Origin of the sequence: Castellaniella sp. (genome assembly GCF_034675845.1) — a bacterium.
Classification (GTDB): Bacteria; Pseudomonadota; Gammaproteobacteria; order Burkholderiales; family Burkholderiaceae_B; genus Castellaniella.
Genome location: NZ_JAUCCU010000001.1, coordinates 2235416 through 2292806 on the forward strand (window position 1 = coordinate 2235416; position 57391 = coordinate 2292806).

Annotated in this window: 53 protein-coding genes and 1 pseudogene (2 of these 54 cut by a window edge); 32 read left to right on the forward strand and 22 right to left on the reverse strand. The window is 57.9% G+C overall.

Annotated elements, in window-relative coordinates:
• Window positions 1-595, forward strand: the 3' end of a protein-coding gene (gene trpB, locus VDP81_RS10740) for a tryptophan synthase subunit beta (protein WP_322996283.1). It extends 614 nt beyond the left edge of the window; 595 of the gene's 1209 nt are visible here — the last part of the coding sequence; its start codon lies beyond the left edge, outside the window; its stop codon occupies window positions 593-595.
• Window positions 596-625: 30 nt separating this feature from the next.
• Here trpB and VDP81_RS10745 read toward each other — a convergent pair whose 3' ends face one another.
• Genes VDP81_RS10745 through VDP81_RS10755 form a run of 3 tightly spaced genes read right to left on the reverse strand, consistent with a single transcriptional unit; the run spans window position 626 to window position 2162 of the window.
• Window positions 626-1108, reverse strand: a complete 483-nt coding sequence (locus tag VDP81_RS10745) for a YajQ family cyclic di-GMP-binding protein (RefSeq protein WP_322996284.1) — start codon at window positions 1106-1108, stop codon at window positions 626-628.
• 42 nt (window positions 1109-1150) lie between these two features.
• Window positions 1151-1471 carry an AzlD domain-containing protein gene (locus VDP81_RS10750; RefSeq protein ID WP_322996285.1) on the reverse strand — a complete coding sequence of 107 codons (321 nt, stop codon included), beginning with the start codon at window positions 1469-1471 and terminating at the stop codon, window positions 1151-1153.
• A complete protein-coding gene (locus VDP81_RS10755) occupies window positions 1464-2162 on the reverse strand; it encodes an AzlC family ABC transporter permease (protein ID WP_323012299.1) in 699 nt (232 codons plus the stop codon). The genes VDP81_RS10750 and VDP81_RS10755 overlap by 8 nt, the downstream gene beginning before the upstream one ends.
• Window positions 2163-2372: 210 nt before the next feature.
• Here VDP81_RS10755 and VDP81_RS10760 point away from each other — a divergent pair, with 210 nt between their 5' ends.
• Complete coding sequence (locus VDP81_RS10760; RefSeq protein WP_323012300.1) at window positions 2373-3593, forward strand: GGDEF domain-containing protein; 1221 nt, start codon at window positions 2373-2375, stop codon at window positions 3591-3593.
• Here the strand turns inward: VDP81_RS10760 and VDP81_RS10765 are convergent.
• On the reverse strand, window positions 3534-4316 hold the full coding sequence (locus tag VDP81_RS10765; RefSeq protein ID WP_322996288.1) for a uracil-DNA glycosylase: 783 nt from the start codon (window positions 4314-4316) through the stop codon (window positions 3534-3536). The genes VDP81_RS10760 and VDP81_RS10765 overlap by 60 nt on opposite strands.
• Window positions 4313-5773 (reverse strand): PLP-dependent aminotransferase family protein, encoded by a 1461-nt coding sequence (locus VDP81_RS10770; RefSeq protein ID WP_322996289.1) that lies wholly within the window; start codon window positions 5771-5773, stop codon window positions 4313-4315. The genes VDP81_RS10765 and VDP81_RS10770 overlap by 4 nt, the downstream gene beginning before the upstream one ends.
• Before the next feature lie 110 nt (window positions 5774-5883).
• On the opposite strand from VDP81_RS10770, the gene VDP81_RS10775 reads away from it, so the two are divergent.
• A complete protein-coding gene (locus tag VDP81_RS10775) occupies window positions 5884-6777 on the forward strand; it encodes a DMT family transporter (protein WP_323012301.1) in 894 nt (297 codons plus the stop codon).
• A gap of 60 nt (window positions 6778-6837) precedes the next feature.
• On the opposite strand, the gene VDP81_RS10780 is transcribed toward VDP81_RS10775, so the two are convergent.
• The 4 genes from VDP81_RS10780 to ovoA form a co-directional block, all read right to left on the reverse strand.
• A complete protein-coding gene (locus VDP81_RS10780) occupies window positions 6838-7581 on the reverse strand; it encodes an amino acid ABC transporter ATP-binding protein (RefSeq protein ID WP_322996291.1) in 744 nt (247 codons plus the stop codon).
• Window positions 7578-8258, reverse strand: a complete 681-nt coding sequence (locus tag VDP81_RS10785; RefSeq protein ID WP_322996292.1) for an amino acid ABC transporter permease — start codon at window positions 8256-8258, stop codon at window positions 7578-7580. Before VDP81_RS10785 ends, VDP81_RS10780 begins: the two co-directional genes overlap by 4 nt.
• An 80-nt stretch (window positions 8259-8338) precedes the next feature.
• Window positions 8339-9148, reverse strand: coding sequence for an amino acid ABC transporter substrate-binding protein (locus VDP81_RS10790; RefSeq protein ID WP_322996293.1), 810 nt, complete (start codon window positions 9146-9148; stop codon window positions 8339-8341).
• A gap of 178 nt (window positions 9149-9326) precedes the next feature.
• Entirely contained in the window at window positions 9327-11483 is a 2157-nt protein-coding gene (gene ovoA / locus VDP81_RS10795) for a 5-histidylcysteine sulfoxide synthase (RefSeq protein WP_323012302.1), read from the reverse strand.
• 361 nt (window positions 11484-11844) lie between these two features.
• Here ovoA and VDP81_RS10800 point away from each other — a divergent pair, with 361 nt between their 5' ends.
• From VDP81_RS10800 to VDP81_RS10835, 8 genes and pseudogenes are all read left to right on the forward strand, one after another.
• A complete protein-coding gene (locus VDP81_RS10800; RefSeq protein ID WP_323012303.1) occupies window positions 11845-12177 on the forward strand; it encodes a 2Fe-2S iron-sulfur cluster binding domain-containing protein in 333 nt (110 codons plus the stop codon).
• 111 nt (window positions 12178-12288) lie between these two features.
• Window positions 12289-12540, forward strand: coding sequence for a phenol hydroxylase subunit (locus tag VDP81_RS10805; RefSeq protein ID WP_323012304.1), 252 nt, complete (start codon window positions 12289-12291; stop codon window positions 12538-12540).
• A gap of 31 nt (window positions 12541-12571) precedes the next feature.
• Complete coding sequence (locus tag VDP81_RS10810) at window positions 12572-13558, forward strand: aromatic/alkene monooxygenase hydroxylase subunit beta (protein WP_323012305.1); 987 nt, start codon at window positions 12572-12574, stop codon at window positions 13556-13558.
• An 8-nt stretch (window positions 13559-13566) separates the two neighbouring features.
• A complete protein-coding gene (locus VDP81_RS10815; protein ID WP_322996554.1) occupies window positions 13567-13836 on the forward strand; it encodes an MmoB/DmpM family protein in 270 nt (89 codons plus the stop codon).
• Between the two features lie 9 nt (window positions 13837-13845).
• The gene (locus VDP81_RS10820; RefSeq protein WP_322996553.1) at window positions 13846-15390 is read left to right on the forward strand and encodes an aromatic/alkene/methane monooxygenase hydroxylase/oxygenase subunit alpha; all 1545 of its coding nucleotides are present in this window, start codon (window positions 13846-13848) and stop codon (window positions 15388-15390) included.
• 10 nt (window positions 15391-15400) lie between these two features.
• Entirely contained in the window at window positions 15401-15760 is a 360-nt protein-coding gene (locus VDP81_RS10825) for a phenol hydroxylase subunit P4 (RefSeq protein WP_322996552.1), read from the forward strand.
• 33 nt (window positions 15761-15793) lie between these two features.
• Window positions 15794-16849, forward strand: coding sequence for a 2Fe-2S iron-sulfur cluster binding domain-containing protein (locus tag VDP81_RS10830; protein ID WP_323012306.1), 1056 nt, complete (start codon window positions 15794-15796; stop codon window positions 16847-16849).
• A 13-nt stretch (window positions 16850-16862) separates the two neighbouring features.
• A pseudogene (locus VDP81_RS10835) lies at window positions 16863-17793 on the forward strand (catechol 2,3-dioxygenase).
• A 74-nt stretch (window positions 17794-17867) separates the two neighbouring features.
• Here VDP81_RS10835 and VDP81_RS10840 read toward each other — a convergent pair.
• Window positions 17868-18593, reverse strand: coding sequence for an FCD domain-containing protein (locus VDP81_RS10840; protein WP_322996549.1), 726 nt, complete (start codon window positions 18591-18593; stop codon window positions 17868-17870).
• Window positions 18594-18741: 148 nt separating this feature from the next.
• Here VDP81_RS10840 and VDP81_RS10845 point away from each other — a divergent pair, with 148 nt between their 5' ends.
• From VDP81_RS10845 to VDP81_RS10915, 15 genes are all read left to right on the forward strand, one after another.
• The gene (locus VDP81_RS10845; protein ID WP_322996548.1) at window positions 18742-19188 is read left to right on the forward strand and encodes a heme-binding protein; all 447 of its coding nucleotides are present in this window, start codon (window positions 18742-18744) and stop codon (window positions 19186-19188) included.
• A gap of 17 nt (window positions 19189-19205) precedes the next feature.
• Window positions 19206-20660, forward strand: coding sequence for a 2-hydroxymuconic semialdehyde dehydrogenase (locus VDP81_RS10850; protein WP_323012307.1), 1455 nt, complete (start codon window positions 19206-19208; stop codon window positions 20658-20660).
• A gap of 10 nt (window positions 20661-20670) precedes the next feature.
• Window positions 20671-21453, forward strand: coding sequence for a 2-oxopent-4-enoate hydratase (dmpE, locus tag VDP81_RS10855; RefSeq protein ID WP_322996546.1), 783 nt, complete (start codon window positions 20671-20673; stop codon window positions 21451-21453).
• Window positions 21454-21502: 49 nt separating this feature from the next.
• Window positions 21503-22411, forward strand: coding sequence for an acetaldehyde dehydrogenase (acetylating) (locus VDP81_RS10860; protein ID WP_322996558.1), 909 nt, complete (start codon window positions 21503-21505; stop codon window positions 22409-22411).
• 10 nt (window positions 22412-22421) lie between these two features.
• Window positions 22422-23456: a 4-hydroxy-2-oxovalerate aldolase gene (gene dmpG / locus VDP81_RS10865; protein WP_322996545.1), complete on the forward strand. Its 1035-nt coding sequence runs from the start codon at window positions 22422-22424 to the stop codon at window positions 23454-23456.
• On the forward strand, window positions 23453-24241 hold the full coding sequence (dmpH, locus tag VDP81_RS10870; protein WP_322996544.1) for a 2-oxo-3-hexenedioate decarboxylase: 789 nt from the start codon (window positions 23453-23455) through the stop codon (window positions 24239-24241). The genes dmpG and dmpH overlap by 4 nt, the downstream gene beginning before the upstream one ends.
• 10 nt (window positions 24242-24251) lie before the next feature.
• Window positions 24252-24443: a 2-hydroxymuconate tautomerase gene (locus tag VDP81_RS10875; protein WP_322996543.1), complete on the forward strand. Its 192-nt coding sequence runs from the start codon at window positions 24252-24254 to the stop codon at window positions 24441-24443.
• Between the two features lie 50 nt (window positions 24444-24493).
• On the forward strand, window positions 24494-25423 hold the full coding sequence (locus VDP81_RS10880) for a SphA family protein (RefSeq protein WP_322996542.1): 930 nt from the start codon (window positions 24494-24496) through the stop codon (window positions 25421-25423).
• Window positions 25424-25462: 39 nt separating this feature from the next.
• The gene (locus VDP81_RS10885; protein WP_323012308.1) at window positions 25463-26944 is read left to right on the forward strand and encodes a methyl-accepting chemotaxis protein; all 1482 of its coding nucleotides are present in this window, start codon (window positions 25463-25465) and stop codon (window positions 26942-26944) included.
• Window positions 26941-28236: an ABC transporter substrate-binding protein gene (locus VDP81_RS10890; RefSeq protein WP_323012309.1), complete on the forward strand. Its 1296-nt coding sequence runs from the start codon at window positions 26941-26943 to the stop codon at window positions 28234-28236. Before VDP81_RS10885 ends, VDP81_RS10890 begins: the two co-directional genes overlap by 4 nt.
• Window positions 28233-28958: an ABC transporter ATP-binding protein gene (locus tag VDP81_RS10895; RefSeq protein ID WP_323012310.1), complete on the forward strand. Its 726-nt coding sequence runs from the start codon at window positions 28233-28235 to the stop codon at window positions 28956-28958. The genes VDP81_RS10890 and VDP81_RS10895 overlap by 4 nt, the downstream gene beginning before the upstream one ends.
• A complete protein-coding gene (locus VDP81_RS10900) occupies window positions 28955-29662 on the forward strand; it encodes an ABC transporter ATP-binding protein (RefSeq protein ID WP_323012311.1) in 708 nt (235 codons plus the stop codon). Before VDP81_RS10895 ends, VDP81_RS10900 begins: the two co-directional genes overlap by 4 nt.
• On the forward strand, window positions 29659-30531 hold the full coding sequence (locus VDP81_RS10905; protein ID WP_323012312.1) for a branched-chain amino acid ABC transporter permease: 873 nt from the start codon (window positions 29659-29661) through the stop codon (window positions 30529-30531). The genes VDP81_RS10900 and VDP81_RS10905 overlap by 4 nt, the downstream gene beginning before the upstream one ends.
• A gap of 6 nt (window positions 30532-30537) precedes the next feature.
• Entirely contained in the window at window positions 30538-31542 is a 1005-nt protein-coding gene (locus VDP81_RS10910; protein ID WP_323012313.1) for a branched-chain amino acid ABC transporter permease, read from the forward strand.
• 65 nt (window positions 31543-31607) lie between these two features.
• Window positions 31608-33509, forward strand: coding sequence for a diguanylate cyclase (locus VDP81_RS10915; RefSeq protein WP_323012314.1), 1902 nt, complete (start codon window positions 31608-31610; stop codon window positions 33507-33509).
• Here VDP81_RS10915 and VDP81_RS10920 read toward each other — a convergent pair.
• The 4 genes from VDP81_RS10920 to VDP81_RS10935 all read right to left on the reverse strand — a co-directional run bounded on the left by VDP81_RS10920 (window position 33501) and on the right by VDP81_RS10935 (window position 38117).
• Window positions 33501-34265, reverse strand: coding sequence for a DeoR/GlpR family DNA-binding transcription regulator (locus tag VDP81_RS10920; RefSeq protein WP_322996296.1), 765 nt, complete (start codon window positions 34263-34265; stop codon window positions 33501-33503). The two genes, VDP81_RS10915 and VDP81_RS10920, sit on opposite strands and share 9 nt — an antisense overlap.
• A 1-nt stretch (window position 34266) precedes the next feature.
• Window positions 34267-35964, reverse strand: coding sequence for an ABC transporter permease subunit (locus tag VDP81_RS10925; RefSeq protein WP_322996297.1), 1698 nt, complete (start codon window positions 35962-35964; stop codon window positions 34267-34269).
• Between the two features lie 9 nt (window positions 35965-35973).
• Window positions 35974-36984, reverse strand: a complete 1011-nt coding sequence (locus VDP81_RS10930; RefSeq protein ID WP_322996298.1) for an ABC transporter ATP-binding protein — start codon at window positions 36982-36984, stop codon at window positions 35974-35976.
• A 116-nt stretch (window positions 36985-37100) separates the two neighbouring features.
• A complete protein-coding gene (locus VDP81_RS10935; RefSeq protein ID WP_322996299.1) occupies window positions 37101-38117 on the reverse strand; it encodes an ABC transporter substrate-binding protein in 1017 nt (338 codons plus the stop codon).
• 201 nt (window positions 38118-38318) lie between these two features.
• On the opposite strand from VDP81_RS10935, the gene hisN reads away from it, so the two are divergent.
• Complete coding sequence (gene hisN, locus VDP81_RS10940; RefSeq protein WP_323012315.1) at window positions 38319-39128, forward strand: histidinol-phosphatase; 810 nt, start codon at window positions 38319-38321, stop codon at window positions 39126-39128.
• On the opposite strand, the gene VDP81_RS10945 is transcribed toward hisN, so the two are convergent.
• The 8 genes from VDP81_RS10945 to VDP81_RS10980 all read right to left on the reverse strand — a co-directional run bounded on the left by VDP81_RS10945 (window position 39115) and on the right by VDP81_RS10980 (window position 48752).
• Window positions 39115-40584 carry a M81 family metallopeptidase gene (locus VDP81_RS10945; RefSeq protein ID WP_322996301.1) on the reverse strand — a complete coding sequence of 490 codons (1470 nt, stop codon included), beginning with the start codon at window positions 40582-40584 and terminating at the stop codon, window positions 39115-39117. The genes hisN and VDP81_RS10945 overlap by 14 nt on opposite strands.
• A 2-nt stretch (window positions 40585-40586) precedes the next feature.
• Window positions 40587-41750 carry an iron-containing alcohol dehydrogenase gene (locus VDP81_RS10950; protein ID WP_322996302.1) on the reverse strand — a complete coding sequence of 388 codons (1164 nt, stop codon included), beginning with the start codon at window positions 41748-41750 and terminating at the stop codon, window positions 40587-40589.
• 12 nt (window positions 41751-41762) lie between these two features.
• Complete coding sequence (locus tag VDP81_RS10955) at window positions 41763-43148, reverse strand: aldehyde dehydrogenase family protein (RefSeq protein WP_323012316.1); 1386 nt, start codon at window positions 43146-43148, stop codon at window positions 41763-41765.
• 22 nt (window positions 43149-43170) lie between these two features.
• Complete coding sequence (locus VDP81_RS10960; RefSeq protein WP_322996304.1) at window positions 43171-44553, reverse strand: glutamine synthetase; 1383 nt, start codon at window positions 44551-44553, stop codon at window positions 43171-43173.
• Between the two features lie 74 nt (window positions 44554-44627).
• On the reverse strand, window positions 44628-45674 hold the full coding sequence (locus VDP81_RS10965; protein ID WP_322996305.1) for a TRAP transporter substrate-binding protein: 1047 nt from the start codon (window positions 45672-45674) through the stop codon (window positions 44628-44630).
• Window positions 45675-45751: 77 nt separating this feature from the next.
• Window positions 45752-47080, reverse strand: a complete 1329-nt coding sequence (locus tag VDP81_RS10970; RefSeq protein ID WP_322996306.1) for a TRAP transporter large permease — start codon at window positions 47078-47080, stop codon at window positions 45752-45754.
• The gene (locus VDP81_RS10975) at window positions 47077-47589 is read right to left on the reverse strand and encodes a TRAP transporter small permease subunit (protein WP_322996307.1); all 513 of its coding nucleotides are present in this window, start codon (window positions 47587-47589) and stop codon (window positions 47077-47079) included. Before VDP81_RS10975 ends, VDP81_RS10970 begins: the two co-directional genes overlap by 4 nt.
• A gap of 176 nt (window positions 47590-47765) precedes the next feature.
• Window positions 47766-48752, reverse strand: a complete 987-nt coding sequence (locus VDP81_RS10980; RefSeq protein WP_322996308.1) for a helix-turn-helix domain-containing protein — start codon at window positions 48750-48752, stop codon at window positions 47766-47768.
• 210 nt (window positions 48753-48962) lie between these two features.
• Here VDP81_RS10980 and serA point away from each other — a divergent pair, with 210 nt between their 5' ends.
• The 5 genes from serA to narJ form a co-directional block, all read left to right on the forward strand.
• A complete protein-coding gene (gene serA, locus VDP81_RS10985) occupies window positions 48963-50162 on the forward strand; it encodes a phosphoglycerate dehydrogenase (protein WP_322996309.1) in 1200 nt (399 codons plus the stop codon).
• 292 nt (window positions 50163-50454) lie between these two features.
• Window positions 50455-51876, forward strand: coding sequence for a NarK family nitrate/nitrite MFS transporter (locus VDP81_RS10990; RefSeq protein ID WP_322996310.1), 1422 nt, complete (start codon window positions 50455-50457; stop codon window positions 51874-51876).
• Window positions 51877-51991: 115 nt separating this feature from the next.
• Window positions 51992-55747 carry a nitrate reductase subunit alpha gene (locus VDP81_RS10995; protein WP_323012317.1) on the forward strand — a complete coding sequence of 1252 codons (3756 nt, stop codon included), beginning with the start codon at window positions 51992-51994 and terminating at the stop codon, window positions 55745-55747.
• A 12-nt stretch (window positions 55748-55759) separates the two neighbouring features.
• Window positions 55760-57301 carry a nitrate reductase subunit beta gene (gene narH, locus VDP81_RS11000; RefSeq protein ID WP_322996312.1) on the forward strand — a complete coding sequence of 514 codons (1542 nt, stop codon included), beginning with the start codon at window positions 55760-55762 and terminating at the stop codon, window positions 57299-57301.
• Window positions 57302-57309: 8 nt separating this feature from the next.
• Window positions 57310-57391 carry the start of a nitrate reductase molybdenum cofactor assembly chaperone gene (narJ, locus tag VDP81_RS11005; protein ID WP_322996313.1) on the forward strand. The gene runs 611 nt beyond the window's last position, so the window shows 82 of its 693 coding nt (coding positions 1-82); its start codon is at window positions 57310-57312; the stop codon falls past the right edge of the window.

Genomic DNA, 57391 nt, shown 5'->3' on the forward strand with positions numbered 1-57391 from the left:
TTTTCCCATGATGGTGCGGGATTTCCAAAGCATTGTGGGGCGCGAGGCGCGTCAGCAGTTTCTGGACCGCCATGGGCGCTTGCCGGATATGGTCGCCGCCTGCGTGGGGGGCGGCTCGAACGCAATTGGGCTGTTCACGGCCTTTTTGTCGGATGCCGATGTCCAACTGGTGGGGGTCGAACCCTCGGGCGAAGGCGTGGACAAGCCAGGACGGCATGCCGCGACACTCAGCATGGGGAAACCCGGTGCCATCCACGGCATGAAATGCTATGTGCTGGAAAATGCCGATGGCACTCCGGCGGCGGTCCACAGCATTGCCTCGGGCCTGGATTACCCAGGGGTGGGGCCGCAGCACAGCTATCTTAAAGATTTGGGGCGGGTGGATTACCAGGCGGTGACCGACCAGGAATGTCTGGATGCCTTCATGACCCTGTCCAGGGTTGAAGGCATTATTCCGGCCCTGGAAAGCGCCCATGCCGTGGCTTGGGCGATGCGTACCGCCCCCAGCCTGTCACCCGATCAGCATATTCTGATCAATCTGTCCGGGCGGGGGGATAAAGACGCCGATTACGTCGCCAACATCCTGAATCTGTAAGCCAGGCGGCCTGTCGGCTGTGGCCGGGTTTCAGTCCCGGAAATTCTGAAACTGCAGCGGCAGGTCTACATCGGTCTTGCGCAACAGCGCGATGGCTTCTTGCAAGTCATCGCGCTTTTTACCGGTGACTCGCAGCTTGTCGCCGGTGATCTGGGTTTCCACCTTGATCTTGGCTTGTTTGATGGCAGCGATCAGTTTTTTCGAGACGGCCTGTTCGATGCCCTGGCGGATAGTGATTTTCTGGCGGGCGCCCCCCAGGTTTTCCAGTGGATCGGCCAGTTCCAGGCAGCGTACGTCAATGCTGCGGGCCGACAGCCGCCCGCGCAAAATATCCAACATCTGGTTGAGCTGAAAGGCGCTGGAGGCCGATTGGGTGATCACATAGCCATCCAATTCGAACTTGGCGTCAGTGCCTTTGAAATCAAAGCGGGTGGATAGTTCTCGGTTGGCCTGATCCACGGCGTTGGTCAGTTCGTGTTTGTCGACTTCGGAGACAGTGTCAAAGCTGGGCATATTGATATCCTGAACAGTAAAACAGTAGCCTGATTGTAGGGTTCATAGCGTCCGCAGCACCATATACGCAGCGGTGCCGACCACAATGCTCAGCAGCGTCTGCCGGGTGCGCCATTGCAGCAAGACCACCAGAGCCACGGCCAGCAGTTCTTGCCAGATGCCAGCCGGGTTGCTGCCTGCCTGGCTGGCAACGGTGTCCACCAGCAGCAGCACCATGATGGACAGGGGCAGGGCATCGCCCAGCTTATGCACCAGGGGGTGGCGCCGCAGCCAATGCCCACCGATGAACGGCAGGGCGCGCAGGCCGACGGTTATCGCGGCCATCAGGCCAATCGCCGCTAGAACATAGTGGGTATCAGTCATGTTGAGAATGGGCCTGGCGGCCGACGGTTGGACGTGCCGGCCGCAGTGCGGCGGCCATCAGGCTGAGTGCAATCGCAACGGCCAGGGCCTGTCCTGGCAGCACCACCAGGGCCACCACATAGGCGGTCAGTGCAATCCAGATCGGGACCGCATCCAGCCGGACACGCCATTGTTCGACGGCCAGCACGGCAAACAGGGCCGCCAGCACAAAATCCAGGCCAGTCAGGCCAATCTGCACCCGCGCACCCAGGAATACCCCCAATGCGGTGCCCAGCACCCACCAGCCCTGGTTCAGGGCGCAGACCAGCGCCATGCGGCGTGTGCGGTCCTGCGGCTTCAAGGCGGTCAGGACAGAATAGGACTCGTCGGTCAGGGAGAAAATGCTGTACCAACGCTGCCAGCGTTGGGTCGGCATGTGGTTCAGCAGCGACAGGCCGTAAAACACGTGCCGTAGATTCAGGACCAGGGTGGCCAGGGCGATGGTGCCCAAGGGCAGTCCGGCAGCCAACATAGGCACCATCATGAACTGCGCCGCCCCGGCGTAGATCAGCAGGCTGGATAGCAGGGCCAGCCAGCCTGCTCCACCGGCCTGGACGAATAAAAACCCGAAGACGGCACCCAAGGGGATATACCCCATGGCCACCGGGGCAGTCAGGCTGGGAATGGAGAGCGGGGTAGCAGAAGCAGACATTGGTATGCGACAGGCGCGCAGGCCTGGTTAAAGCGATCAAGCAGCAGGAATACAGCACGATAGCATGAAGCCATCCAGGCTTTGCATCCGTGCGCGGGTGCTATTTTCCTGATTCCGTCAAGAGGCGCATGCCTGGGTTGATCCGCAGGTTGGCAATGGTTAAAAACGAGGACTTATGATGAAATATCCGTTCTAAACGATGGGGGCCCCGTGACGCTTGATCCGACCACTATGTTGATCATCGAGGCCTTTGTTCTTTTCCTGGTCGGCGGCCTGACGTTCATGGCGGCTTTTCAGGGGGGACGAGACCGCACCTTGCTGTGGGCGGCCGTTGGCATGTGGATGGCTTGCCTGGGGTTTTTTCTAGGCGCGTTTCGGGGGCACGATGCATGGCAGACGCCTGTCATCATTGTGTCCAATATGCTGTTTATCACGTCGCATGCTTGTCTATGGACCAGCCTGAACATTTTCAGGGGCAAGCCTGTGCAGTGGCTGTATTTGGGGGTCGGGGCGTTTGTCTGGCTGCTGCTGTGCCAATGGCCTGTATTTTTCGCCAACGCCAATTGGCGTACCGCCGGTTATTCGGCCCTCAGCCTGGTGTACATCGGCGCATGCCTGATGGCCGTCAGGCCGGCCTGGCATAAATCCAATCCTGCTGCGTTGGCCATTGTGCTGTTTCTGACGTTGCATGGGCTGTTTTACCTGTACCGTATGGTGGCCAGCCCCTTGCAGTCCGCCGTCTGGCGAACCTGGCCGGATTTTGCCCTGGTCATCTTCGAAGGCCTGTTTTTTGCCGTCAGCATGTCATATGGCATTTTGATGATGGTGCGCGCCCAGGCCGAACAAAATTATCGTTATGCTGCCTTGCATGATGCGCTGACCAAGCTTCCCAATCGCCGTGCCTTATTCGAGCGCGGTGCCTCGATGCTGGAGCACGCCCGTCAGGATCACGCCGATGTCGCCGTGCTGATGTGTGACCTGGATTGGTTTAAATCCGTCAACGACCGCTTTGGGCACGAGGCCGGCGACGAGGTCCTGGTGTGTTTTTCCCAGGTTCTGCGCGAGTGCGCGGATAAGGAGCACCTGCCTGCCCGACTGGGCGGCGAGGAATTCACCGTTTTGGCGATGAACCTGGGGCCACTCAGCGCCCAGGCACTGGCGACCCGCATTCGCATGCGGCTGGCGGATCAGGCTTCCCGCTTGCCGTGCCGGTTGACGGTCAGTATCGGGATCGCATGCGCGCAGCAGATCGACTACAACCTGGATCGTTTGCTGGCTTGTGCCGATCAGGCTCTCTATGCCGCTAAGGTATCCGGTCGGGATTGTGTGCGGATCTGGCCGGTGCAGGTGACTCAGGCGGCCCTGGACGCATCAGCCGCCATATCCCGCGACGGCGCTGGGGCTGCGCCCCAGCATCCAGTCGATGCCTGACTGTCCCTGGGCCTGCAGCCAATCGTTGGCCTGACGAAAATGTCCGCAGCCGATGAATGGCCGAGGAGGCCGCATGGCGGATAACGGCGATGGGTGGTTGGCCATCAGCACTTGCACGGGTCCGGCGGGGGCCTGTAATTCCAGCAGGTGGCTGCGTGCCTGGGCGTGGTTGCCCCACAGCATCAGCACCTTGGGGCGGGATTCGCGCAGTACGCGCATGATCAGGGCGTCGGTAATGTGTTCCCAGCCCTTTTTGGCGTGTGAAGCCGGCTGATGAGCTTCGACCGTCAGGGACGTATTCAGCAGCAGCACGCCCTGACGGGCCCAGCGCACCAGGCTATTGCGTGGGGGGTGTTCGGGTGCACCGTATTCCTGGGCCAGCTCCTTGAACATATTGCGCAGACTCGGCGGGGTGGGGCAGAAATCCGGCACGGAAAACGCCAGGCCCTGCGCCTGATTGGGGCCGTGGTAGGGGTCTTGTCCGACAATGACCACCTGCACGTCCTCGGGGGGAATCTCGATCAGGGCGCGGAACGGCCGCAATGGATAGATTTCCGCTCCCTGGGCCAGTCGTTCGGACAGCATAGTATCGAGTCGGGACAGTACGTTCTGCAGATGAGGCGCCTCTAGTGCAGTGCGCCACGCCAGCGGCAGGGCTTCGATCTGCGTGCGCAATGAACCCTGGAAAGCATTGAGGACTTCGGTGGGCTGTAATCCGGTCATAGGGGGCATGGAAACGATGAAAGGGATGAGGGGCTGGGCGTCGCAGCAGAATGGGCCGTGTTGCGGGCCTGTTGCATCAGGGTTTTGAGCAGCTCGGGCAATCGAGGGTCGTCCATTTGGGACACATTGAAGCGCAGCATATTGTCGGCGGCCTGGGACAGGCTGAAGACGTTGCCCGGGGCCAGCACCAGGCCGTGTCGCAGGCCCAGCGTGGCCAACAGACTACTGTCGAGCCCCTCTGGCAGCCGACACCATATAAACATACCACCTGGTGGAACGTGCCAGGGCTCCAGGCCCAGCCCTTGCAATAGGGGAACCGCGCGCCCCATGGCCTGGGTCAGACGCTGGCGCAAGATGCCGAGGTGGCGGGGCCAGGCGGGCGCCTGCAACACGTGGCTGACAATGTGCTGGGTGAGGCCTGACCCGGAAAAAGTGGTGGCGGTGCGCAGATCGGCCAGCGCATCGATCCAGTCAGTGCGCACCGCCAGATAGCCGCAGCGCAGGCTGGCCGATAGGGTTTTGGAAAAACTGCCGACCTGGGCGACGCGTTGGAACCCGTCCAGCCAGGCCAGATGGGCCGATGGAGCAGGTTCGAAGGCACTGAAGATATCGTCTTCGATCAGGATCAGATCATGCATTTGGGCCAGATCCAGGATCTGCCGCGCCTTCTGGGAAGACAGACTGGCCCCAGTGGGATTGTGCAGCCCGGAATTACTGAGATACAGCCGGGGACGGTGCTGGATCAAGGCGTGCTGGAAGCGGTCCATGTCCGGGCCGTCTGGCTGGTAAGGCACGCTGATGACCGTGGCCTGGTGGGCGCGCAACAGGGCCAGAAAGTTGTAGTAGCACGGGTCGTCCACCAGCACGGTATCCCCTGGCCGGATCAGGAACCGGCACAGCAGGTCGATGGCTTGTGTGCCGGAATCCGTGATCAGTATTTGCCTGGGGTCCACGGACTGGCCGCGCTGCGACAGCTGTTGTGCAATGGCCGCCCGCAAGGCCGGCAGGCCAAGCGCGGCGGCGTAGTCGGTCAGGGCATCGGCGGGGTCTCGCGCCGCCTTGCGCAGGGCCTGGCGGATGGCCTCGGTGGGCATCCAACTGGCGGGTAGCCAGCCACAGCCGGGCTTCAGCGCCTGGATGCCCGTGTCCAGGGATTGCCGGGCGACCCAAAGCGGATCGACTTGGCGGTCCAGGCGCGGGCCGATTTCTGCCAGCGACAGGGGCACCAGCGGGCCAGTAACATAAAAACCGGAGCCAGCCTGGGGGCGGATCGTGCCGTTTGTCACCAGCCGTTCATAGGCTTCGACCACGGTGGATTTGGATACGCCCTGGTGGCGGGCCATAGAACGCAAGGACGGCAGGCGCGTGCCGGGCTGCCATTCTCGGGCAGCAATACGCTGGTGCACATACTGCATGACATGCGTGGTGCGGCTGATGCTTGTGGATGGCGCGGACATGTTTTCCAAAACCAGTACAGTTCAGACTCACTGTACCAGACTGTATCTGGCTTGAAAATACGTGGGGCGGCATAGTATCTGTTCAGAACCCATGAAGAAACAGGACTTTTATGCAGGCAAACACACGCGGATGGATCAATGGCGCAATAGGCGTGGCGATTTTCAGTGGCTCATTGCCTGCCACGCGGGTGGCGGTGCTGGGGCTGGACCCCTTGTTTGTCACGGCCGGGCGTGCCGCCTTGGCTGGGTTGTTGGCGCTGATTTTGCTCGTGGTCAATCAGAATCAGCGCCCCACCCGGGCCGAATGGCGGACTTTGGCGCTGGTCGCGCTGGGGGTGGTCGTTGGGTTTCCATTGTGCACGGCGCTGGCACTACGCACCATCACGTCGGCGCATTCCTTGGTGTTCATCGGCTTGTTGCCTTTGGCCACGGCCATATTCGGCACTTGGCTGGGGGGCGAGCGCCCGTCTCGGGCATTCTGGGCCTTTGCCGTGCTGGGGGCGGCGTCTGTGGCGGGCTTTGCCTTCAGCCAGGATGGCTCCGGTTCGCTGGGGGCAGATGCTCTGATGATGGGGGCGATTCTCAGTTGTGGCTATGGCTACGCCGAGGGTGGCCGTCTGTCGCGCCGCCTGGGTGGGTGGCAGGTGATTTGCTGGGTGCTGGTCCTGTCGCTGCCCATCAGCGTGCCCTTGATGGGGCTGTGGTGGCCAGCCGATCCTGCCATGGTGCCGATGTCGGCCTGGCTGGGTTTGGCCTATGTGGCCTTGTTCAGCATGCTGATCGGGTTTGTATTCTGGTATCGCGGCCTGGCCCTGGGGGGCATTGCTGCAGTAGGACAGCTGCAGTTGCTGCAGCCTTTTCTGGGGCTGCTGTTGTCGGCCTGGCTATTGGGCGAATCAGTGACCGTGACCATGGTGGTGGTCACGGTCTTTGTCGTGGCCTGCGTGGCCGGCGCAAAATACACGGCTGCTACGCCCGTCGCCACGTCTGCGCCTGCCCGCTGACTGTATTTCAGCAGGCGGTCTGTCCCGGGCCTGGTTCAGCCAGCCAAAGCGATTGTTGGCTCAGGTGACTAAAGTCGCCACAAAACGCTGGGTGCGGGGATCCTGAGGGGCCTCGAACAAGGCCTTGGATTCACCCGATTCGATCACGCTGCCATCTTCCAGAAACACCGTCTGACTGGCGATATGGGCTGCCAGCCGCAGATCGTGAGTTGCCATCAGCATGGTCATGCCCTCAGCGGCCAGATCGCTCAGCACGGCCACGACTTCGGTGGCCAAGCCAGGGTCCAGCGCAGAGGTGGGCTCGTCGCACAGCAGGACCTGGGGTTCGGGGGCCAAGGCCCTGGCAATGGCCACGCGCTGCTGTTGGCCGCCAGACAGGCTGGTCGGCCAGGCATCCATCTTATCTTTCAGGCCGACTTTTTCCAGCAGTTCGCAGGCCCGGACGTGCGCCCGGTCACGGGACCAGCGCTTCACGGTAATCAGACCTTCCATCACGTTCTGCACAGCCGTCTGGTGCGGGAACAGCTGAAAATTTTGAAATACCATGCCGGTTTGCTGGCGGATGCGCTGCACCGCCATGCGTTCCGGGTGGCGGCCCGGTAAGAAACGGATATGATCCGCGCCAATGGACAGTTCGCCTTCGTCCGGGGTTTCCAAGAGATTCACGCAGCGCAGCAAGGTACTTTTGCCACTGCCGGATGGGCCGATCAGTGCGGTGACCTGGCCCTCCTGGATGGTGACGCTGACGGACTTCAAGACCTCGTGGGTGCCAAAAGACTTACGGATATTGCTTAATTGGATCATCGCTGGCCCTCCGAGAAAACCGCATGTTGGCCAAAATAGCGTTCCAGGCGGGTCTGCGCGGCCGACAGAAAACTGCACAGCACCAGGTAAACCAGGGCGGCTTCTGTGTATAGGATCAGCGGTTCATAGGTGACCGACGCGATGCGCTGGGCCGCCTGAAAAATCTCGGGCACCGTGATGACGGCTGCCAGGGACGTGTCTTTGACCAATGCAATAAAGGAATTAGACAGCGGGGGCACGGCCACCCGGGCCGCCTGCGGCAGAATCGTGCGGCGCAGGGCCTGGGCGCGGGTCATGCTCAGGGAATAGGCGGCATCCCACTGGCCCTTCGGAATGGCTTCGATGGCCCCCCGGATGACTTCAGCGTTGTAGGCCCCCATATTCAGGGAAAATCCGATCAGGGCGGCAGTCAGCGGATCCAGGACGACACCGATGCTGGGTAGCCCGTAAAAAATCAGGAAAAGCTGGACCAGCAGGGGCGTGCCACGAATCAGCCAGATGTAAAAACGCACGACGGCCACCAAAGGCGGTGGGCCAAACAGCCGTGCAATGGCTGCCAGAAACGCCAGCACCAGTCCGGCCAGAAACGACAGAATAGCCAGTGGTACGGTAAATTTTATCCCTCCGACCAATAAAGGCCAAAGAGAGTTCGACATGAGTTCTAGCCAGTCTGGCACAGAGGGGTCCTTATGAATCTAGCAAAAATGCGGCCAAGCCCGGGGTTTGGCCGGGCTTGGCCGCATGGGATAAGCAAAGCTTAGCGTGCAGCCCACGGTTTGGGAGACAGGTCTTCGCCGAAATACTGTTCAGAGATGGACTTATAAGTGCCGTCCTTGCTGATTTTCTCGATGGCCTTGTCGATGGCGGCCTTTAGCGCGGGCTGGTCTTTGCGCATCAAGACCCCCGAGCTGCTGTATTCAGCGCTGTCGTTGGTGGCGACGAGCTTGACCTTGGCCTGTGGCTGTTGCTTCTTGAAGTCCAGGAATGACAATTGATCGTTGATGGTTGCATCGACCCGGCCAGAGGTCAACAGGGCAATGGCATCATTGAAGCCCTGTACGGGCACGACCTCGGCCCCATAGCCTTGGGCCAGCTTGCCGAAATTGCTGGTGATGCTGTTGGCCGAGCGCTTGCCCTTCAGGTCTTCAAAAGACTTGATGTCGGTGTTGTCGTCGCGAACGATCAGGGCGGCTGCTGATGCAATATAGGGCACGGAAAAGTCGTATTTGGCCTGGCGTTCGGGCGTGATGCCGACCTGGTTGATCACGACGTCATAGCGGTTGACGTTCAGTCCGGCGATCAGACCGTCCCATTTGCCTTCGACGAATTCGGCTTTGACACCCAGTTCTTTGGCCAGTGCGCGGGCAATGTCTACGTCAAAGCCCACCAGTTGGTTGTCCTTCTGGTCATGAAATGAAAAGGGCGCATAAGTGCCTTCGGTGCCAATACGCAGTACACCCGACTGCTGAATGGCAGCCAGGTCGCCATCGGTGGCGGCCTGGGAGGCGGGAGTGGCCAGCAGCAGCGGTAATGCTGCGGCCAGAATCAGGGCAGAGATTTTTTTCATGGAGACCTCGGGGTTAAGCAATTCCGTTATATAAACGGCTTGTTTTATAGGTTTTCATTCTAATAATCCCTGTCCGTCCCTGCAAAGCTTTTCAGTTTTTAAGTATATATTAATTGGTTATATGGTTTTGTTTTCTTATGCCTGTGTTCCCTAGGGACCCTCTATGTTCAGAGGGTCCCTAGATCCGTTCCCAGATCGTGACCTGAGACAGGGTGTGCTGGAATTTGCGGCGTGTCTCGCGGATGACAAAAGGCACGTCCACGGGGTCGGACGCCAGGCGGAAATGCGCGCCCAGGTGGTCTTGCAGTCCATCCAGCGTGGTGTAATTCTCGGCGTCTTTCTTGAAGCCGCCCACCCAGGCCTGGCGCGGTGTGTGTTCTTCGAGCCAGGTATAGGGCGAGGCAATCATCAGCAGGCCGCCACGTACCACCCGCTCGTGGATCTGGTCCAAAAACTGGGCCGGGTTATACAGGCGGTCGATCAGGTTGGCGGCCAGCACCAGGTCGTAGCCGGTGAATTGGGGTTTCAGGTTGCAGGCGTCGCCCTGATAGAACTCGACCCGATCTATCGTGTCCTGCAGGCCCAGGTCGGCCAGGCTGCGGGCTTTATAAGAGACCAGTTCGCCTTCGTCAGTCAGGGTGTAGCGCAGTTGCCCTGTCTGGATCAGCTGTACCCCTTGGTTGATGAACCGGGCAGAGAAATCTACCCCGGTCACGTGCTCGAAGGCCCGGGCCAGTTCGAAGCTGGCCCGCCCCGAGGCGCAACCCAGATCCAGGGCGCGGCGACGGGGGCGGCTACCCATGGCATCGATGGCCAGCTGGGCCAGGGTCTGGGGGAAGTTGGCGACGTCGAAGTAGCGTTCGCCATAGTGGAACTCAGCGTATTCGGACATCAGTTTGTCGGTTTCATAGTAGGCGGCAGGCGCCTCGGCCGGTACATGCGAGATCACGTAGCGGAAACCGGCATGCTGGAAAAAATGCCGCCTGAATGCATACCGCGAGGCGCGCACGGCTTCGTTGCCGCAGGCAATCCAGGACCCGCCCTTGATCAGATTATGGCGACCATCGAAAGTAGGTGTGGTGAAGTCATCATAAACCGGGTGGACGTCAAAACCATCAAAAGGATACGTGGGGGTTTCAGTCCATTGCCAGACATTGCCCACCACATCAAACCATGCGCCGTGAGCATAGCGATTCACAGGGCAGGAGGATGCCCCGTGGTCCAGGTGCAGATTGGCTTGGCAGGGCTGGTCGGTGGGGTCTTGCAGGCCGGCGGCGTCATACAGCCGGTACCACTCGTCCTCGGTGGGCAGGCGCACCGGCTGCCCGGTCTCGGCGGCTTTCCAGTTGCAGAAGGCCTTGGCCTCCAGGTAGTTGATTTCAACGGGCCAGGACCACGGCATCGGGATTTCCTGGGTCATCAGACGCAGCGCCCAGCCCTGGGTTTTTTTGACCCAGAAGGTGGGGTGTGCAGCTCGACTGAAATCCAGCCATTCGCGGCCTTCTTCAGTCCAGTCCCGGTGGTTGCGATAACCGCCGGCCTCGACAAAGGCCAAGTATTCCTGATTGCTGACCAGGTAGCGACTGGCCTGGAAAGCCTCGATATTGGCGGTGTGTCGTCCGTACTCATTGTCCCAGCCATATTGCGGGCTGGCATAGTCCTTGCCCACCTGCACGGTCCCTGCGGGAACCTGGATTGTTTCGTTGACGGGGGCTGTTGCCTCTGTATCGGTCTGGGGTTCCCAGCCAGCGGCGGGGCGCACGTATTTAAGCGCGTGTTGGCGGATCAGCACGGACGAGGTCTCGATGTGGATACGCTCGTGTTCGACGCCCATGATGATGGCCCACCAAGGATTTTGCCAGTCGATGGGGGATTGCAAAGGGGCGTGATCAATCAGGTCGCAGACCATTTTCCGGACACGGTCACGGTAGACCTGGACCTCGGCCACTGATGGCCAGGTATAGTTCTTCTCGTCCAGATCGTCCCAGCTCATTTCGTCTACGCCGACGGCAAACACAGATTCCAGGCGTTGGTCCAGGCGCTGGTCGATCAGTCGGGTGAGCAGCAGCTTATTGACGAAAAAGGTCGCGGTGTGACCAAAGTAAAAAATCAGCGGATGGCGCAGGGCGATGGGCTTGATGAAATAGGCCTCGTCGCTGGCCAGGCACTGGAACAGGGATTCGTAGCGATCGAAGGTTTCCAGGAAATATTGCCGCATCGTCGCTCGCAGGCGATCGGTGTCGGGATCGGCCAGATTTGGGGTGCGGGAGAACAGGGCGCCAGTAGTCGAGGCGTGCTGCTGCGCGAGTGTTGTGTTCAGGGCAGGCGATGTCATAGAAGATCCTTTTGGAGTGCCTGCGAAGCGGCAGGCAGAACTGCTTGCAAACAATGGTACAGCAGAGGCATACCGCATTTATTATTCTCGAGATTGATCATATACCCACTGGGCGACTCAGGCTGGAATGACCGGGCTGTCGATAAGGATGAAGCGGGTTCATTGCTGGAGCTTACTGGCAAAAAACCAAGGGTTTTCCATGGTTACCCAGTAAAAAATGAATCCATGTGAATTATTGAGCAGAGAATTTTCTTGAAAGCAGTCTTTCTTGCTTTACTCATGCAAGCATTCGAAATAATATCGAGAATAAATAAAATACCAAGATTAATGGAATCCCAGTCAAATCCGGGGCGGAGGCTTCATGGCGTCGTACAAAGTCCATGTCAAAGACAGCAACGAAACCTTTTCTTGTCCAGAAACCAGCAATGTGTTGCGCTCCATGGAGTGCTCAGGTCACCAAGGCATCCCCGTGGGTTGCCGTGGAGGCGGCTGTGGCGTTTGCAAGGTTCAGGTTACCTCTGGTGATTACCTGGTGCGTCGCATGAGTCGAGCCCGGGTGACTGAAATCGAGGAGTCTCAGGGCGTGGTCCTGGCTTGTCAGTTGTACCCCCGTTCCGACTTGCAACTGCAGGTGATAGGGCCTCCCGCAATGCCTTTTGGTATCTCAAAGAAAAAAATTCTCGATAAAATATAAAAATCCCGATATAATTATTTCACCCTGCATAGAACAGGGAGAACCACAAGCAAAAATAGTGGCGTTATCCAAACCCGCCAGATAGGCCGGCACGCCTCAGGAGACAAGTCTATGCCAACGACACCTGTGTCGATTGATGTGACCAGGATGTATGTCCGACTGGTTAAGCGAAGGACAGATGGTTTCATCGAATTCGAGTTCGCGATTGGCGAGCCCGATATCTATGTCGAAATGATTTTGCCAAGTGATGCCTATGCTGCATTTTGCGAGATCAATCGACCAGAAGAACTTCCTCCCCGAGACACTCTTGATGAATCCGGTCTGGGACTAAGCCTCAGCCAGGCTGTCAAACGCCTGAGTTGATCAATTCTTTTCACATCTTGGAGGCACATCAATGAGCATTGATCTGCGCACCGTAACTTTGCAGCCTTTGCGTCAAACCTACGGCCATATCGCTCGGCGATTTGGTGATAAGCCTGCTTCTCGCTATCAAGAAGGCACCTACGATCTTCAGGCCGATGCCAATTTTCATTATCGGCCTACGTGGGGTCCCCAATACGAAATTTTTGATGCCAGTCGCAGCGCCATCAAACTGGCCGATTGGTATGTCCTGAAGGACCCACGCCAATATTATTATGGTGCATACACCATCGCACGCGCTCGCAGCCAGGAAGTTGCCGAGGCCGGATTCAACTTTGTCGAAGACAATAATCTTGTCGCCGATATGGATCTGGCCTTGCTTGAAAAAGCACTGACTGTTTTGGTTCCGCTGCGTCATGTGGCCTGGGGCGCCAACATGAATAATGCTTCGATCGGGGCTTATGGCTACGGGGCGGCATTGGCGCAGGCTGCGGTCTTTCATGCCATGGATCACCTTGGCATTGCTCAATATCTCACGCGTATTGGCCTGGTGCTGGCAGACCCATCCACGCTGGATGCCGCCAAAGCCGCTTGGCAAGACAGCCCCGAATGGCAGGGCTTGCGCAAATATGTCGAAGACTCGTTTGTGATCCAGGACCCCGTCGAACTCCACATTGCCCAAAATCTGGTGCTGGATGGCCTCATGTATCCGTTGATCTTTGAGTCCTTCATCAAAGACAACCTCAATGTGCCCGGCGGCACTGCATTGGCAACCCTGACACGCTTTATGTCCGAATGGTTTATCGAAACCCGGAAATGGGTAGATGCCACCACCAAGGCAATCGTGGCCGAGTCCAGCGAAAACCAACAGATCGTGCAAGGCTGGCTGGATCGTCTGTTGCCACAGGCAGAAGCGGCACTACTCCCCATTGCCAAGATCACTCACGGCGACCAAGCGGCGGCTGCCGTTCAGTCGGCTCGCGCAACACTGGACTCGCGGCTCAAAAAGTCCGGTCTGTAGGAGACATCATGGCTACCGTATTCATTGCCCTGCAAACCACCGATGAAGCACGCTACATCATCGAGGCCATCATGGCCGATAACCCCCATGCTGTGTTGCACGAGCAACCAGCCATGGTAAAGATCGATGCGCAAAACCTGCTCACCATCAAACGCGAATCCATCGAAGAACGCATGGGTCGCGATTTTGATATGCAGGAGCTTAACGTCTACACCATCACCCTGGCAGGCAATATCGAAGAAACCGATGATGCCTTGACCCTGAGCTGGCACGCCTAAGGAAGAAAAATGGACACGCATAACCAAAAAGCCAAGCTGAATATCAAAGAAAAATATCAGCACATGACTCGGGGCCTGGACTGGAATCCGAGCTATCAAAAGTTCGAGGATATATTTCCGTACGCCCAGTACGAGGGTCTGAAGATTCACAACTGGGATAACTGGGAAGATCCTTTCCGCATGACGATGGATTCCTACTGGAAATATCAGGCTGAAAAAGAGCGCAAGCTTTATGCCATCATCGATGCCTTTACCCAGAATAACGGTCACCTCAAGGTCACGGATGCCCGCTACCTGAATACCGTCAAGCTGTTCCTGACGGGTGTGACGCCTCTGGAATACATGGCGCACCGCGGCTTTGCGCATGTGGGGCGACAGATTCCCGGCGGTGGTGCACGGGTTGCCTGCTTGATGCAGTCGGTCGACGAAGTCCGGCATGCGCAGACCCAGATCCACGCCATTTCAAACTACAACAAACACTACAACGGCTTTCATGAATTCCGCCACATGCATGATCGTGTGTGGTATCTGTCCGTGCCCAAGAGCTTCTTTGATGATGCTTTCAGCGCGGGGCCATTCGAGTTTCTGCTGTCCATCTCGTTTTCCTTTGAATACGTGCTGACCAATCTGCTGTTCGTGCCCTTTGTATCTGGCGCAGCCTACAACGGCGACATGAACACGATGGCCTATGGCTTCTCGGCTCAGTCCGACGAGGCGCGTCACATGACGCTGGGTCTCGAGGTCATCAAGTTCATTCTCGAACAAGACCCTGATAATCTGCCGATTATCCAACGTTGGGTTGATAAGTGGACATGGCGCGGTTATCGCGTGCTGACATTGGTGGCCATGATGATGGACTATATGCTGCCAAAGCGCACCATGAGCTGGAAAGAAGCCTGGGAAATCTACTTCGAAGAAAACGGCGGGGCGCTATTCAAGGATTTGGCCCGTTATGGCATCAAGGTGCCCAAGTGCGTGGATACCATTGCGCTTGAAAAAGACCATTTGTCGCACCAGGCCTGGAACACTCTGTATAACTATGGGGCCGCTGCTGCTTTCCATACCTGGACGCCGTCTGCCTCAGAGATGGACTGGCTGTCTTCCAAGTACCCGGACTCTTTCGATAAATTGTATCGGAATCGCCTGGAATTCCAATCCGAACAAGAAGCTCAGGGCAATCGTTTCTATAACAAGACCTTGCCCATGCTGTGCCAGGTTTGCCAGATTCCGATGATGTTCACTGAACCCGGCGACCCCACCAAGATCTGCTACCGAGAAACCGAATACAAGGGCGATAAATACCACTTTTGCTCGGATCATTGCATGCACATATTCCAGAACGAGCCTGAAAAATACAGCCAGGCCTGGCTGCCCGTGCATCAGATCTACCAGGGGAACTGCTTCCCCGAAGGCACTGACCCGACTGTAGAAGGTTTTGATCCGCTGGCTGCTGTGCTGCAGTACTACAAGATCGATCGGGACAATCTGGACTTCAACGGATCTGAAGATCAAAAGAACTTTGCCGCCTGGAATGGCCAGGCTACTCAAAACTAAGGAGATCACCATGGCCGTCAAAGCATTGGGTCCCTACGATTTTCCGCCCCGTGACCGTCTCGAGAACTTCCACGGCAACCAGCTTACTTATATAGGCTGGGAAGATCATTTGCTGTTTTGCGCCCCGTTTTGTTTTCCGTTTCCGCCTGATATGCCCTTCGGGGCCATTATCAGCGATGTCTTGCCCGGCGCCTTTGGTTATCACCCGGATTTTGCCAAGATCAATTGGGATCAGGTCCAGTGGTTCAAGTCTGGCCAGCCCTGGGTTCCACAGGTAGGCAAATCATTGGCCGAAAACGGTTTAGGCCATAAGGATGTCTTGCGGTTTCGAACCCCAGGCCTCAAGGGAATTAATAATTCCTGCATGTAAGACGCATATTAGGTTGTCAAAGGTAGGTGCAGCATGTCGTACGAACTCAGGATTGAACCGCTGGGTGCAGCAATCGAAGTCGAAGAGGATCAAACCATTCTTGATGCAGCCTTGCGTGCAGGGCTATGGCTTCCCCATGCCTGTTGCCATGGCCTGTGCGCTACCTGCAAGGTGCAGGTGGTGGATGGGGAAATCGATCATGGCGAGGCCTCAAGCTACGCCCTGATGGATTTCGAACGCGAAGAAGGCAAGGCGCTGGCTTGTTGTGCCCGCCTGGAAAGCGATACGGTGATCGAAGTCGAAATCGATGCGGATCCGGATGCTCGATCCATTCCGGTACGGGATTTCTCCGGAATAGTCACCCAGGTGGTGGCCTTGACCCCCACGGTCAAGGCCATCCATATTCAGCTTGACGAAGCCATCGATTTTCAGGCAGGGCAGTATATAAACCTGCAAATCGATGGTGGCCGACTGTCCCGGGCCTTTTCGTTGGCCCGCGCGCCGGCCGATGACCACCATATAGAACTCAATGTGCGGCTGGTTCCAGGGGGTGAGGGCACTACCTGGATCCACGAACACCTGCGCGAAGGCATGGCCGTGCAGATATCCGGCCCATATGGACGGTTCTTCGTGCGTAAATCCGAGGCCATGCCGTCGCTGTTCATTGCGGGAGGCTCAGGGCTGTCCAGTCCTAGATCAATGATTCTGGATATGCTCGCAGAAGATCCTGATGCAAAAATTGCATTGATCTATGGGCAACGCACCCGTGATGAACTCTATTACCACGAAGAGTTTCTCGAATTAGCGCAAAACCATGGTGGCTTGGCTTATGTCCCCGTGCTGTCTCACGAACCCGAGGACTCATCCTGGGATGGTCTTCGTGGCTTTGTGCACGATGCGGCACTGGCGCATTTTCAGCAAGATTTCCGCGGCTGGAAAGCCTATTTATGCGGCCCGCCGCTCATGATAGAAGCCTGCATAGGCGCACTCATGCAAGGCCGTCTCTTCGAACGCGATATCTACACCGAGAAATTCATTTCTGCTGCTGATGCGCAGCAACTACACAGCCCATTATTCAAGAGGCTCTAAAGGAGGCTATATCATGGCTATTACTGGCGTACTGCGCCCCGGACATGCACAAATCCGGGTACTTGATCTCGACGAGGGTGTGCATCACTACCGTGATGTTCTGGGCTTGGTTGAAACCGGTCGTGATGCCCAAGGGCGCGTCTATCTGAAGGCCTGGGATGAGCGCGATCACCATAGCGTGATTCTTCGCCAGGCCGATGAAGCAGGGATTGATTTCTTTGGCTTCAAAGTGCTGGATGCAGCCACGCTTGACCAGCTTGAGGCTGATCTCAATGCCTATGGCGTCGCGACGCACCGTATTCCTGCCAATGACCTCATGGAGACCGGCGAGCGGGTCCGTTTCGAAATCCCGTCAGGCCATCAAATAGAGCTGTATTGGCAGAAAAAGGATGTGGGCAACTGCCAGGCATACGTCAATCCAGAGCCCTGGACCAAAGAAAGCGAAACCGGCATTGGCCCCATTCGCCTGGATCATTGCCTGCTGTATGGCCCGGATATTGAAAAGGTCCAGGATATTTTTGTGAATGTGCTGGGCTTTTACCTGGTCGAGCACGTGGTGATGGAAGATGGCAAGACCGATCTGGCCATTTGGCTGTCATGCTCTATGAAGGCCCATGATATTGCCTTTGTGCGCCACCCAGAACCCGGCAAGCTCCACCACACCTCGTTTTTGCTGGACAGTTGGGAAAAGGTTTTGCGTGCAGCCGACATTATGTCCATGAACAAGGTCTCTATCGACATCGGCCCCACGCGTCACGGAATTACACGCGGCACGACCATCTATGCCTTTGATCCCAGCGGTAATCGTTTTGAAACATTCAGCGGGGGCTATCAAAGCTACCCTGATTGGAAGCCCATCAAATGGACCTGGGAAGAAGTTCGGTACCGGAATCTTCTATCACGATCGCAAGCTGAATGAGCGTTTCTTGTCAGTCGTGTCCTGATCCGATATCCAGATAATCGCTAGGGGCCTTCCGAGTCCTGATTCAGAAGGCCCCTAGTGGTTGCTTTATCGGGTTCAAGCTACCTTTTTGCCATTACCGTTAAAGAAATCGATAGGCATTTTCTTGATTCCATCCAGAGTACGCAAAATATGCTCGGACAGGGCGGATCGGGCGCGGGTAACATCGCGCGCAATCGCGGCTTCATACAGAATCACATGTTCCGAATGCACGTCTCGCACAATCGGTTGCTTGAGAATACTTAACCGACGATAGCGTTCGGATTGCTTATAAAGAATGCTTTGAAAATATTGTATCCAGCGAGATGGGCAGGCACTGATCAATGCATCATGAAAAGCTTTATTGCGCAGCTCCCATTCACAAGTGGAATCTGTGGCGCCAGCGGCGATTCTTTCTTCAACCCGGCTCAGGTGATGAAACGCTGCAATCAGTGTCGATTCCCAGTTTTCGTCGCCGTGCTTGATGGATTGTTCCAGTGCAGTGCATTCGATCAACAGTCGTGATCGTGTGATGTCTTCCAGATCATTCAAGGAGATGGGTGCCACCCGGAATCCACGTTGTCCCTGAGCGACGACAAGCGTATCGGTCACCAGCATCAACAAGGCCTCGCGTAAGGTGCCAGCGCCTACATCGTATTGATCTTTAAGGTGTTCTACACGTAGTTTTTCGCCGGGTGGGTGGATGCCGCTGATGATGTTGTTGTGCAGTTGACGATAGGCTCCTTCCACCAATGTCTTGGGTTCGGCCGCATCAAGCAGTGCATTGATCTTGGGCTCAGTCATAGGGGCTCCAGAATCTAAACGTTGACATAACAAATATTAAATTATATAGAATAACAATTTATTCAATAAATCTCGATATAGTTTGAAAATGTCGAGAAAAGTAATATAATTGATTTTAATCTTATCCCGGTTGAATTTTGGGCTGTCTATGTCTCTTTCCATCGAAACCCGCGTGATCACATGGCAGGCAGCGTTACAGGCTTGCCAGGCAGCCATCGCCAGCGCCGAAGCGCAGGGGCGTCATATCAATGTCGCAGTCACGGATAGGGCTGGCTTGCTGATGTGCTTTTTACGCATGCCGTCGGCCTTTCCTCAGTCAATTTCCATTGCCCAAGAAAAAGCACGCACCGCAGCTGGTTTTGGTTTTCCTACCGCTCAGTGGATGGATGGCATTGGCCACAGTGAAAGCATGAAGCTGGGCTTTGCCAATCAGCCGGGGCTGATCATTTTTGGCGGCGGACTGCCTATTTACGACCAGGGTGTTTTGGTGGGCGGCATCGGCGTCTCCGGGGCCTCCGAGGACGAAGATCAGCGCTGCGCGCAGGCCGGTCTTGATGCCATTGGGGCGGCCGTGTCGGCCAATGACCATAATTAATAGGACTTGAAAAGAACATGAAGGAAATCCGCAATTTCATCAACGGCGAATTTGTTGAAACGGCTCGGCACTTTACCAAGCGTTCACCGATGGATTACAGCCCCATTGCTCGCGTGCATGAGGCCGGCAAAGCAGAAATCGATCGTGCGGTTGAGGCTGCCCATGCTGCATTGCGGGGGCCCTGGGGGAATCTTTCACTCAGCGAACGGTCCGGCATGTTGTCGGCTTTGGTCGATGCAATCACCCTTCGGTTTGATGATTTCCTAGAGGCGGAATGCGCCGATACTGGCAAGCCCCGCAGCCTGGCAGCACATCTGGATATCCCTCGGGGGGCTGCTAATTTCAAAGTCTTTGCAGATCTTATCCGCAGTGTTCCGGCAGAATTTTTTGAAAGCGCCACGCCCGATGGCAGGGGGGCACTGAATTACTCCATCCGTCGCCCGGTGGGTGTGATTGGCGTCGTCTGTCCCTGGAATTTGCCGCTTCTGCTCATGACCTGGAAGGTCGGCCCTGCGTTGGCCTGTGGCAATACGGTGGTCGTCAAACCCTCCGAAGAAACGCCGCAAACCGCCACGTTGCTAGGCGAGGTCATGAATCAGGTGGGCATTCCCGCCGGGGTTTATAACGTCGTGCATGGATTTGGGCCTGATTCTGCAGGTGCCTTTCTCACCGAGCACCCCAAGGTCAATGCCATTACCTTTACGGGCGAGACACGCACAGGGACAGCCATCATGAAGGCGGCGGCTCAGGGCGCACGTCCTGTGTCTCTGGAATTAGGGGGCAAGAACCCGGCCATTGTTTTTGCAGATTGCGACCTCGATGCAGCCATCGAAGGCTGTTTGCGCTCGTCCTTTTCCAATAGCGGCCAGGTTTGTCTGGCGACAGAGCGCATCTATGTCGAACGCCCGTTATTTGAAAAGTTTGTGCAGCGCCTCAAAGAAGGGGCTGAAGCGCTCAAGATCGGTTGTCCCGATGACGAAGGCGTCGAGTTGGGGCCACTGGTCTCGCGTGAACACCAGGAAAAGGTGTTGTCCTACTACCGCAAGGCAGCAGGCATGGGGGCCACGGTTGTTACCGGCGGGGGGGTTCCTCCGATGCCAGAGCGTCTTGCGCAGGGCTGCTGGGTGCAGCCGACGATCTGGACCGGTCTGGATGACGATTCCATCATTGCTCGTGAAGAAATCTTTGGCCCTTGCGTGTTGGTCCAGCCCTTCGATGCGGAAGACGAAGTCATTCGCCGAGCCAATGACACCGAGTACGGCCTGGCCTGTTCCATCTGGACTCAGAACCTCTCCCGAGCCCATCGGGTGGCGGCCCAAATAGAGGCTGGCCTTGTCTGGGTCAATTCCTGGTTTCTGCGCGAATTGCGTGCGCCATTTGGTGGATCAAAACAATCAGGTATTGGGCGTGAAGGCGGTGTGCACTCACTCGAGTTCTACACCGAGCTGCGTAATATTTGTATCAAGCTATAGGTGCCTTTCCATGGATCAAACACTTATCGAACAGTTAGGCAGTTCTTTGCATCAGGCATTGGTGCAACGCAATCCTATTGCGCCCTTGACAGAAACATACCCTGATCTGTCCATCGAGCAAGCCTATCGTATCCAAGAACATATGCTCAGCCATCGCATCGATGCCGGGGCACGTGTCATTGGCAAGAAAATCGGTGTGACCAGCAAGGCGGTCATGAATATGTTGGGTGTATTCCAGCCTGATTTTGGCTATTTGCTCAGTGACATGGTGCATGCGGATGGGGCCACCGTGGCACTGGATACGTTGATTCAGCCTAAGGCTGAAGGTGAAATTGCTTTTTTTCTGAAAAAAGATCTGCAAGGCCCGGGGGTGACCGTCGCCGATGTCTATGCCGCCACCGAAGGCGTTATGGCCTGCTTCGAAATCGTCGACTCGCGCATTCGTGACTGGAAAATAAAAATCCAGGACACCGTGGCGGATAACGCCTCATGCGGCTTGTTGGTGCTGGGTGAAAAACTTGTCGATCCGCGTCAGCTTGATCTCACGACCTGCGGCATGGTGCTTGAACTCGATGGTGAAGTTTCCGTCACAGGCTCGGGGGCGGCAGCCCTGGGTTCTCCGGTTGCCGCGGTCGCCTGGCTAGCTAACCAAATGGGCGCCCTCGGAACGCCCCTCAAGGCCGGAGAAATTGTGCTCTCGGGTGCATTGGCGGCGATGGTCCCGATTTCTGGCCCTTGTAATTTGCGGGTTTCTATTGGTGGGCTGGGTAGTTGTTCGGTGCGGTTTGCCTGAGGCATTGAAGACGCAGGCTTGCTGGGCGAGCCTGCAAACGGGAGCGAAAATCATGGAAAAAATACGCTGTGCCCTGATTGGATCGGGGAATATCGGTACGGACCTACTGTATAAGCTGCAGCGCAGCGAAATACTTGAACCAGTCTGGATGGTGGGTATCGATCCAGAGTCCGAAGGGCTGGCGCGGGCGCGCGATATGGGGCTGAAGACCACAGCCGATGGGGTTGATGGGCTGGTGCCCCACATGAAGGCCGATAACATACGCATCGTGTTCGATGCGACATCGGCCTATGTGCACCAGGAAAATAGCAATAAGGTCACGGCGCAAGGCGCGTTGATGATTGACCTGACGCCGGCAGCCATCGGGCCTTACTGCGTCCCCCCTGTCAATTTGCAGACACATCTGGAACAGTGCGAGACCAACGTCAATATGGTTACCTGCGGCGGACAGGCCACTATCCCGATGGTGGCGGCGGTTTCGCAGGTTCAGCCGGTGGATTATGCCGAGATCGTCGCGACGGTGTCTTCCCGGTCTGCAGGGCCAGGCACGCGCAAGAATATCGACGAGTTCACACAAACCACGGCGGGCGCCGTCGAGAAGGTTGGCGGCGCCAAAAAAGGCAAGGCCATCATTATCCTGAATCCCGCTGATCCACCATTGATTATGCGTGACACGGTGCATTGCCTGACAGAAGGCGAACCCGATGAGGCAGCCATTACCGCTTCGGTGCAGGCCATGATCGCGCAGGTGCAGCGCTATGTGCCGGGCTACAAGCTGGTAAACGGGCCGGTATTCGATGGGCGGCGAGTGTCCATTTATCTCGAGGTTGAAGGCTTGGGCGACTATCTGCCGAAATACTCGGGCAACCTGGACATCATGACGGCATCGGCCACACGCACAGCCGAAATGTTTGCCGAGCGCATCCGCAAGGGTGAATTGAATTTCGACGCGGCGTAAGGACATGATCATGAACAGCACACAAAACAAGCCTTCAGTCAGGCTGCACGACATGACGCTGCGCGATGGCATGCATGCCATGCGCCACCAAATCACGTTGCAGCAAATGCGGGATGTCGCCTGCGGCTTGGATGCAGCCGGGGTTCCACTCATTGAAGTCACGCACGGCGATGGGCTGGGAGGCAGCTCGGTCAACTATGGTTTTTCGTTACATACCGACGAAGAATACCTGTCCACGGTGATTCCACTGATGAAACAGGCCAAGGTATCCGCATTGCTGCTGCCGGGTATAGGTACGGTCGAGCACCTGCGCATGGCCCATGACCTGGGGGTAAGCACCATCCGGGTGGCCACGCACTGCACCGAGGCTGATGTCTCCGAGCAGCACATTACGCTGGCACGTCAGTTGGATATGGACACTGTCGGCTTTTTGATGATGAGTCATATGAATAGCCCCGAGGGGCTCGTCAGCCAGGCTCGATTGATGGAAGGCTACGGTGCCAACTGCATTTATATGACCGATTCAGCGGGGCACATGCTGCCGCATCAGGTCACCGAGAAAATAGATGCACTGCGACAGGCGTTAAAGCCCGAAACCGAATTGGGTTTTCACGGACATCACAATTTGGCCATGGGGGTGGCAAACAGCCTGGCAGCCATGGACGCAGGGGCTAGCCGCATTGATGCAGCCTGCTCCGGCATGGGGGCAGGCTCAGGCAATACGCCCATGGAAGCCTTGGTGGCTGTGTGCAATTTGCTCTCTATTCCAACCGGCGTGGACCTGTTCAAGGTACAGGATGTGGCCGAGGATCTGGTGTATCCCATGATGACCGAGCCTGTGCGATTAAGCCGCGATGCGCTGACATTGGGCTATGCCGGGGTGTATGGGTCATTCCTGCTGTTTGCGCGTCGCGCCGAACAGCGTTACGGAGTGCCAGCCCGTGAAATTTTAGTTGAGATGGGCCGCCGAGGGATGGTGGGAGGACAGGAAGACATGATCGAAGATACGGCGCTTAGCCTGGCTCGTCAGCGGGGTGCAGCATGAAGCTGGATGCAGGCCAAATAGCGGCGCTGGCCGCACACCTGGAAGATTGCGAACTGCAAGCGCATGACACGCTGAAAATCACGCTCGATCATCCCGATATGGACTGGGAAGACGCCTACGCCATTCAGGATGAGATCCGGCGCCGCAAAGAAGCCCGAGGGCAAAAGACCGTTGGCTTGAAAGCAGGCCTGACATCCTTTGCCAAGATGCGCCAAATGGGGGTGGAAACCCCGGTTTTCGGGTTTTTGACTGATTATTTCAGCGTGCCGGATGGCGGCTCCATCGATACCAGCAAGTTGATTCACCCCAAGGTTGAGCCTGAAATTGCCTTTGTCACGAAGGCCCCACTCAAGGGGCCTGGCTGTCATATAGGGGATGTGCTGGCTGCCACCGATTTTGTCATTCCAGCCATCGAAATTATTGATAGCCGCTATCGGGACTTCAAGTTTGATCTCAAGAGCGTGGTGGCTGACAACTGTTCTTCTACGCGGTTTGTGGTCGGCGGTTGCATGGGTGATGCCCGGGCGCTCGACTTGCGAACATTGGGCATTGTGCTTGAAAAAAATGGCGAGCCCGTGGCCTTTGGGGCTGGGGCTGCCGTTTTGGGGCATCCGGCGACAGCGTTGGCCGAACTGGCCAATCATCTGGGGCGTCGAGGCCAGGAAATTCCAGCGGGCACCTTGGTTCTGTCGGGCGGCATCACTGAGGCCGTCTCTGTACAGGCTGGGGACTCCGTCTGTTTGCGAGTCCATGGCCTGGGCTCAGTTTCAGTTCACTTCGCCTAGGAGCCAAGCCATGCCGTTTGTACAGATATACATGCTCGAAGGCCGTACCGAAGAACAGAAAAAGGCCATGTTCGAAAAAATGACCCAGGTGCTGGTTGAAACGCTGGATGTGCCTCAGCAAAACGTCCGTATCTGGGTTCACGATATGCCCAAGGAAAACTGGTGCATTGCAGGAACCACGGCCAAGGACCTGGGGCGTTAGCCGCAGTTTCAGCCTTATCGTCAATATAAAAAACCTTTGGAGACAACAGCATGAAAGTAACAAAACTGGTGCTGGCACTAGCGATGACCGTGGGTCTGTGTGGTATGGCACAGGCCAAGGAAGGTGGCGATCAATACCCCAATGGCGGCGAAAGCTGGATGGCTGGCGCCGTGCCTCCGCCGGGTGATTATTTCATCAACTACTCGGGCTACTACACGGGCAAGCTGCGTGATGGTGATGGTAATCGGGTGTCTGGCGCCAAGGTCGATGCCTGGTTCAATGCGTTCCGTTACCTCAATGTTTCCAATTACCAGATTCTGGGCGGTAATTGGGGCTGGCATGTCATTGCGCCGCTAGTGCATCAGCGCATCGAGATGGGTGGAGCCTCGGGTACCGAGACCAACCTGGGTGACATCACCGTCAGTCCTTTTATCTTGTCCTGGCATAGTGGCAATTGGCACTGGGTCACGGCGCTGGATATTATGGCGCCCACCGGAAAATACTATTCAGGCGATCCGCTGCGCAGCATCGGGGCCGGTTACTGGAGCTTCGAGCCGGTCTTTGCTTTCACCTACCTCAACGAGGATGGCTGGGAAGCTTCCGCCAAGTTCATGTACAACATGAAGACCAGCAACAACCGCTTCCGTCCATTTGAAAATGGTCCGAAGATGACGTATTCCTCAGGCGATGAATTCCACGTCGACTGGCTGGTGGGCAAGCACTTTGGGCCTTGGGCTGCCGGGGTGTCGGGCTATTACCTGCAGCAGACAACGGCCGACAAGCTGGATGGTCAAGCGATTTCTTCCGCGATGGGCCCCTGGTCCGAAGGACGCAAGGGCCGTGTCTTTGCGTTTGGTCCCAGCGTGAACTACTCCGCCAAAAACGGGATGCAGTTCATTGCCCAGTGGCAGCATGAAACCATGGTCGAAAACCGCTTTGGCGGTGACAAGTTCTGGCTCAAGTTCGCGATGCCGTTATAGGCCCCATATTCCCCCTCCCCTTATTAAAGGAGACCCATCATGCCCGTGGGTATGCGCTGGATTTGTGGCTTGGGCGCGGTGCTGGCCCTGGCCCTGACGACCTTTACCTGGATGGCGATGGGGCAGGGGGAGGGGGGCTGGGCTCTGCTTGCCCTGCTTGGATTGCTGCTGTTGTGCTTGCTTAGTCTGGCTGGGGTGATCTTTGGGCCCAAGCTGGTCAGTCGTACGGCTCCCGTCAGCCGGGCGCTGACACAGCTGGATCGCCACGCCCTGGATGTCACGGTCAACAATGCCAGCATGATGTCGTCCTTTACGCGGGTTGTCTCGTTTTCGCGCCAGCAGGCGGAGGCCCTGGCGGGCATCCGCCAGCGCGTGGACACTCTGGGCAGTAGCGTGCATACCGTGGCTGAATCGGCCAGGGCGACCCATGATGATGTGGGTTCGATGCACTCGCTGGCCTTGGAAGGGGATGGTTTGTTGCGCGAAACCACTGACCGTATTGGCTCATTGGCACAGTCGGCAGAAGGCTTGGAGCAACGCTTCCGGGATGTCATGCATCACACCGGAGAAATCGAGTCCATCTTGCGGATGATCCAGGACGTTGCCATGCAGACTAACTTGCTGTCGCTGAATGCCGCAGTCGAAGCCGCACGGGCGGGTGAACAAGGCCGTGGCTTTGCCGTGGTTGCCAGCGAGGTGCGTGGCCTGGCCGCCAGAACCGGTGAGGCTACGGTACAGATTCGGGAAATGATTTCGGGGATTACAACCAGCGCCCAAGCCGCTGACGGTTTTCTGAAGACTGTCTTGAGCGATATACAGACTGGCGTGGAACGTACCCGGGAAACGGCCCGGGCATTGGCCGGCATCGGTGAACGTGCCCAGCGCACGTTGGCCACGGCGGGCGATTTGGTTTCAGCTGCCCAAATACAAAGCCGGCTGGGCGAGCAGATTGTGCGCGATGTAGAGACCTTGTCCACAGCGGCGCAGCAGTCTGTCGAGTGGGTAGGCAAGAGCAATGAGCAGTTGCGCGTTGTGCAGGGCCTGATCGGCCAACTTAAGCATGAAACATCGGGCCTGCTACCCACGCGCCGGGAAATCGATACCTTGCAAGACGGCATCGAGGAAATGCGGGCCTGCAATATTCTGATTATGAATGCGGGGGCCTACTCCGAACTGGGGATTGTCGTACAGAGAATTGCCGAGCTGGACGAGATCATTGATACCGCTTGGAAACGCTATCAACACGGCGTCGGCAGGCGGCTGGATGATCGACTGATGTCACAGTTTGATGAGGCCATGCAGTCTTATCGTTCTATACGCAACCAGGTTCTGGGGCTGGCACGCCGCGAACAGTTTGCAGACGTTCGGGCACAAGTGCCTGCAGAAGTGCGTCCGGCGTACGACCGGGTCAAGTCGGCTTTGGCATTGATCGATACCGAAGACCGTCAGATACAGTCTCAGCGGTGGTTTCGTCGAACACGCTCGGACGGTGTCATAAAAACAATTCAGGAGACGACATGAAAACTTTTACCTCGAACGCAAACGCTATTTTTTCAGGCTCGCGTCGTAGCACGCTAAAAAAATTGGGTGGTCTGGCTGCAGCGTCCATGCTGCCTTTCCCAGCAGCCAGGGCAGCCACCAGCCTGAAAATCGGTTACGTGAGCCCGCAGACAGGCCCGTTGGCGGTTTTTGCTGAACCGGACCCTTTCACCCTGGATCAGGTGCGTAAGATATTGGCCAGCGGCATCACCTTGGCGGGCAAAAAATATCCGGTTGAAATACTGTACAAGGATTCTCAGTCGAACTCGAATCGGGCTGCAGACGCCGCCTCGGAACTGATCCTCAATGATCAGGTCGATATTGTGATTGCGGCCAGCACGCCGGCGACCACCAACCCGGTGGCGGATCAGTGCGAGCTGAATGGGGTGCCTTGTCTCACCACGGACACTCCTTGGCAACCACACTTTTTCGGGCGCGGCGGCGCACCGGACCAGGGGTTTGATTGGACCTGGCATTATTTTTGGGGTCTGGAAGACATTATTGGCGTGTTCACGGGTTTATGGGAACAGATTCCGACTGGCAAAACAGTGGGCGCTCTATGGCCCAATGATTCCGATGGCAATGCCTGGGGTGATCCCAAAATGGGCTTCCCGCCTGTGTTGGCACAAAAAGGGTTTACCTTGGTGGATCGGGGCCGTTATCAGACACCATCCGACAATTTCTCGTCTTATCTCGGGGCCTTCAAGGAACAAAACGCGGATATTGTCACGGGGGTGATTCCGCCGCCGGATTTCGCTAATTTCTGGGCTCAGGCGGGCCAGCAAAACTATCGACCCAGCATTGTGACAGTCGCCAAGGCCTGCGAATTTCCGGCTGCCATTGAGTCCTTTGGCTCACGGGCGGATGGCTTGTCTGTCGAGGTCTGGTGGTCGCCCGCGCACCCCTTTTCATCCAGCCTCACAGGACAAAGCGCCGCCGAGCTCGCACAGGCGTTTACCCAGTATTCTGGCCGACCCTGGACCATGCCGCTGGGCTTTAAGCATTCGCTGTTCGAAGTTGTCGTTGATGTGTTCAAACGCGCGGCGGAACACAGCCCCGAGGCGATTCGTGATGCGATTCGCAGCACTAAGCTGGACACCGTGGTTGGCCATATCGACTTTTCTCCCGGCCCCGTCCCCAATGTATGCAAGACGCCCCTGGTAGGAGGGCAATGGAAGCGCCGCGAACAAGGGCTGGATCTGTTGATTGTCGAAAATAGCCAGGCACAGCAGATTGCCCTGCAAGGCAATCTCGCCCCTATTCGTTACTCATGAGCCTGGTGCTGGAGGCCCATGGCCTGGCCCGATCGTTTGGCAGCATGCAGGTGCTTGAGAGCATTTCCTTGGATCTGTCCCAAGGGGAAATTCTAGGCATTATCGGGCCCAATGGCGCGGGAAAGTCCACGCTGTTCAATCTGATCGCAGGCGACTTGAAGCCCGACGCAGGGACAGTGCGTCTTGCCGGTCAGGATATTTCCTTATTGTCCTCGGCCCGACGCTGCCTGCAGGGCATTGGGCGCACTTATCAGATTCCGCATCCGTTTTCGGGCATGACGGTCTATGAAAATGTATTGGTGGGCGCAAGCTTCGGGGCAGGGCGTAGCGAACGCGAGGCTCGTGAACCTGCCCGACAGGCCTTGCAGATCAGTGGTCTGCTGGCAAAAGCCAATCATGTCTCGGGCAGCTTGCCATTGCTGGATCGGAAAAGGCTCGAACTGGCTCGGGCGCTGGCGACCGGGCCAACAGTCTTGTTATTGGATGAAATTGCAGGGGGTCTCAGTGATCCAGAAGTAGCGCAACTGATCGAGACGATCAAGGCCATTCAGGGCCAGGGGGTCTCCATGATCTGGATTGAGCATATCGTGCATGCCTTGATGGCTGTGGCTGATCGATTGCTGGTCATTGATGCGGGCCGGGTGCTGACGCAAGGCCGGCCTGCCGATGTCATGGCGGAGCCTCAGGTGCGCGAGGTCTATATGGGAATAGGTTTGCAATGAAGCTGTTGCAGTCGCGCGATTTGACCGCGTTTTACGGGGATTTTCAGGCCCTGTATGGAGTCAGCCTGGAACTTGATGTGGGCGAGGCCCTGGCGGTGATCGGCGCCAACGGTGCGGGTAAGACGACTTTGCTCAAGGCCCTGTGCGGCATGCTGTCTGATCGGGCCCAGCGACATATCAGCTACCAGGGGCAGTCGATCGGCCATCTGCCGGCACATGACATTGTCTCCCTGGGGGTGGCAATGATTCCTGAGGGACGGCGTTTGTTTCCTAGCCTGACCGTCGAGGAAAACTTGCTCATGGGGGCCTATGTGCGTCGGCCTGGCCCCTGGGATCTTGCGGCTGTCTATGAACTCTTCCCCATTCTCAAGACCTTTGCGCGCCGGAAGTCCACATTGTTATCAGGCGGGCAACAGCAGATGGTGGCGATTGGTCGCGCGCTCATGTCCAATCCTTCCTTGCTGCTGTGCGATGAAGTATCCCTGGGGCTTGCCCCGGTGATCGTGCGGGATGTGTATCAGGCCTTTCCGCTGATTCGGGCCCAAGGGGTATCGCTTGTTTTAGTCGAGCAAGACATCCGTCAAGCCTTATCCAGTGCGGATCGCATGCTTTGTCTGTGCGAAGGCCGGGTCGTGCTCGAAGGCCGGGCGGATGCCTTCAGCGAAGAAGAAATCGCCCATGCTTATTTCGGGATCAAATCATGATGCACTGGATCAACATCATTATTCAGGGCGTGCTGACAGGGGGCCTATATGCCTTGATGGCCGTCGGCCTGTCCTTGTCCTTTGGGATTATGCGTCTTGTCAATATTGCGCATGGCGACCTGACGGTATTGGCGGCTTTTCTGGCCGTGTCCCTGGGGCTTTGGTTGGGTGCCGCGCCCGCTCTTATTTTATTGTTGCTGGTTCCGCTGATGGCCGCCGTAGGCTATGGGCTGCAGCGGGGCTTATTCAACCGGGTGCTGGGAAATGATCTTTTGCCTCCTTTATTGGTGACATTCGGTTTGTCCATTGTCATCCAGAGCGGTTTGCTTGAAATTTATTCGGCAGATGCCCGAGGCTTGGCCGCCGGGAACTTGGTGACGGATAGCTTGGCGCTGGGGGGCGGCTTGCATGTCGGGATATTGCCGTTGCTGATCATGGGGATGGCAATATTGGTGTTTGTCTTGCTGCAGCTGCTGTTTGCTCGCACACGCTTGGGCCGGGCCTTTCGGGCTGCCGCCGATGATCCTCAAATCGTGTCCTTGATGGGGGTGGACAATCGGCACGTGTATGCCCTGGCGATGGGCTTGGCCATGGCTGTGACTGCCATTGGCGGATTCTTCTTCGTGCTGGGGGCGAGTGTGGCGCCATCCGATGGCGGTGCGCGGCTGATATACGCCTTCGAGGCTGTGATTATCGGTGGCTTGGGGTCTTTATGGGGCACGCTGATCGGGGCCATCGTTTTAGGCGTGGCTCAATCTGTTGCCCTGCAGATCAACCCTGGCTGGGGCATTCTGGGGGGGCATCTGGCTTTTCTGTTGATACTCATGTTCCGGCCCTATGGCCTGTTTCCTGTCGTAAAGAACCATTGATTGGCCATGGCACATACCACCCAAGCTTCTGCATCGCGTTCTCCTGTCTTGTGCCGGAGCCTGTTCTGGCTGTTATTGCTGGGGGTTGGGCTGCTGGCGCTGGCCCCCTGGTGGGCCGGCCGAGCCAATTTGCGCCTGTTCAGCGAATTTTTCTATATGTTGGCCTTGGCCCAGATGTGGAACTTGCTGGCCGGCTATGGCGGGCTTTTGTCCATCGGCCAACAAGCCTATATCGGCATAGGCGGGTATGTTCTGGTGTTCTTTGGTCTTAAGCTCGGTATTGATCCCTTTCTGACAATTCCTTTGGCAGGTCTGGTCTGTGGGCTTCTGTCGCTGCCTTTTGGCGCCTTGATGTTTCGCCTGAAAGGGGCTTATTTTGCAGTCGGAACTTGGGTGTTGGCTGAGATCTGTCGCCTGGTTCTGGCCAATATCAGCGATTTTGGCGGGGGCTCAGGCCTGTCTGTCACGGCGACCTTACGCGGCATCCCAGCCTGGTGGCGCGAATCCATCACCCTGTGGTCGGCCTTGGCGCTCGGGGTGGGGGCGACCGCCTTTGTGTATTTCTTGCTACGCTCACGTCATGGGCTGGCCTTGACCGCAGTGCGGGACAATGTCCGGGCCGCCGCCAGTCTGGGGGTGTCCACAAGGCGGATTCAGTGGTTTGTGTATGTGTCGTGTGCCGTGGGTTGCGGCATGACCGGCGCCTTGATTTTCATCACCAAGCTGCGGATTTCACCGGATGCCGCCTTTTCGATTGATTGGATGGTCGCGATGATTTTTATTGTCGTGATCGGCGGCATCGGGACTATCGAAGGCCCACTTCTGGGTACGCTGCTTTATTTTATTTTGCGCGAACAGCTAAGTGACTATGGCAGCTGGTACCTGATTTTTGTCGGCATGCTGACTGTCGGCGTGATGCTCTGGAATCCTCGTGGCTTATGGGGTAGTCTACAGACTCGTTGGAATTTGGATGTTTTTCAGGTGCGCAGGCACCTGAAAAGACTATCATAGGTAAAAATTTCCGTCAGACGTGCGTGTAGCGTCACCCTGATCTGTTTCATGGGATCCTGATCGGCATGGGGAGACCGTCTCAGCAATTCCCGCGTCATGGCCGATCCGCCAGGGGCTGGGTTGGCGTGTTTATGTTGGGGCTGTGTTTGTTGGTCCTGCGCTTGCCCCTGGCTGAAGCGCAGCCGCTGCATGCCTTGTGTGACATGATTTCACTATCGGTCCAGCAGACTGAATCACCAGCCCTGCCCGATTTGTGCTTTGTTCGGGATGATGATCATGTCCTGACTCCCCAGGATGTGCTCAGTGGTCGTTGGCCCATGCAGAAACGCGCTGCGGATCAGTTGGCCTTTGCCCAGACACAGGCAGCCTATTGGGTCTATATTCCCGTCCATAACGCCGACGCTCAAGATCGGACCTGGTTTTTGCAGCTTAATTATCCCTTGCTGGATCAGGTGGATTTCTGGGTATTTGACCTGGGTGCCGATGACCTCCAGGCAGCTCCCAAGTTGCTGGATTTTGTGCGGATGGGCGATGCTGTACGCTTTGATGCCCGGCCAGTCAAACACCGCCTGTTTTTCCTGCCTTTGCATCTTGATCCAGGACAGTCGCTGGGGATTGTGCTGCAGGTACAAAGCAACGGCGCGCTGAATCTGCCTTTATCCCTGACGACGGCGCGTGCCGCCCTGGAAACCACCCAGACCCATAGCCTGGGCCAGGGCATGTTCATGGGGGCCATGCTGCTGCTGGCGGTGTTCAATCTTGTATTGTTCGTGCGTTTGCGCATCTGGCAGCCTTTTTTCAATGCGCTGTATGTCCTCTGTGCCGGCCTGTTCATTACCTCGATGTCAGGCCTCACGTTTCAGTATTTATGGCCGGATTTTCCCTGGCTGGCCAATCTTTCTATTCCACTCACAGAGGTCCTGGCGATCCTCAGCCTGTTGCTGTTCACCCGGCATTTTCTGGATGTGAACCGCCAGGCATGGCCGCGACAGGCGCAGGCGATTCGTGGCTTGTTCTACCTGGGGCTGGTTTTGTTGCTTGCCTGCTTTTGGCTGCCATACGCGTTGATCACAAAGATCAATACCGTGTTTGCCCTGTCCAGCATGGTGCTGATGTTTGGCATCAGCATCCGTCATGCCCTGCACGGAGAGCGCATGGCGCGCTTATACCTATTTTCCTGGCTGCTGTTTTTTGCAGGCTTTCTGTTGTATGGATTGGCGGCCTTTGGCCTGATTCCTGGGTTTTTAGCCCAGGAACGCTGGATGCAGATCGCCTTGGGCAGCCAGATTTTTTTACTGACCTATGCCGAGGTCATGCAGTTGCGCGAACTCATGGATCGTGCCTTGCAGATCGAGTCTGCAGCCCGCAGCTCATTGCAGCAGCAGGTTCAGTTGCGCACTGCCGACCTGGAGACCACCATGGGGGCTTTGGAGCAGGCCAACCAGCAGTTGCTGGCACTGAGCCAACGAGACGCCCTGACGGGATTGCTGAATCGTCGGGGCCTGGATGAATCCCTGGCTCAGCTTTTGCGCCAGAGCGAACGATCCGCCGATTTTCGGCTGGTGCTGGTGATTTTCGATCTGGATCATTTCAAGCGGGTCAACGACATTCATGGGCATGATGCCGGTGATGTGGCGTTGCAGTGGGTGGCGGAAGTTTTGCGTAATCTGTTGCGTCGCCAGGCAGACGTTCTAGGCCGCTTTGGCGGCGAGGAGTTCGTCGTCCTGATGCCGGGGACAGCGCTGGATGGCGCCATTGCGCTGGTTGATCGCTTGCTGGATCATATTCGTCGGCATCAGGTGACTTTGCCTGATGGCAGCCAGCTTCAGATTACCCTGAGCGCCGGGCTGGCGGCCTGGCAGGCTGGAGACACAGCGCAAGTCCTGTTCAGACGGGCCGACACTTATCTGTACCAGGCCAAGGCCCGGGGACGAGATTGCCAGGTGTCTGCGGCTTCGTCAGGCTAGGATCACCTGACCCACCTGACGACGCAAGGCCTCAAGACCGTCTGTGCCTTGCGCGGCCTGGTTGGTGTACAGCCGGTGTATGTGTTTGGCCGGGCAGTAGGTTTCGCGGCTGGCTGTGCCGATCTTGCTGTGGTCGGCCAAAATCCAGGTTTCATTGGCCTTTGCCGACATGGCGCGGGCGATGATTGCCTCGTCGTGCAGGAAACTGGCTGCGCCTTGTTGTGCATTGACCGCAACTGGCGACAGCAGGGCGATGTCGGCGTGGAAATCCTGAATTTTCAGAATGGTGGATGAACCAGAGGTGGAAAAGAGTTCAGCGTTCAGCGTGCCGGGCAGGATGAATACTTGATTATCGGGCACCGATCTGGCTTCGGTGAAGCATGCTGCGGCACTTAGGGAATTGGTAATCAAGGTCAGGCCGCTGAGTTGTGCCAGCTCGCGTGCCAGAATAGTGGTCGTGCTGCCCGCATCCATGAATAAGGTCAGGGGCGTGCGCAGTTGCTGGGCCACCACCCGGGCGATAGTTTTTTTCGCAGCCACATGGATGGTATTGCGTTTATCCAGTGGCGGCTCGTCGCTCAGGTGGCGTGCGCCGCCATGCACACGCTGCAGCAGGCCCAGGGCTTCCAGCTCCAGGAAGTCCCGCCTGACGGTCTCGCGTGAGACACCCAGTTCATGCATGGTGTCTTCTGTAGAGATATGTTCATGTCGTTGCAGCAGCGAACGGATTTTTTGATGGCGTGCTTCTGCCCACATATCAGTTGACTCCTGCGTTCAGGTTGGGACGGACATAATGTACCAGCGCACGCATCATCAGCATCGCCACTGACACCACCAGGATGATGATGGTGGAAAAGGCCGCTGCCTGGGATACAAAGCCAGATTCGTTCAGGTGCATGACCGAAACAGCCGCCATATTCAATTCCGGGGTAACCAAGAAGATGACGGCGGATAAAGTCACCATGGAGCGCATGAACAAGAAGAAGAAAACCGCCATGATCGTGGGCGCGATGATTGGAAAAATGGCATCCGCCATGATATGCCGGGCGCGGCCTCCCAGGCAGGCTGCGGCTTCTTCCAGGGCGGGCGGCACCATGCGCATGCCCGTCGCCATCGTCAGGAACCCTTGGGTGTGGTAATGGTAGAAATTACACAGGGCAATCAGGATGGCCGTGCCGTACATCCAGTGCAGGGGATAGGCTGGGTCATTGAAGGCAAAAATGTACGATAAGCCCATGACCAGACCGGGGACGCCGACGGGCAGCACCGCCAACAAGTAAACCGCCTTGGCCAGGCGGCCCTTCAGGCTGCGTACGCCATAGGCCAGTAGAAACAGCAGCACGATGCCGACCAGGGCCGCCACGATGGAGACATACAAGGTGGTCCAGATTGGCTGGTAGCCGGTGGAAATATTGATATCGAAGTTGGCCAGCGTCAGGGTCATGTTATAGGGCCATAGCTTGACGAAGCTGGCGAAGACCACCACGACAATAATGGCCCAGATCGCCAGGCAGGTGACGTGGGTGATCGATCCCAGGACGAGATCCCGCCAGCGTGACGGCTCGGGTTTCATGGGGATGCGGTTTTCCGAGCTTCCGCCAAACTGCTTCTGTGTGGCCACGCGTTCTATGTAGACCGAGACCAGGGCGGGCAACAGCAGGATGATGCCCACGACCGAACCCATGCCGAAGTTCTGCTGGCCGGATACCTGATTGAAAATTTCGGTGGCCAGCACGCGATAGTCGCCCGCAATCACCGCTGCGTTGCCAAAGTCTGTGATGGTGATCGTGAAGACCACGAATCCAGCACTAAGCAAGCCGAATTTACAGTTGGGCAGGGTGACATGGAAAAACTGCTGCAACGGCGTGGCACCCATGACAGTGGCTGCATCGTAGTAGCGTGCATCGGCGTTGCGCAGTGCGGCCTGAATAATCATGATGGCTTGTGGCAGTGCGTAGAACACGTCGGACAACAGCAGGCCCCAGTAGCCGTAGATGTTCTGCTCGATCCCGGTCCAACGGAACAGCAATCCATTGCGGCCCAACAAAAACAGCAGCCCAAGCCCCTGAACCAGCGACGGCGCCAACAGGGGCAGCAGCAAGCTGAGTCTGACCCAGGGTTTGCCAAAGATCGCGCAGCGTTCGATGGCGTAAGCCATGGGAAACCCCAGGACCAGGCAGATCAAGGTTGTGCTGACGCTGATGGCGAGGCTGTTGACCCCGGCCGTCACCAGCCCGGGTGTAGAGGTGATGGATGCATAGTTATCCAGCCCCATGGTGCCGTCATATTGGATGAAGCTTTGCCAAAAGATGGTCAACAGCGGGTAGCCGAAAAACAGAATCAGCGCCAGGGTTGGGATCCCGACGCAAACCCAGGTAAGCAGTTGTTCCGGTGATATCGGCAGTTGCCACTGGCTGCTGTTGCGGGACAGGGGGGCCGTCTGAGAAGCATTCATGGCGGTTTCCTAGGGGGTCACCCAGCAGCCTTGGCCGGGGCGGATCGCGGGGCGTACTTGTTGGCCTTCGTGGATGTCTGTGCATGCATGCTGTTCGACCACCAACTCGCGGCCTCCCCAGTACAAGGTCATGCGGCACAGATTGCCCAGGAAGGTGATGTTCTTGATGGTGGCCGGCCCGCTGGTATCTGGGATTAACTGGATGTGTTCAGGACGAATGCACAACAGCGCATCGGCGGCGGGGAGTTGCGTGGATTGCCGCGCTGTGGCATCCGGTGCATAAGTGCCGATCCAGTCGCGGGGCAGCAGGTTGCTCAGGCCAATGAAGTCGGCCACGAAGCGGGTTTTGGGCGCGTGATACAGCGTCTGGGGCGGTCCGACTTGCTCGATCTGGCCATTGTTCATGCAGACGACGGTATCGGCCAGCATCAGTGCTTCTTCCTGGTCATGTGTGACCATGATGGTGGGGATTTTCAAGCGGCGCTGCACATCGAGGATTTCACGCCGCATGTCGTTGCGCACGCGCGCATCCAGGGCGGATAGGGGCTCGTCCAGCAGGATCAAGCGGGGATTGACGGCCAGGGCGCGGGCCAGCGCTACCCGTTGCTGCTGACCGCCGGATAGCTGCCAGGGAAATCGGTCCGCCAAATCCGGGACACGGATCAGCTGTAATAGCTCGTCGACCCGTTGGCGGATCTGGGCAGAGGGTTCTTTGCGGATGCGCAGGCCATAAGCGATATTTTCACGGACCGTCATGTTGGGAAACAGGGAATACGACTGAAAGACAATCCCAAAATTGCGGCTGCGTGGGGGCATTTGACTGAGATCCTGCCCGTCGAAGGTCAGCGTGCCGCCGTCGGCCTGCAGCAGTCCGGCGATGATTCTCAGCAAGGTCGTTTTGCCGCAGCCGCTAGGCCCTAGCAGGCAGACAAAATCATGCGGGCCGACCGTCAGGTTGATGTCTTTGAGTGCTTGAAAGTCGTCGAATGATTTTTGTACATGGGAGATTTCCAGGCTCATAAGGCCCTCCGAGGCGGCCTGGCACTTGCCTGGCCTGGATGGATGGGGGAAGCGCTGAACCGACCGGCTTCTGGGTTGTCGCTGTGGGTCGGGTCAGGTTCAGCGCCTGGTGGGTGTTAGCGCGCAGTGACCTGCTGCCATTTCTTCAGGACTTCAGCACGTTCAGCGGCTGATTTCTCGAAGTCGATGGGATAGAGAATCTTGTCGACGTCGGTGGGCAGGCCCGCCCGGCGTAACTGTTCGGAGGGTTCAGCGCCGGGGATGGTCACGATTTCCTTGTATTTCTTGTATAGGCCGGCGGCTTCTGGCGATAGTGTCCAGTCCAGGAATCGCTTGGCGTCTTCAGGGTTCTTGGCGGTTTTGACAATCCCCGAGGCCTCAAGCTCGTAGCCGACCCACTTGGAAGGGATGACCATTTCCACAGGAAAGCCAGCTTCGATCGACTGCATGGCGGGAAAGGCAAATGAGATCCCGATTGCGTATTCGCCGGTGCGGGCCATTTTGCAGGGTTTAGAGCCAGAGCTGGTGTACTGGGCGATGTTTTTGTTCAAGTCGGTGATCAGTTCCCAGCCTTTCTCGTCGCCCAGGCCTTGCAGGATGGCGGCAATTTGCAGCCAGCCCGTGCCGGACGCCGCTGGATTCGGCATGACGATCTCGTCTTTGTAAATGGGTTTCGTCAGGTCTTCCCAGGAGGTGGGTACGGGCAGGTTTTTGGATTTCAGTCGCTCTGTGTTGGCACAGAACGCTGCCATGTAGCCCGTCGCGGCGAACCATGTGCCGTCTTTGCCACGGTAGATTGCCGGCAATTTTTTAGCTGCTTCCGGTTCGTACTGAATCAGCTCGCCATGGATGCGGGGATCCAGCATGTTGGTGACGGCAAATCCCCAGATGACTTCGGCGCGTGGATTCTTCATTTCTGCCAGCAGCCGTGCCGCCATATCGCCTGTGGAGAGGCGTAATACATGGAATTGCACATCCGGCATGGCGATCTTTGCGGCTGCCATGTAGTCCGTGACTTCGTCATCCTCCAGGGCGGTGTAGATGGTCAGGGGCTTGGCGTACGCAGTCTGCATTAAGCCGACGCAGAGCAGCGCCGTTGCAGCAGCCAGAGGGGTTTTGAGGAAGCGTTGCATGTATGTCTCCTGCTGTTGTGAAAGAGCCGGTCTGGGCCGGATCGGTGGGAAGTCGCCTGGAGGATACGTGCTTGTGACAGCCTCGCAAGCGGTCAATCAAATACACTGCATGTTGTTATTTTGTGGAAAGTTGCAAAAATAAGCAATACCTTGGAGAATACTTTTTACGCGCACGCCGCACCCTTTTTTCAGGAGACTGAAATGCATATGCCATCTGTGGAACCGGTTTGGACAGACGAAGTGCTTGATTTTGCACAGGGCCTTGCGAGTCAGGCGCGTACCATTGCCCTGCGCTGGTTTCGCCATCAGCCGGATATCGAGCTCAAGGCGGATGACAGCCCCGTGACGGTGGCGGATCGGGGGGTCGAAGCGTTTTTGCGGGACGAAATTGCCAGACGCTACCCAAACCACGGCCTGCTGGGCGAGGAATTCGGCATGCAGGCGGGCGATGCCGAGGTCTTGTGGTCGATCGATCCGATTGATGGCACCCGCAGCTTCATCACCGGCAATCCCTTGTGGGGCTGCTTGCTGGCGGTGCTGCACCAGCAGCAGCCTTTGATTGGCATTGTGGATATTCCCTACATGGCCGAGCGTTGGGTGGCGGTGCGTGGGCGCGGCTGCTGGCTCAATGGTGAGCGCTGCCGGACCAGCAAGACGACAGATCTGGCGCAGGCAGTGTTGCAATCCACGTCGCCGGACTTGTTTTCTGATGCGGATCTGCAAGCCTTCGAACACTTGAGCAAGGCGGTGCATTTGCGTCGTTTTGGAGGGGATTGCTATGCCTATGCCTTGTTGGTCAGTGGGTATGTGGATCTGGTGGTCGAGACACGCCTGATGCCTTATGACTATCTGCCCCTGATTCCCCTGATCCAGGAGGCCGGAGGGGTCATCACGGATTGGCAAGGGCAGCCCCTTGGGCTTGGGTCGGATGGCCGGGTCGTCGCAGCGGCCAATGCCGTATTGCACCGACAGGCATTGGCGCGGCTGACCGCCCAAGCTACAGGATGTTGACCCCGGGGCGCAGTCGGGTATAGGGCAATGCATGCAGGTCGGCGGTATTCGCGCCAGGTGATTGAACCACCAGGATGTGGTCGGCCAGGGCGCCGAAATCTGCGCGAAAATGGACTGAGCTTTTCAGCACTAGAATCCGGTAATCGCGTGGGTCGGCCCCCAGGTGATGGAACATGGCCTGGTCAGCTGCTTGTTGCTTGCGGCTGGATACCAGGATTTCTAGATCAGTTCCCTGTACGCGCACGCGTGTCATCGGGCCCAGGTCCATCCGGCAGCCCAAGTAAAACGGTCCGGTGCCGGTCAATTGGCCGCTGCCCAGCGCCAGCACCTCGTAGGGGCCGGGCAGCGGCGGGCCCCCGGGGCTGCTGCGGCCACCCAGTGTCATGTTCAGGATGGCGCCCACGCCGGCCTGGTGGGCAGCCTGCGCGAAATCGGCATCACACAGCAAGGCCACTGCGGCATTCGAAATACCATGAGCCAGCAGGGCCTGCGCGATTCCCGTTGTATCGCCTGCCCCGCCGCCGCCCGGATTGTCTTGCGTATCCGCCAGGATATAACGGGCTGCCGGGTGTGCGGCAGCGGCCTGCAGCGCTGCCTGCGGGGTATGCAGGTGTCCGCAGAAAGCAGACTGGTGCCGTCGGACCTGTGCCAGCAGCGCGTCTGCGCCTGCCTGGGCCAGTTCGGGGCTGATGGCGTAGGCCAGGACGGCAGGCCCGGATGCTGGCGTGTCGGAATTGGGGAAACCCGGGATGAACTGGACCTCGGGCCGATCAGGGGCTTCCAGGGCGCGTCCCTGGGCCATGATCTGCCCTGCGGGCTCGTCGCCCAGGGTGCTTTGCCAGGGCATCGAGACCAGGAAATCCAGCTTGTGCCATGCAGCGTGAAACACTTCGCCCGCCAGTATCCGTCGCAGCATTTGTGCGGCGCGGGCTCCTGTGGCGGCCATGTCTACATGCGGGTAGCTGTGATAAGCCACCATGGCCTGGGTCTGGTCGACCATGGCCTGGGTGATGATGGCATGAAAGTCCAGGGCCGCGACATAGGGCAGGTGGGGGCCGGTGATGGTGCGCAGTCGCTGCAGCAAGACGCCTTCGGCGTCGTCCAGGGTCTCGGTCACCATCGAACCGTGCAGGTCCAGAAACAGGGCATCCAGTGGGCCGGATAGTCGCAACAGGGTTTCCAGGCGTGCAACGATGTGCTCAAAGGCCGTGTCGGATACGGGGCCGGACGGGTTGGCCGAGCACCAGAGCAGTGGCACCAGCTCGTGTCCGTCCGGTTGCATGGCTGCAATAAAGCCGCTGACCGCAAGATTCATGTCCTGGGTAGCGGCCAGCAGCGCCTGGCCTTCGACCAGGCCTGGCCAGGCGTCCGCTTCGATGAAGCGTTCCAACACCGTGGGGCCGGGCGCGAAGGTATTGGTTTCGTGCAGAAACCCCAGGATGCCGATGCGTGCCATGGCTATAGCTTCCCCTGGATGGCGTCGCTCAGGATGGCGTCGTATTGCGCCGGCGTGAAGGCGATGGGGTTGGTGGCAGCGGATCCGTCCTGCACCGCCAGAGCGCCGACCTTGCCGACTGCGTCGCCGGGGATGCCGATTTCCGTCAGGCTGTGGGGGATGTGGATGGATTCCCTGAGGGCCAGAACCCAGTCCAGGGTAGCGCTGAAGCTGGGTTTTTCCAGCCCCAGATAGCGGGCCAACCTGGTCATGGTGTCGGAAATCACCGACTCGTTGGCCTTCAGGACATAGGGCATCAGGATAGCGTTCAACATCCCGTGGTGCGCATCGTATAGCGCCCCTAATGGATGAGCCAGGGCATGCATGGCACCCAGGCCCCTCTGGAATGCGGTGGCCCCCATGCTGGAGGCCACCAGCATGTGGTGCCGGGCTTCCAGGTCGGCACCATTGTCTACGGCGCGTTTCAGGTATGCATGCACCAATCGGCTGCCCTCCATGCCGATGCCGACGGCCATGGGGTGATGCATCGGAGAACAAAGGGCTTCCAGGTTATGCGACAGGGCATCCATGCCGGTGGCGGCGGTCAGCCGGGCGGGCAGGGCTGTAGTCAGCTCGGCATCCAGGATGACGACGGCAGGCAGCATGTGGGCATGAAAAATAATGCGTTTGACATGGGCTTCGTCGTCGGTGATAACCGACGCCCGGCCTACCTCAGAGCCCGTGCCTGCCGTGGTGGGGACCGCCACGACCGGGGCCATGCCGCTGGTCTTCACGCGGGTGTAGTTGTCGCCGATGTCCTCGAAGTCCCACAGTGGCCGGTCTTGTCCGACCATCAGGGCGATGGCTTTGGCGGCGTCCAGGGCCGAGCCGCCCCCGAAGGCGATCACGCCGTCGTGGCTACCCTGGTGAAAGGCAGCAACCCCGTCAACCACGTTCTGGCCGGTGGGGTTGCCCTTGATGTGGGCAAAAAGCCCGCAGTTCAGCCCTGCGTCCTGGCAGGCCTGGACCGCATCTGCAACGATTGACAGGCTGGCCAGCCCCGGGTCGGTGATCAGCAGGGGGCGGCGCATGCCCAGGTTTTTGCAGTGCTCGGGCAGTTCCCGGATGCGTCCGGGCCCGGCCTTGATGGCGGTTGGGTAGTTCCAGTTGACAGTCAGATTGGTCATGACGCAGGTCTCCTACAGGGCGCGGAAGTGGTAGGACTTCACGCGGGTCAACATGTGATATCCATAGATGGAAAGAGAAATTCCGTGGCCGGTATTCTTGACGCCGGTCCAGGCCAGCGCCGGGTCCAGGTAGTCGCAGCGATTCATGAAGACCGTGCCGGTCTGCAGTTGTTGTCCCAGATGTCGGGCAGCATCCATGTCCTGAGTAAAGATAGCGGCGGTCAGGCCGTAGCGGCAGTCGTTCATCAGGTCCAGGGCCTGCTGATCCGTCGAGACCGGCATGATGCTGACGACCGGGCCGAAGCATTCTTCGTTCATGACCGGCATGTCGTGGTTCACCTGGGTCAGGATGCTGGGGGCCAGGTAGGTGCTGCCGGGCCGCGCCATGCCAAAATGTTCCGGATTGATGCAGTTGCGTGCGCCCAGGCTGATGGATTGCTGGATCGCGCCGCGGATCTCCTCGGCAGCGCGCTGGCGCACCACCGGTCCCAGGTTGGTATGCGGGTCCAGCGGATCGCCCAGCCGGTATTGTTCCGTCAGGGCGACGGCCTGATCGACGAATGCCTGATAGCGCGACTGATCGACATAAATCCGCTGGATGCCGCAGCAGGACTGCCCAGAATTGAAAAAGGCGCCGTCCACCAGGGTCTCGACAGCTTGATTGAGATCGGCATCGGCGCGGACATAGGCCGGGTCGTTGCCGCCCAGTTCCAGTCCGCGGCCGATAAATCGGCCCACGGAGGCTTCTTCGACTGCGGCGCCGCCCCGGACGGAGCCCGTGAAGGCCACATAGTCGATGGCTGGCGACTGGATCAGCTTGCGAATGGCTTCGTGGGTTGCATGGATGTACTGGAATAGCCCGGCGGGCAGGCCCGCATCGGTAAAGGCCTGCACCAGTTGTTCCGCGCATAGCGGGGTCTGGTCCGAGTGCTTCAGGATGACCGAGTTGCCAGCGGCCAGGGCCGGGATAATGCTGTTGACTGCCGTCAATAATGGGTAGTTCCAGGGGGCGATGGTCAGGACCACCCCGACGGGCTCGCGTTCGATGGCACGTTGCAAGTTGTCCTTGGCGGGCAGCGCCAGCGGGGCCAGGGCCTCTTGCGCCACCGACAGCATGTAACGTCCGCGTTCAGCAAAGCCACGCAGCTCGCCGGGGGCCTGGCTGATGGGGCGGCCCATTTGTTCGGTAATTGAACGGGCAAAGGTCTCGCTGCGCTCCAGGACGGTATGGATGGCTTTTTCCAGCAGTGCGATCCGTGCTGATAGCGGCTGGCGCGCCCAGTCGGTCTGGGCATGGCGGGCGGCGTGGCTGATCCGGTCCAGGTCGGCATCGGTGGCGTGTGGTCGCCGTAGGAGTTCTTGCCCATCGATGGGGCTGATGGTGATGAGTTCGCTCATGGTGAACGGGTTTCCTGGTTGGTCAGATGATTTCGAAGTAGCGCTGGAGTTCCCAGTCGGTGACGTACTCGCGGAACTTGCGTTCTTCCCATTCCCGAGTGGCGACCATGTGATCGACGAAGGGGTCGCCGAATAAGGTGCGCGCCACCTGGGATTGGCGCAGGCGCTGGGCCGCATCCCAGAGCGTGCTTGGGAATTTGATCTCGTTGGGGAAGGTCTGGGTGTAGGCGTTCCCGGTGGTAAAAGTGGGCACCAGCTTTTGTTCGATGCCCATCAATCCAGAGCCCAGCGCTGCTGCCAGGGCGATATAGGGATTGGCATCGGCAGAACCAATCCGGACTTCGATCCGCTGCGCTTGTGGGCCGCCTGGGATGATGCGCAGCGCCGTCGTGCGGTTTTCTATGCCCAGGCTGGCTTCCAGCGGTGCCCAGTATCCGGGCACCAGGCGGGTATAGCTGTTGATGGTCTGGGCATACATGGCCATCAGTTCTGGCATATAGGCCTGTTGGCCTGCCGCAAACTGATGCTGCAGGAGGCTCATGTGGTGTTCTGCGTTGGCGTCGTGAAAGACATTGGCGCCGGTTTTTCGGTCGGTCAACGAGAGGTGAATATGACCGCTTTGGCCCGAATAATGATGAGACCATTTCGCCATGAAAGTTGCCATCAGGCCTTGTTGCTCGGCCAATGCCTTGGTGAAGGTCTTGAACAGCAGGCCTTTGTCGGCCGCATGCTCGATTCGGTCCACGGCCAGCGCGGCCTCCAGCACGCCGGGGCCGGTTTCTGTGTGCAGGCTTTCAATCGGGATGTCCATGTGCTCGCACAGGTCCATCAGTTCTTCGTAGAAATCAGCGTGTACCGTGCTGCGCAGCACCGAGTAGCCGAAGTTTCCAGGGGTCCAGTTTTTCAGGTTGCGGTATTGCTTTTCCCGGATGGAGTCCGGGGTCTCGTCGAACATGAAGAACTCATATTCCAGGGCTGCATGGGCGTCGAAACCGAGATCAGTTGCGCGGTCGATGATGCGATGCAGCAGCCGACGAGGACACACCTGGGCAGCCGCCCCATCCAGTTCGGCGATAAAAAACAACATGGCCTCGCCCTGGGCGTTGCGTTCCAGGGGCAGCCGTCGGCAGCTGCTGGGCACGATGCGAGCAGCCGCATCGGGGTAGGCGGTGTGCCAGCCGGTGAATGTGGTGTTGTCGTATAGATCGTCGTTGGAATCCCAGCCCATGACGACGTCGCAAAACGCAAAGCCGGATTTCAGCGCACTGATGAATTTATCCTTGCGCATGTACTTGCCACGGATCACGCCGTCAATGTCCGATAGCCCCAGCTTGATGTGCGAGAGGCTGCTTTGGGACACCAGGGCGATGGCGTCTTCAATAGTCTGGATGGTACGTTCTTGCATATTGCACCTTTGTGCCGCGTCGATGAAACGGGGGGTGCTGTTTTGCGTGCCCCCCGAGCCTGCCGATTAAATAATCACGAGAACCGATAGGGTGGCCCCGCCTTGTCCATGACGCCCGAATATTGCTTCAGGATGTCCACAACCTTGGCACTGCGTGGACTCTTGGCGGCGATTTCGTCCCAGAACTTATGCGCTTCGGTTTCCACGGCCTTCCATTCGGACTCGGGAATGGTGGTCAATTCCAGCTTGCCGCCCTGAGTGCGGTAGTGGGCTTCGCCCCACCAGTACCAGTGCTGGCGGTAATAGTGTGAACTGTCCATGGCCAGTTGGAACAGCACCTTCAGGTGATCGGGCACGGCGTTCCATTTTTCGGTGTTGGCGATGTACGACCCGGCCCAGGCTCCCGAGACATTATTCGTCAGGTAGTATTTGGTCACATCTGCCCAGCCTACGGTATAGACCTCGGTGATGCCGGACCAGCACACACCATCCAGTTCGCCGGTTTGCAAGGCGACCTGCACGTCTTCATAGGGCAGGGTGACGGGCACCACCCCCAGGCGCGACAAGAATCGTCCACCGGTCGGGAAGGTGTACAGGCGCAGGCCTTTCAGGTCGTTCAGCGACTTGATCGGTTTGGTGGAGGCGATGTTGCAGGGGTCCCATGCGCCGGTGCCCAGCCAGGTCACGTTTTCAACCTGACTGTAGGCTTCTTTCCAGATATCGTTCAGGCCGTACCAGTTCCACAGGGCAGGCACATCCAGGCTGTAGCGGGAAGCCAGCGGAAAGTACGCGGCAAAGATAGCCACGTCCACCGGGGCGGCCATGGAGTCGTCATCGCTTTGGGCAGCATCGATGGTGCCCTTTTGCACTGCCCGGAACAGTTCGCCCTGGGGCACCAACTGATCGGCGGTATACAGTTCGATTTCCATCTCGCCATTGGCGGCCTTGTTGAAGGCGTCGATGGAGGGTTTGATGACATGCTCGGCCAGGGCTGGTCCGGCATAGGTCTGTAGCCGCCACTTGATGGGCGCCTGGGCGCGTACGATGGCTGGTGCCGCAATGGCGCTGGCCCCCAGGGCCGCGCCGCCCGCGAGTTTCAGGAATTCACGTCGTTGAGTCATTGTCTCTGACCTCCGTTACTGGGTTGGGTGAGGCGCCGCGCCGCGTCACCTTATGTGCTGCTTCGCAGGCCGAGGGCCTAGCGAGCGCGGTTTGAATACATGTCGGGCAGCCACAGGGTGATCTCCGGGAAGATCATCAGGATGGCCAGGGTAATCATCATCAGAATGGCAAAAGGGACGATGGATTTATAAATGTCGATGATGGTGATTTCGGGGGGCGCCATGGCCCGCATCAGGAACAGGTTGTAGCCAAATGGCGGGATGATGTAGGCCAGCTGACACGTGACCGTGTACAGGATGCCGAACCAGATCGGGCTGAAGCCCAGCGCCTTGACCAGCGGGATATACAGGGGCGCCACGATCACCAGCATGGCGGTATCGTCCAGGAACATCCCCAGCACGATGAAGGACAGCATCATGATGATCAGGATGGTCCAGCGATCGAAACCCCACTCACTCAAGAATAGTTTTTCAATGGCCTTGATGGCGCCCAGTCCGTCGTATACCGCACCGAAACAGAGGGCCGCCAGAATGATCCACATGAACATGCAGCTGACGCTAAGGGTCTGGCGCAGGCAGGATTCCATGATCTTGTGGTTCAGGCGGCCTTTCAGGGCGGCAGCCAGCGTGGCCAGCCCCGCCCCCAGGGCAGAGGTTTCCACCAGGCTGGTCACGCCGGTCATGAAGCAGCCCATCATGATGGCGAAGATCAAAATCGGCAGGATGCCTTCACCCAGCAAGCGCCATTTTTCCGGTTCCGCTGCCTGGCGTTCTTCCAGCGACAGCGGAGGACCAAGCTCCGGGTTCAGGCGGCAGCGGATGTAGATGTAAAGCGTGAACAGAGCGGCCATCAACAGCCCGGGCAAAATGCCGGCGATCCATAGCTGCAGCACGGGCTGACGGGCGATCATGGCGTACAACACCAGCACGATGCTGGGTGGAATCAGGATGCCCAGGGAACTACCCGCCTGGATGACGCCGGTGACCATGACCTTGTCGTAGCCGCGCTTCATCATCTGGGGCAGGGCGACGCTGGCACCGATTGCCATGCCGGCAACGCTCAGGCCGTTCATGGCAGAAATCAACACCATCAGGCCAATGGTGCCGATGCCCAGGCCGCCGGGCATGCCCCCCATCCAGACGTGGAACATGCGGTATAGCTTGGCGGCCAGGCCGGATTCCGACAGCATGAAGCCCATGAAGATGAACAGAGGCAGGGTCAGCAGGGCGTACCAGTTCAGCACGGTGAAGGTGGCGTTGAACGGCATTTCTATATCATTGCCGCCCCACAAAAAATAGGCCGAGGTCGCACCGATGAAGCCGACGATGCCGTAGACGCGCTGCCCGGTGGTCATCAGCACCAGCAGCGATGAAAACATGGTGAGGGTGATCAGTTCGTGGCTCATTCGATGGACTTCCCAATCGCAGTGGCCAGATCACGAAAAAAAGTGGCCAAGGTTTGCAACAGCATCATGAAGATGCCGAAGGTCATGATGATCTTGATGGGGGCCATCGGAGGGGCCCAGGCGGTGTAGTTGCGTTGGTCGTTGACCAGGGCGTATTCCGAGCTGGAGATTCCGCCCAGCAGCAGGAACACCAGAAAAACCACCACCAACCAGATCGTGACCATATCGACGCAGGCCCGGGTGCGGGCGCTCCAGCGGGAATACAGCAGGTCCATGCGCACGTGCGCATGGATTTGCATGGAATAGCCGCCGCCCAGCAGGTAGTAGGCGGATAACAGGAATTGGGCGCTTTCCATCATCCAGTTGAAATAGATGTCGAATGCCATGCGCATGAAGGCCGAATATAAAAATCCGACCATCATGACCAGCACGAAGTACATGGAAAAACGCCCGATGACCCGGTTGATCCGGTCTACCCAGCGCACATAGAGCTTGATGACGTGTGGCACGCGCCTCCTCCTGAGACAGTCGGCTGCTTGGCCCCTGTCGTTTTCTGATGAGGTTTATGATTGCGTGCGCTGAGGGCTGTGCCTATCCAAAAACGGCATGCGATTGTCAAGAATCGGCATGGAATTATCAGAATTTGGCAAATCCTTGTCGGATTTTGGCAAAACCAGGGATATCCCTAGGGCTGGAAGTTGCGCAGGGTGGCGGACGGGGTCTCGCCGAATAATTGGCGATAGTCCTGCGAGAACTGGCCCAGGTGTTCGAAGCCCCAGGTGGTGGCCACCTGGGTGACACGGCCAGAGATATCCTGCGCATTATGCAGCTTGCGTCGTACCTGATTGAGCTTCAGGATGCGTAAGTAGGCCAGTGGAGAAAGCCCGACGACGGTCTGGAAGCTGTATTGCAGCGCACGTCTGCTGATGTGCAAATGGCGGCAGATTTCAGCGATGGACAGCCGCTGGTTGGCCTGGGATAGCACCAGATCGCGGGCTTGCTGGACGATTTGACGGCTGTGGCGGATGCGGGAATAATGCGCCCCGGTCGGGGGCTGTACGCCTTGGCTCAAGGCAGTGCAAAGCAATTCCAGGATGGATTCCTGCAAGTCGTCCGGAGAAATATCGGCGTGGTGTTCGCCGGTGGCAAACAAGGCCTGCTTCAGGGTATGCAGCATTTTCCTGTACAGGTCGGGGGCGATGTTCAGCGTGCCGCCTTCTTGCAGCAAATCTGTGATTTGGCTGTCTTCGGGGGGAATGTGTGCCCGCAGCAATTCCTGGTTGATGACGATACCGAAGATATCGTAGTCTTTCGGGGTGGATAGTTCGAATTGGCGGCCCCCTGGCCGAAACAGCAAGGTGTCGTCGGGAATCGGCTGGGCATCCAGTCGGGACAGCGCGCTGTGCGGGGTCGGCAGGCCAAACCAAAGCGAATCTGCCCAGGCCGCGCAGGATTGGTGCAGGGCCTGGTTGGCGGATTCCTGGAATAGTTGCAGGTTGGGCAGCCAGAGCTCTGTCAGCTGGCCCTCGAAGCATCCAGAAGAAAACTGGTCATAGCTTTGTTCCCATTGGCTGAGATTATGGGCGTGGTCATCGGCGTCGCGGGCGGTGCGTGTCCTGCGCCGGGCTCGGTGTGGTTGTGCTTCTGGGTTGTCGGCAAGACACATGACCATGGTGGAACCACCTTAAGAGCGGAGGTAATAGACCGGCCTACAGGCGATTTTCATTCCTTGAACCACATGTTTTGGCCATATACATATATCACTATATAAAGAATACCTGCGAAATTCATCAGATTTGACCCTGTTTACATCAGGGATGACCCTGACGGGAAGTCAGAAATACCGCACAATGGTTCTTTTACTTGCTTGAGAAGGATCAAGATGGCACGCATCGTTCTGTTCGAAAACATCCACGCCAGCGCCAAAGAAGTCTTTATCGCTGCGGGCTTCGACGAAGTCATTACCTATCCGGGCGCGCTGACGGGCGCAGCCCTGCACGAAGCGCTGCAAGGTGTGCAGGTGGTGGGTATTCGCTCTCGCACCCACCTGGATCAAAGCGTGCTGTCCAGTCTGCCCGATTTGCGTGCCATCGGCTGCTTTTGTATCGGAACCAATCAGGTCGACCTGGAAACTGCCGCGCTAGGCGGGGTGCCGGTCTTCAATGCGCCTTATTCGAACACCCGCTCGGTGGCCGAACTCGTCCTGGGCGAGGCCATCTTGTTGCTGCGCCGCATTCCCGAAAAAAATGCTCGCGTGCACGAAGGCTTCTGGGACAAAACCGCCGACGGCGCTTACGAGGCGCGTGGCAAGACCCTGGGCATTGTCGGCTATGGCAATATCGGTTCGCAGGTGGGCATCCTGGCTGAATCCTTTGGGATGCGGGTGCTTTATCACGATATCGAGGCAAAGCTTCCTTTGGGCAATGCCCATGCCACCACGTCGCTGCAAAGATTCCTGGGGCAGGCCGATGTGGTCACCCTGCATGTGCCCGGCGGCAAGGACACCACGAACCTGATCGATGCCGATGCGATTGCCGCCATGAAGCCCGGCAGCATTCTCATCAATGCTTCGCGAGGCACAGTGGTCGATATCCCGGCCCTGCAACGCGCCCTGAAATCCGGCCACTTGTCTGGCGCTGCCATCGATGTCTTCCCCACCGAACCCAAGAGCCGCGACGAGGCCCTGGATAGCCCGTTGCGTGGCCTGCAGAATGTGATTCTGACCCCGCATATCGGGGGCAGCACCCAGGAATCTCAGGAAAACATCGGCCGCGAAGTCGCCGAAAAACTAAAACGTTTCATCACCAGCGGCACCACCAAGGGCACGGTCAATTTCCCGGAAATTTCCTACCACGAGCCCGCCGGCACTGCCCGCATCATCCATATTCACCAGAACGTCCCAGGGGCCATGGGGGCGCTCAGTAATCTCATGGGTGAATTCGGCCTGAATATCGTCAGCCAGCAACTGCAAACCAGGGGCAAGATCGGCTACGCCATTACCGATGTCGATGGCGAAGTCACCGATCAGGTTGTCGAAGGCCTGCGCCGCCACCCCATCACCATCCGCTGCGACCGCGTGTGATCTGAAAAAAGAATGGGGTCAGACACCATTTCCCCTAAAAATGGTGTCTGACCCCATTTTCTCTGGCCCTGTTTTTTCCAACCCCGATCCCCATTTTTTCGCGCTTTCCCTTACTGTCAATATAGTCATTCGTTCGTCAGGCACTTATACTGGGCTGAATTCAGACTGATCCTCGTGACTCTAGAACGATAAAAATTGGCTCGATTCTGTTTTTTCAACAGGCTTGATCCAGATCATCACCCTTGTTCGTTGTGGGGTTTATCGTCTAGATTCCTTACGCCAGGAGTCCCAGATGAGCACTGCGCCTGATGCAGCCCCCCAAAACCGCCGCGGCCGTTTATTGACGGTCTGGACTCCGGAAGACAAGGCTTTTTGGGCGCACGAAGGCAGCGCCATCGCCAATGTCAATCTCTGGATTTCCATTCCTGCGCTGTTCCTGGCCTTTGCTGTCTGGCAAATGTGGAGCGTTGTAGCGGTCAACCTCCCTAATCTGGGCTTCAAGTACACAGAAAACCAATTGTTCTGGCTGGCGGCTTTGCCTGCGTTGTCCGGGGCGACGCTGCGGATTTTTTATTCCTTCATGGTGCCGGTGTTTGGTGGTCGTCGCTGGACCGCCCTGACCACCGCCAGCCTGCTGCTGCCCACCATAGGCGTGGGGCTGGCGGTGCAAAACCCATCCACACCGTATTCCACCATGCTGATGCTGGCCTTGCTGTGCGGTCTGGGTGGGGGTAATTTCTCTTCCTCCATGTCCAACATCAGCTTTTTCTTTCCCAAAGAGCGCAAGGGCTCGGCCCTGGGTTTGAATGCGGGGCTTGGGAATCTCGGGGTGTCTTCGGTGCAGTTTCTGGCGCCTCTGGTCATTACCATGGGCATCCTGGGGCCTTGGGCCGGTGATCCTCAGATTGCCAGCCTGTCGGGCGCCCACGGCGGCCCGACAGAGGTCTGGGCACAGAACGCGGCCTTTATCTGGGCACCGTTCATCATCATCGTGTCCATGCTGGCTTGGGTAGGCATGCACGATATTGCCGATGCCAGGGCCTCGTTTCGCGAGCAGGCCGTCATCTTCCAGCGCAAGCACAATTGGATCATGTGTTTTCTCTACCTGGGTACCTTTGGCTCGTTCATTGGCTTTTCGGCCGGGTTTCCCTTGTTGATCAAATACCTCTACCCGGATATTCGTCCTTTGCAATATGCCTGGCTGGGGCCGTTGGTGGGTGCCATGGCCCGGCCCTTTGGGGGCTGGCTGTCGGATCGCCTGGGTGGGGCCCGGGTGACTTTCTGGACATTTTTCTGGATGGTGCTGGGCGTGCTGGGCGTCATGGCGTCTTTGCCAGGACAGGGCTCCGCAGGCAGTTTCTTCGGTTTCTTGCTGGCCTTCCTGTTTTTGTTCTTCTTGACCGGCATCGGCAATGGCTCCACTTTTGCCATGATTCCTGTCATTTTCACTACCCTGGCCAAGCGCCGTCACGCTGCCTCTGGCAGCCTGCATCAGGCTGAATCCGAAGGCGCCAAAGAGTCCGCCGCAGTCTTGGGGTTCAGTGGCGCCATGGGGGCCTATGGCGGATTTTTCATCCCCAAGAGTTTTGGCACGTCTTTTGATCTGACGGGCGGCGCAGATGCGGCCCTGATGTTTTTTGTGGTGTTTTATGCGGTATCCATCGCTGTCACCTGGTGGTATTACTCGCGTGCCAAGGCCGAAATCCCATGCTGAAAATCCAGTCCATATTCTCCTGCCCTGGGGGCCTGCCAGCACGACGCGGCAGGCTTTTGGCCATGTTTCTCGCCAGCCAGTGTTTTTCTGATCTCTTTCAAACGGAGCAACCATCGTGAGCCATTTCATCGATAGACTGAAGTATTTTTCCCGTCCGAAAGAACTCTTTTCCAATGGTCACGGCGATGTGGTCCACGAGGATCGCACCTGGGAAGAGGGCTATCGCAACCGTTGGCAGCATGACAAGATCGTGCGTTCCACGCACGGGGTGAACTGTACGGGGTCCTGTTCCTGGAAAATCTACGTCAAGGGCGGCATTGTCACGTGGGAAACCCAGCAGACCGACTACCCCCGCACCCGTCCCGACATGCCTAATCACGAACCGCGCGGCTGTCCGCGCGGGGCGACGTTCTCCTGGTATCTGTACAGCGCCAACCGCGTCAAATATCCCATGCTGCGCGGACGCCTGGCCCGCCTGTGGCGCGAACAGCGCAAGACCATGGGTGCCGTGCAGGCCTGGACCGCTATCGTGTCTGACCCCGATAAGTCCAAGGCCTACAAGTCCGTGCGTGGTCTGGGTGGTTTTGTGCGTTCCACCTGGGACGAAGTCAATGAAATCATCGCTGCCGCCAATATCCACACCATCAAGCGCCACGGGCCGGACCGCATTGCGGGCTTTTCGCCGATCCCGGCCATGTCCATGGTGTCGTATGCCTCCGGCAGCCGCTATCTGTCTTTGCTGGGCGGTTCTTTGCTTAGTTTCTACGACTGGTACTGCGACTTGCCGCCATCCAGCCCGCAGACCTGGGGCGAACAAACCGACGTCAGCGAATCCGCCGACTGGTACAACTCCACGTTCATCATGCTGTGGGGCTCCAACGTCCCCCAGACCCGCACGCCGGATGCACACTTCATGGTCGAGGCCCGTTATCGCGGCGCCAAGGTCATCTCGGTCTTCCCCGATTACGCAGAAGGCGCAAAATTTGGCGACCTCTGGCTGCACCCCAAGCAGGGCACTGATGCAGCCCTGGCCCTGGCCATGGGTCACGTGGTCCTGAAAGAATTCCACCTGGCCGGAAAAAGCGCCTATTTTGACCGCTACTGCCGCCAGTACACCGACATGCCGTTCCTGGTGCGCCTGGTGCGCCAGGGCGACCGCTATGTGCCCGATCGCAAGTTGCGTGCTGCTGATTTCACCGATCGCCTGGGCCAGCAAAACAATCCCGAATGGAAAACGGTCGCTTGCGACCAGGATACGGGCGAATTTATCGTGCCTCAGGGTTCGATCGGTTTTCGCTGGGGCCAAAAAGAAGGCGAAGACGCCGGTAAATGGAACCTGGACCTCAAGGACGCCCGTGGCCATGATGTCAATCCGCGCCTCAGCCTGATCGATGCGCACGACGAAGTCGTGCCGGTGGCCTTTCCGTATTTTGGCGGCGTGCACCATGATTATTTCAAGGGCACGGACCACGATGAAGTCCTGCTGCGCAATCTGCCGGTCAAGCGCGTTCAGACGGCTGAAGGCGAGGTTCTGGTCGCCACGGTGTTCGATCTGTTCGTGGCCAACTACGGTATTGACCGTGGTCTGGGGGGCGAAAACGTAGCCTCGTCCTATGACGATGACGTGCCTTACACCCCCGCGTGGCAGGAACGCATCACCGGCGTACCCCGTGAGCAGGTCATTACCGTGGCGCGCCAGTTTGCCGATAACGCCGATAAGACCCAGGGCAAGTCCATGATCATCCTGGGGGCCGGCCTGAACCACTGGTACCACATGGACATGGCGTATCGCGGCATTATCAACCTGGTCTCCATGTGCGGGTGTGTCGGGCAGTCCGGGGGCGGCTGGTGTCACTATGTGGGCCAGGAAAAACTGCGTCCACAGACCGGCTGGACCATGCTGACCTTCGCCCTGGATTGGCTGCGCCCGCCGCGCCACATGAACGGCACCTCGTTTTTCTATGCACACTCGGATCAATGGCGCTACGAAAAACTCGAAGTCTCCGAACTTCTGTCACCGCTGGCCGATGCCTCTAAATACCAGGGCAGCCTGATCGACATGAACGTGCGCGCCGAGCGCATGGGCTGGCTGCCTACTGCCCCGCAGTTGCAGACCAACCCTCTGCAAATCGTGCGCGATGCCCAAGCCGCCGGGATGGACCCCAAGGATTACACAATCCAGGGGCTGCGCGACGGTAAGCTCAAGTTCTCCTGCGAGGACCCTGACAATCCGGATAATTTCCCGCGCAACCTCTTTATCTGGCGCTCCAATATTCTGGGTTCATCGGGCAAGGGCCACGAATATTTTCTTAAGCACCTGTTGGGTACCCAGCATGGCGTGCAGGGCAAGGACCTGGGCGAACTGGGTGCGGGCAAGCCGCTGGAAGTCAATTGGCACGATGATGCCCCCCAGGGCAAGCTGGATCTGCTGGTGACGCTGGACTTCCGTATGTCCACCACCTGTCTGTATTCCGATGTCGTTCTGCCTACCGCCACCTGGTACGAGAAAAACGATCTGAATACATCGGACATGCACCCGTTCATCCACCCGCTGTCCGCAGCCGTGGACCCGATCTGGGAATCGCGCAGCGACTGGGAAATCTACAAGCACCTGGCCGAGAAGTTTTCCGAGCTGGCGGTCGATGCCGATCTGCCCGACCACGACCTGGTGCTGCAGCCCATGCAGCACGATACCCCGGGAGAACTGACCGATCCCTATGATGTGCGCGAGTGGCACAAGGGTGAATGCGACCTGATTCCGGGCAAGACCATGCCCAATATGATGGTGGTCGATCGCGATTACAAAAACGTCTACCAGCGCTTCATTACCCTGGGGCCTCTGGCCGAAAAACTGGGCAATGGCGGCAAGGGCATTTCCTGGGACACCAAGGAAGAAGTCGAATTCCTGCGCCAGCTCAATCGGGTCGAGCGTGAACCGGGGGTGGGGCAGGGCCAGCCGCGCATCTTTACCGACATCGATGCCTGCGAGACTGTGCTGACTCTGGCGCCGGAAACCAATGGTCACGTGGCGCTGAAGGCCTGGGAAGCCCTGTCCAAGATCACCGGGCGGGATCACACGCACCTGGTGCGGTCCAGCGAACACGAAAAGATCCGTTTCCGCGATATTCAGGCCCAACCTCGCAAGATCCTCACCTCGCCCACCTGGTCAGGCATTGAATCCGACAAGGTCAGCTATAGCGCGGGCTATACCAACGTGCATGAATGTATCCCATGGCGCACCCTGACGGGCCGCCAGGAACTCTATCAGGACCACCCCTGGATGCGCGATTTTGGCGAGTCCCTGTGCGTCTATCGTCCCCCGGTGGATACCAAGACCATCAAGCCCATGCTGGACAAAAAGTTCAGCAATGGCGAACCCCATGTGGTGCTCAACTTCATTACGCCGCACCAGAAATGGGGCATCCACTCCACCTATTCCGATAACCTGATCATGCTGACGCTGTCCCGTGGCGGGCCAATCGTCTGGATGTCGGAAATCGATGCAGCCAAGGCGGGCATCGTGGATAACGACTGGATCGAGGCCTTTAACGTCAACGGGGCTCTGGTGGCCCGGGCTGTGGTCAGCCAGCGGGTGCCCGAGGGCATGACCATGATGTATCACGCCCAGGAAAAAATCGTCAATGTCCCGGGGTCCGAGATCACCGGCAAACGTGGCGGTATTCATAATTCTGTGACGCGCACAGTCGTTAAGCCCACCCACATGATTGGTGGTTATGCCCAACTGTCCTACGGTTTCAACTACTACGGCACCGTGGGATCGAACCGTGATGAATTCGTGGTAGTTCGCAAAATGAAAAATGTTGACTGGATGGACGAGACCCATGAAGTGTCCGCCCAGTCGCAGGCTTAAGGAGTCGCACCCATGAAAATCCGCGCACAAGTCGCCATGGTCCTCAATTTGGACAAATGCATTGGCTGCCACACCTGTTCCATTACTTGCAAGAACGTCTGGACGTCTCGCGAGGGCATGGAGTATGCCTGGTTCAACAACGTCGAAACCAAACCCGGCATCGGTTACCCCAAGGATTGGGAAAACCAGGACCGCTGGAACGGAGGCTGGCGTCGCAAGGTCAATGGCCGTATCGAGCCGCGTCAGGGGGGTAGGCTGAAACTGCTGTCCCGCATTTTCTCCAACCCCAACATGCCTCAGATCGACGATTACTACGAGCCTTTTACCTACGATTACGATTACCTGCAAAAGGCCCCCGAGCGCACGACGCCGCCCGTGGCCCGGCCCCGCTCGCTGATCACCGGCAAGCGCATGGAGAAAATCGAATGGGGTCCCAACTGGGAGGAAATCCTGGGCGGCGAGTTCGCCAAGCGCTCACAGGATTACAACTTCGAGGCTGTCCAGAAGGATATTTACGGGCAGTTTGAAAACACGTTCATGATGTACTTGCCGCGTCTGTGCGAGCACTGTCTGAATCCCACCTGTGTGGCCAGTTGTCCGTCGGGTTCCATCTATAAGCGCGCCGAGGACGGCATTGTCCTGATCGACCAGGATAAGTGCCGTGGTTGGCGCATGTGCATTTCCGGCTGCCCCTACAAGAAAATCTACTACAACTGGAAATCCGGCAAATCAGAAAAGTGTATTTTCTGTTATCCCCGGATCGAGGCAGGCATGCCCACGGTGTGCTCTGAAACCTGTGTCGGGCGGATTCGCTATCTGGGGGTTTTGCTGTACGACGCCGATGGCATCGAGGCCGCCGCCAGCGTGCCCAACGAAAAAGACCTCTATCAGGCTCAACTGGATCTGTTCCTGGACCCGTTCGACCCAGAGGTCCGTCGCCAGGCACTGGCCGATGGTATCCCCGAGAACTGGCTGGATGCCGCCTGCAATTCGCCGGTTTACAAAATGGCCGTCGAATGGAAGATCGCCTTTCCTCTGCATCCTGAATATCGCACCTTGCCCATGGTCTGGTATGTCCCGCCACTGTCGCCCATCCAGTCGGCGGCCAATAGCGGGCAGATCGGCGCCTTTGGCGAGATTCCGGATGTGAAGTCCCTGCGCATCCCCTTGCGCTATCTGGCCAATCTCCTGACCGCCGGCGACGAAGCCCCGGTGTCCAATGCCCTGGAGCGCATGTTGGCGATGCGGGCCTTTATGCGGGCGCGGTCGGTCGATCGCCAGGAACGCCACGATATTCTCGATCAAGTGGGGCTGACGCTGCATCAGGTCGAGGACATGCATCGTTATCTGGCCATTGCCAACTACGAGGATCGTTTTGTCATCCCCACGGCGCACCGCGAAAATGCTGAAAATGCATTTGAAATCCGAGGCGGCTGCGGCTTTACCTTTGGCAATGGTTGTTCGGAAGGCACCTCCGAGGGGTCCTTGTTTGGTAAGCCACGCAACAAGCGCAAGCCGACCGTGGTATTTCTCGATCCGGCCAAGACCGCCTAGGGGGACGCATGACAAAATCTCTCACCCCCCAGGACTCCCCGGTCTTTTCCGTCCTGTCCGTCCTGCTCAGTTACCCCGAGCAGGACTGGT

Bases quoted from the DNA above. Each gene is read 5' to 3' on its own strand.
- VDP81_RS10745 (WP_322996284.1), bottom strand. From the start codon at position 1,108: ATGCCCAGCTTTGACACTGTCTCCGAAGTCGACAAACACGAACTGACC.
- VDP81_RS10750 (WP_322996285.1), bottom strand. From the start codon at position 1,471: ATGACTGATACCCACTATGTTCTAGCGGCGATTGGCCTGATGGCCGCG.
- VDP81_RS10755 (WP_323012299.1), bottom strand. From the start codon at position 2,162: ATGTCTGCTTCTGCTACCCCGCTCTCCATTCCCAGCCTGACTGCCCCG.
- VDP81_RS10765 (WP_322996288.1), bottom strand. From the start codon at position 4,316: ATGACCGGATTACAGCCCACCGAAGTCCTCAATGCTTTCCAGGGTTCA.
- VDP81_RS10770 (WP_322996289.1), bottom strand. From the start codon at position 5,773: ATGTCCGCGCCATCCACAAGCATCAGCCGCACCACGCATGTCATGCAG.
- VDP81_RS10775 (WP_323012301.1), top strand. From the start codon at position 5,884: ATGCAGGCAAACACACGCGGATGGATCAATGGCGCAATAGGCGTGGCG.
- VDP81_RS10780 (WP_322996291.1), bottom strand. From the start codon at position 7,581: ATGATCCAATTAAGCAATATCCGTAAGTCTTTTGGCACCCACGAGGTC.
- VDP81_RS10790 (WP_322996293.1), bottom strand. From the start codon at position 9,148: ATGAAAAAAATCTCTGCCCTGATTCTGGCCGCAGCATTACCGCTGCTG.
- ovoA (WP_323012302.1), bottom strand. From the start codon at position 11,483: ATGACATCGCCTGCCCTGAACACAACACTCGCGCAGCAGCACGCCTCG.
- VDP81_RS10800 (WP_323012303.1), top strand. From the start codon at position 11,845: ATGGCGTCGTACAAAGTCCATGTCAAAGACAGCAACGAAACCTTTTCT.
- VDP81_RS10805 (WP_323012304.1), top strand. From the start codon at position 12,289: ATGCCAACGACACCTGTGTCGATTGATGTGACCAGGATGTATGTCCGA.
- VDP81_RS10810 (WP_323012305.1), top strand. From the start codon at position 12,572: ATGAGCATTGATCTGCGCACCGTAACTTTGCAGCCTTTGCGTCAAACC.
- VDP81_RS10815 (WP_322996554.1), top strand. From the start codon at position 13,567: ATGGCTACCGTATTCATTGCCCTGCAAACCACCGATGAAGCACGCTAC.
- VDP81_RS10820 (WP_322996553.1), top strand. From the start codon at position 13,846: ATGGACACGCATAACCAAAAAGCCAAGCTGAATATCAAAGAAAAATAT.
- VDP81_RS10825 (WP_322996552.1), top strand. From the start codon at position 15,401: ATGGCCGTCAAAGCATTGGGTCCCTACGATTTTCCGCCCCGTGACCGT.
- VDP81_RS10830 (WP_323012306.1), top strand. From the start codon at position 15,794: ATGTCGTACGAACTCAGGATTGAACCGCTGGGTGCAGCAATCGAAGTC.
- VDP81_RS10840 (WP_322996549.1), bottom strand. From the start codon at position 18,593: ATGACTGAGCCCAAGATCAATGCACTGCTTGATGCGGCCGAACCCAAG.
- VDP81_RS10845 (WP_322996548.1), top strand. From the start codon at position 18,742: ATGTCTCTTTCCATCGAAACCCGCGTGATCACATGGCAGGCAGCGTTA.
- VDP81_RS10850 (WP_323012307.1), top strand. From the start codon at position 19,206: ATGAAGGAAATCCGCAATTTCATCAACGGCGAATTTGTTGAAACGGCT.
- dmpE (WP_322996546.1), top strand. From the start codon at position 20,671: ATGGATCAAACACTTATCGAACAGTTAGGCAGTTCTTTGCATCAGGCA.
- dmpG (WP_322996545.1), top strand. From the start codon at position 22,422: ATGAACAGCACACAAAACAAGCCTTCAGTCAGGCTGCACGACATGACG.
- dmpH (WP_322996544.1), top strand. From the start codon at position 23,453: ATGAAGCTGGATGCAGGCCAAATAGCGGCGCTGGCCGCACACCTGGAA.
- VDP81_RS10875 (WP_322996543.1), top strand. From the start codon at position 24,252: ATGCCGTTTGTACAGATATACATGCTCGAAGGCCGTACCGAAGAACAG.
- VDP81_RS10880 (WP_322996542.1), top strand. From the start codon at position 24,494: ATGAAAGTAACAAAACTGGTGCTGGCACTAGCGATGACCGTGGGTCTG.
- VDP81_RS10885 (WP_323012308.1), top strand. From the start codon at position 25,463: ATGCCCGTGGGTATGCGCTGGATTTGTGGCTTGGGCGCGGTGCTGGCC.
- VDP81_RS10890 (WP_323012309.1), top strand. From the start codon at position 26,941: ATGAAAACTTTTACCTCGAACGCAAACGCTATTTTTTCAGGCTCGCGT.
- VDP81_RS10895 (WP_323012310.1), top strand. From the start codon at position 28,233: ATGAGCCTGGTGCTGGAGGCCCATGGCCTGGCCCGATCGTTTGGCAGC.
- VDP81_RS10900 (WP_323012311.1), top strand. From the start codon at position 28,955: ATGAAGCTGTTGCAGTCGCGCGATTTGACCGCGTTTTACGGGGATTTT.
- VDP81_RS10905 (WP_323012312.1), top strand. From the start codon at position 29,659: ATGATGCACTGGATCAACATCATTATTCAGGGCGTGCTGACAGGGGGC.
- VDP81_RS10910 (WP_323012313.1), top strand. From the start codon at position 30,538: ATGGCACATACCACCCAAGCTTCTGCATCGCGTTCTCCTGTCTTGTGC.
- VDP81_RS10915 (WP_323012314.1), top strand. From the start codon at position 31,608: ATGGGGAGACCGTCTCAGCAATTCCCGCGTCATGGCCGATCCGCCAGG.
- VDP81_RS10920 (WP_322996296.1), bottom strand. From the start codon at position 34,265: ATGTGGGCAGAAGCACGCCATCAAAAAATCCGTTCGCTGCTGCAACGA.
- VDP81_RS10925 (WP_322996297.1), bottom strand. From the start codon at position 35,964: ATGAATGCTTCTCAGACGGCCCCCCTGTCCCGCAACAGCAGCCAGTGG.
- VDP81_RS10930 (WP_322996298.1), bottom strand. From the start codon at position 36,984: ATGAGCCTGGAAATCTCCCATGTACAAAAATCATTCGACGACTTTCAA.
- VDP81_RS10935 (WP_322996299.1), bottom strand. From the start codon at position 38,117: ATGCAACGCTTCCTCAAAACCCCTCTGGCTGCTGCAACGGCGCTGCTC.
- hisN (WP_323012315.1), top strand. From the start codon at position 38,319: ATGCATATGCCATCTGTGGAACCGGTTTGGACAGACGAAGTGCTTGAT.
- VDP81_RS10945 (WP_322996301.1), bottom strand. From the start codon at position 40,584: ATGGCACGCATCGGCATCCTGGGGTTTCTGCACGAAACCAATACCTTC.
- VDP81_RS10950 (WP_322996302.1), bottom strand. From the start codon at position 41,750: ATGACCAATCTGACTGTCAACTGGAACTACCCAACCGCCATCAAGGCC.
- VDP81_RS10955 (WP_323012316.1), bottom strand. From the start codon at position 43,148: ATGAGCGAACTCATCACCATCAGCCCCATCGATGGGCAAGAACTCCTA.
- VDP81_RS10960 (WP_322996304.1), bottom strand. From the start codon at position 44,553: ATGCAAGAACGTACCATCCAGACTATTGAAGACGCCATCGCCCTGGTG.
- VDP81_RS10965 (WP_322996305.1), bottom strand. From the start codon at position 45,674: ATGACTCAACGACGTGAATTCCTGAAACTCGCGGGCGGCGCGGCCCTG.
- VDP81_RS10970 (WP_322996306.1), bottom strand. From the start codon at position 47,080: ATGAGCCACGAACTGATCACCCTCACCATGTTTTCATCGCTGCTGGTG.
- VDP81_RS10980 (WP_322996308.1), bottom strand. From the start codon at position 48,752: ATGGTCATGTGTCTTGCCGACAACCCAGAAGCACAACCACACCGAGCC.
- serA (WP_322996309.1), top strand. From the start codon at position 48,963: ATGGCACGCATCGTTCTGTTCGAAAACATCCACGCCAGCGCCAAAGAA.
- VDP81_RS10990 (WP_322996310.1), top strand. From the start codon at position 50,455: ATGAGCACTGCGCCTGATGCAGCCCCCCAAAACCGCCGCGGCCGTTTA.
- narH (WP_322996312.1), top strand. From the start codon at position 55,760: ATGAAAATCCGCGCACAAGTCGCCATGGTCCTCAATTTGGACAAATGC.